Annotated in this window: 54 protein-coding genes (2 of these 54 cut by a window edge); 32 read left to right on the plus strand and 22 right to left on the minus strand. The window is 67.8% G+C overall.

Annotation, left to right across the window (positions count from 1 at the left end):
• Positions 1-370 carry the end of an IclR family transcriptional regulator gene (locus ASG27_RS17280; RefSeq protein WP_326938725.1) on the plus strand. Its footprint begins 602 nt before the window's first position, so only the last 370 of its 972 coding nucleotides appear in the window; its start codon lies off the left edge, out of view; it ends in the stop codon at positions 368-370.
• Positions 371-651: 281 nt separating this feature from the next.
• On the opposite strand, the gene ASG27_RS17285 is transcribed toward ASG27_RS17280, so the two are convergent.
• From ASG27_RS17285 to ASG27_RS17300, 4 genes are all read right to left on the minus strand, one after another.
• Positions 652-1,626 (minus strand): Bug family tripartite tricarboxylate transporter substrate binding protein, encoded by a 975-nt coding sequence (locus tag ASG27_RS17285; RefSeq protein ID WP_056418914.1) that lies wholly within the window; start codon positions 1,624-1,626, stop codon positions 652-654.
• A gap of 33 nt (positions 1,627-1,659) precedes the next feature.
• Positions 1,660-2,862: a CaiB/BaiF CoA transferase family protein gene (locus ASG27_RS17290; protein WP_056418916.1), complete on the minus strand. Its 1,203-nt coding sequence runs from the start codon at positions 2,860-2,862 to the stop codon at positions 1,660-1,662.
• A 7-nt stretch (positions 2,863-2,869) separates the two neighbouring features.
• Complete coding sequence (locus ASG27_RS17295) at positions 2,870-4,015, minus strand: FAS1-like dehydratase domain-containing protein (RefSeq protein ID WP_056418917.1); 1,146 nt, start codon at positions 4,013-4,015, stop codon at positions 2,870-2,872.
• 107 nt (positions 4,016-4,122) lie between these two features.
• The gene (locus ASG27_RS17300) at positions 4,123-5,676 is read right to left on the minus strand and encodes an acyl-CoA synthetase (protein ID WP_056418918.1); all 1,554 of its coding nucleotides are present in this window, start codon (positions 5,674-5,676) and stop codon (positions 4,123-4,125) included.
• 447 nt (positions 5,677-6,123) lie between these two features.
• On the opposite strand from ASG27_RS17300, the gene ASG27_RS17305 reads away from it, so the two are divergent.
• Positions 6,124-6,477, plus strand: coding sequence for a dihydrofolate reductase family protein (locus ASG27_RS17305; RefSeq protein WP_056418921.1), 354 nt, complete (start codon positions 6,124-6,126; stop codon positions 6,475-6,477).
• 85 nt (positions 6,478-6,562) lie between these two features.
• On the opposite strand, the gene ASG27_RS17310 is transcribed toward ASG27_RS17305, so the two are convergent.
• The gene (locus ASG27_RS17310) at positions 6,563-7,000 is read right to left on the minus strand and encodes an Lrp/AsnC family transcriptional regulator (protein ID WP_056419186.1); all 438 of its coding nucleotides are present in this window, start codon (positions 6,998-7,000) and stop codon (positions 6,563-6,565) included.
• 131 nt (positions 7,001-7,131) lie between these two features.
• Between ASG27_RS17310 and ASG27_RS17315 the strand changes: the two genes are divergently transcribed.
• On the plus strand, positions 7,132-7,671 hold the full coding sequence (locus ASG27_RS17315) for an RBBP9/YdeN family alpha/beta hydrolase (protein WP_056418924.1): 540 nt from the start codon (positions 7,132-7,134) through the stop codon (positions 7,669-7,671).
• A gap of 57 nt (positions 7,672-7,728) precedes the next feature.
• On the opposite strand, the gene ASG27_RS17320 is transcribed toward ASG27_RS17315, so the two are convergent.
• Positions 7,729-8,391, minus strand: a complete 663-nt coding sequence (locus ASG27_RS17320; protein WP_082486026.1) for a DUF2242 domain-containing protein — start codon at positions 8,389-8,391, stop codon at positions 7,729-7,731.
• 606 nt (positions 8,392-8,997) lie between these two features.
• On the opposite strand from ASG27_RS17320, the gene ASG27_RS17325 reads away from it, so the two are divergent.
• The 4 genes from ASG27_RS17325 to ASG27_RS17340 all read left to right on the plus strand — a co-directional run bounded on the left by ASG27_RS17325 (position 8,998) and on the right by ASG27_RS17340 (position 14,110).
• Positions 8,998-9,435: a thermonuclease family protein gene (locus tag ASG27_RS17325; protein WP_056170053.1), complete on the plus strand. Its 438-nt coding sequence runs from the start codon at positions 8,998-9,000 to the stop codon at positions 9,433-9,435.
• 169 nt (positions 9,436-9,604) lie between these two features.
• Entirely contained in the window at positions 9,605-10,873 is a 1,269-nt protein-coding gene (locus ASG27_RS17330) for an MFS transporter (protein WP_056418927.1), read from the plus strand.
• 176 nt (positions 10,874-11,049) lie between these two features.
• Positions 11,050-12,642 (plus strand): DUF1800 domain-containing protein, encoded by a 1,593-nt coding sequence (locus ASG27_RS17335; protein ID WP_056419189.1) that lies wholly within the window; start codon positions 11,050-11,052, stop codon positions 12,640-12,642.
• Between the two features lie 259 nt (positions 12,643-12,901).
• Positions 12,902-14,110, plus strand: coding sequence for a DUF1501 domain-containing protein (locus ASG27_RS17340; RefSeq protein WP_056418930.1), 1,209 nt, complete (start codon positions 12,902-12,904; stop codon positions 14,108-14,110).
• A gap of 85 nt (positions 14,111-14,195) precedes the next feature.
• Here the strand turns inward: ASG27_RS17340 and ASG27_RS17345 are convergent, their stop codons facing one another.
• A complete protein-coding gene (locus ASG27_RS17345) occupies positions 14,196-15,113 on the minus strand; it encodes a DHH family phosphoesterase (protein ID WP_056418933.1) in 918 nt (305 codons plus the stop codon).
• Positions 15,114-15,241: 128 nt separating this feature from the next.
• On the opposite strand from ASG27_RS17345, the gene ASG27_RS17350 reads away from it, so the two are divergent.
• Positions 15,242-15,706: a TerB family tellurite resistance protein gene (locus ASG27_RS17350; RefSeq protein ID WP_056419192.1), complete on the plus strand. Its 465-nt coding sequence runs from the start codon at positions 15,242-15,244 to the stop codon at positions 15,704-15,706.
• A gap of 77 nt (positions 15,707-15,783) precedes the next feature.
• On the opposite strand, the gene ASG27_RS17355 is transcribed toward ASG27_RS17350, so the two are convergent.
• Positions 15,784-16,119 (minus strand): ankyrin repeat domain-containing protein, encoded by a 336-nt coding sequence (locus ASG27_RS17355; protein ID WP_056418935.1) that lies wholly within the window; start codon positions 16,117-16,119, stop codon positions 15,784-15,786.
• A gap of 110 nt (positions 16,120-16,229) precedes the next feature.
• On the opposite strand from ASG27_RS17355, the gene ASG27_RS17360 reads away from it, so the two are divergent.
• Positions 16,230-17,081, plus strand: a complete 852-nt coding sequence (locus ASG27_RS17360; RefSeq protein ID WP_056418937.1) for a pseudouridine synthase — start codon at positions 16,230-16,232, stop codon at positions 17,079-17,081.
• A 25-nt stretch (positions 17,082-17,106) separates the two neighbouring features.
• Here the strand turns inward: ASG27_RS17360 and ASG27_RS17365 are convergent, their stop codons facing one another.
• Positions 17,107-17,697 (minus strand): NAD(P)H-dependent oxidoreductase, encoded by a 591-nt coding sequence (locus ASG27_RS17365; RefSeq protein ID WP_056418940.1) that lies wholly within the window; start codon positions 17,695-17,697, stop codon positions 17,107-17,109.
• Positions 17,698-18,206: 509 nt separating this feature from the next.
• Here ASG27_RS17365 and ASG27_RS17370 point away from each other — a divergent pair.
• The 4 genes from ASG27_RS17370 to ASG27_RS17385 all read left to right on the plus strand — a co-directional run bounded on the left by ASG27_RS17370 (position 18,207) and on the right by ASG27_RS17385 (position 20,967).
• Positions 18,207-18,719: an MgtC/SapB family protein gene (locus ASG27_RS17370; protein WP_056170075.1), complete on the plus strand. Its 513-nt coding sequence runs from the start codon at positions 18,207-18,209 to the stop codon at positions 18,717-18,719.
• 257 nt (positions 18,720-18,976) lie between these two features.
• Complete coding sequence (locus ASG27_RS17375) at positions 18,977-19,921, plus strand: DMT family transporter (RefSeq protein WP_082486028.1); 945 nt, start codon at positions 18,977-18,979, stop codon at positions 19,919-19,921.
• A gap of 134 nt (positions 19,922-20,055) precedes the next feature.
• Complete coding sequence (locus ASG27_RS17380) at positions 20,056-20,283, plus strand: hypothetical protein (protein WP_056170078.1); 228 nt, start codon at positions 20,056-20,058, stop codon at positions 20,281-20,283.
• Between the two features lie 144 nt (positions 20,284-20,427).
• Positions 20,428-20,967 (plus strand): DUF924 family protein, encoded by a 540-nt coding sequence (locus tag ASG27_RS17385; protein ID WP_056170080.1) that lies wholly within the window; start codon positions 20,428-20,430, stop codon positions 20,965-20,967.
• Between the two features lie 55 nt (positions 20,968-21,022).
• On the opposite strand, the gene ASG27_RS17390 is transcribed toward ASG27_RS17385, so the two are convergent.
• The 3 genes from ASG27_RS17390 to ASG27_RS17400 all read right to left on the minus strand — a co-directional run bounded on the left by ASG27_RS17390 (position 21,023) and on the right by ASG27_RS17400 (position 24,383).
• Positions 21,023-21,799, minus strand: coding sequence for a fumarylacetoacetate hydrolase family protein (locus tag ASG27_RS17390; protein ID WP_056419198.1), 777 nt, complete (start codon positions 21,797-21,799; stop codon positions 21,023-21,025).
• 111 nt (positions 21,800-21,910) lie between these two features.
• On the minus strand, positions 21,911-22,888 hold the full coding sequence (locus ASG27_RS17395; RefSeq protein WP_056419200.1) for a Bug family tripartite tricarboxylate transporter substrate binding protein: 978 nt from the start codon (positions 22,886-22,888) through the stop codon (positions 21,911-21,913).
• A gap of 253 nt (positions 22,889-23,141) precedes the next feature.
• Positions 23,142-24,383, minus strand: a complete 1,242-nt coding sequence (locus tag ASG27_RS17400) for a pyridoxal-phosphate-dependent aminotransferase family protein (protein WP_056418944.1) — start codon at positions 24,381-24,383, stop codon at positions 23,142-23,144.
• Positions 24,384-24,505: 122 nt separating this feature from the next.
• Here ASG27_RS17400 and ASG27_RS17405 point away from each other — a divergent pair, with 122 nt between their 5' ends.
• The 3 genes from ASG27_RS17405 to ASG27_RS17415 all read left to right on the plus strand — a co-directional run bounded on the left by ASG27_RS17405 (position 24,506) and on the right by ASG27_RS17415 (position 29,253).
• Positions 24,506-25,201: a GntR family transcriptional regulator gene (locus ASG27_RS17405; protein WP_056170086.1), complete on the plus strand. Its 696-nt coding sequence runs from the start codon at positions 24,506-24,508 to the stop codon at positions 25,199-25,201.
• A gap of 12 nt (positions 25,202-25,213) precedes the next feature.
• Positions 25,214-28,258, plus strand: a complete 3,045-nt coding sequence (locus tag ASG27_RS17410) for an FAD-binding and (Fe-S)-binding domain-containing protein (RefSeq protein ID WP_056418945.1) — start codon at positions 25,214-25,216, stop codon at positions 28,256-28,258.
• A gap of 110 nt (positions 28,259-28,368) precedes the next feature.
• Positions 28,369-29,253, plus strand: coding sequence for a LysR substrate-binding domain-containing protein (locus tag ASG27_RS17415; RefSeq protein ID WP_056418946.1), 885 nt, complete (start codon positions 28,369-28,371; stop codon positions 29,251-29,253).
• Between the two features lie 61 nt (positions 29,254-29,314).
• Here ASG27_RS17415 and ASG27_RS17420 read toward each other — a convergent pair whose 3' ends face one another.
• The 3 genes from ASG27_RS17420 to ASG27_RS17425 form a co-directional block, all read right to left on the minus strand.
• Entirely contained in the window at positions 29,315-29,719 is a 405-nt protein-coding gene (locus ASG27_RS17420) for a hypothetical protein (RefSeq protein ID WP_056418947.1), read from the minus strand.
• An 87-nt stretch (positions 29,720-29,806) separates the two neighbouring features.
• Entirely contained in the window at positions 29,807-29,983 is a 177-nt protein-coding gene (locus tag ASG27_RS26850) for a hypothetical protein (protein WP_156370814.1), read from the minus strand.
• A 317-nt stretch (positions 29,984-30,300) separates the two neighbouring features.
• Positions 30,301-31,236: a succinylglutamate desuccinylase/aspartoacylase domain-containing protein gene (locus tag ASG27_RS17425; protein ID WP_056418948.1), complete on the minus strand. Its 936-nt coding sequence runs from the start codon at positions 31,234-31,236 to the stop codon at positions 30,301-30,303.
• 188 nt (positions 31,237-31,424) lie between these two features.
• Between ASG27_RS17425 and ASG27_RS17430 the strand changes: the two genes are divergently transcribed.
• Positions 31,425-34,559: a hypothetical protein gene (locus ASG27_RS17430; RefSeq protein WP_056419203.1), complete on the plus strand. Its 3,135-nt coding sequence runs from the start codon at positions 31,425-31,427 to the stop codon at positions 34,557-34,559.
• A gap of 49 nt (positions 34,560-34,608) precedes the next feature.
• On the opposite strand, the gene ASG27_RS17435 is transcribed toward ASG27_RS17430, so the two are convergent.
• Together ASG27_RS17435 and soxR are read right to left on the minus strand one after the other, a co-directional pair.
• Positions 34,609-35,631: an OmpA family protein gene (locus tag ASG27_RS17435; RefSeq protein WP_200912443.1), complete on the minus strand. Its 1,023-nt coding sequence runs from the start codon at positions 35,629-35,631 to the stop codon at positions 34,609-34,611.
• 210 nt (positions 35,632-35,841) lie between these two features.
• On the minus strand, positions 35,842-36,306 hold the full coding sequence (gene soxR / locus ASG27_RS17440) for a redox-sensitive transcriptional activator SoxR (protein WP_326938727.1): 465 nt from the start codon (positions 36,304-36,306) through the stop codon (positions 35,842-35,844).
• An 85-nt stretch (positions 36,307-36,391) separates the two neighbouring features.
• On the opposite strand from soxR, the gene ASG27_RS17445 reads away from it, so the two are divergent.
• Both ASG27_RS17445 and ASG27_RS27320 read left to right on the plus strand, forming a co-directional pair.
• Complete coding sequence (locus ASG27_RS17445; protein WP_082486030.1) at positions 36,392-36,895, plus strand: RidA family protein; 504 nt, start codon at positions 36,392-36,394, stop codon at positions 36,893-36,895.
• Positions 36,896-36,994: 99 nt separating this feature from the next.
• A complete protein-coding gene (locus tag ASG27_RS27320) occupies positions 36,995-37,138 on the plus strand; it encodes a hypothetical protein (RefSeq protein ID WP_200912444.1) in 144 nt (47 codons plus the stop codon).
• Between the two features lie 110 nt (positions 37,139-37,248).
• Here the strand turns inward: ASG27_RS27320 and ASG27_RS17450 are convergent, their stop codons facing one another.
• The 3 genes from ASG27_RS17450 to ylqF all read right to left on the minus strand — a co-directional run bounded on the left by ASG27_RS17450 (position 37,249) and on the right by ylqF (position 42,086).
• A complete protein-coding gene (locus ASG27_RS17450) occupies positions 37,249-39,531 on the minus strand; it encodes a putative bifunctional diguanylate cyclase/phosphodiesterase (RefSeq protein WP_056418949.1) in 2,283 nt (760 codons plus the stop codon).
• A 214-nt stretch (positions 39,532-39,745) separates the two neighbouring features.
• Positions 39,746-40,753: a Bug family tripartite tricarboxylate transporter substrate binding protein gene (locus ASG27_RS17455; protein WP_082493209.1), complete on the minus strand. Its 1,008-nt coding sequence runs from the start codon at positions 40,751-40,753 to the stop codon at positions 39,746-39,748.
• 364 nt (positions 40,754-41,117) lie between these two features.
• Complete coding sequence (gene ylqF, locus ASG27_RS17460) at positions 41,118-42,086, minus strand: ribosome biogenesis GTPase YlqF (protein WP_056418951.1); 969 nt, start codon at positions 42,084-42,086, stop codon at positions 41,118-41,120.
• Positions 42,087-42,265: 179 nt separating this feature from the next.
• Between ylqF and ASG27_RS17465 the strand changes: the two genes are divergently transcribed.
• The gene (locus tag ASG27_RS17465; RefSeq protein ID WP_056419210.1) at positions 42,266-42,517 is read left to right on the plus strand and encodes a hypothetical protein; all 252 of its coding nucleotides are present in this window, start codon (positions 42,266-42,268) and stop codon (positions 42,515-42,517) included.
• Positions 42,518-42,582: 65 nt separating this feature from the next.
• Positions 42,583-42,756: an oxidoreductase-like domain-containing protein gene (locus ASG27_RS17470; protein ID WP_056419213.1), complete on the plus strand. Its 174-nt coding sequence runs from the start codon at positions 42,583-42,585 to the stop codon at positions 42,754-42,756.
• 155 nt (positions 42,757-42,911) lie between these two features.
• On the opposite strand, the gene gshA is transcribed toward ASG27_RS17470, so the two are convergent.
• Together gshA and ASG27_RS17480 are read right to left on the minus strand one after the other, a co-directional pair.
• Positions 42,912-44,438, minus strand: coding sequence for a glutamate--cysteine ligase (gene gshA / locus ASG27_RS17475; RefSeq protein ID WP_056418952.1), 1,527 nt, complete (start codon positions 44,436-44,438; stop codon positions 42,912-42,914).
• Between the two features lie 71 nt (positions 44,439-44,509).
• Complete coding sequence (locus tag ASG27_RS17480; RefSeq protein ID WP_056418955.1) at positions 44,510-45,418, minus strand: SDR family NAD(P)-dependent oxidoreductase; 909 nt, start codon at positions 45,416-45,418, stop codon at positions 44,510-44,512.
• Between the two features lie 374 nt (positions 45,419-45,792).
• Here ASG27_RS17480 and ASG27_RS17485 point away from each other — a divergent pair, with 374 nt between their 5' ends.
• The 11 genes from ASG27_RS17485 to ASG27_RS26855 form a co-directional block, all read left to right on the plus strand.
• Positions 45,793-46,074 (plus strand): DUF427 domain-containing protein, encoded by a 282-nt coding sequence (locus ASG27_RS17485; protein WP_056418957.1) that lies wholly within the window; start codon positions 45,793-45,795, stop codon positions 46,072-46,074.
• Positions 46,075-46,592: 518 nt separating this feature from the next.
• Positions 46,593-47,243, plus strand: a complete 651-nt coding sequence (locus tag ASG27_RS17490; RefSeq protein ID WP_056418958.1) for a DUF938 domain-containing protein — start codon at positions 46,593-46,595, stop codon at positions 47,241-47,243.
• 44 nt (positions 47,244-47,287) lie between these two features.
• Entirely contained in the window at positions 47,288-47,581 is a 294-nt protein-coding gene (locus ASG27_RS17495; protein ID WP_056418964.1) for a 2Fe-2S iron-sulfur cluster-binding protein, read from the plus strand.
• A 124-nt stretch (positions 47,582-47,705) separates the two neighbouring features.
• Complete coding sequence (locus tag ASG27_RS17500) at positions 47,706-49,439, plus strand: DUF2235 domain-containing protein (RefSeq protein WP_082486032.1); 1,734 nt, start codon at positions 47,706-47,708, stop codon at positions 49,437-49,439.
• 145 nt (positions 49,440-49,584) lie between these two features.
• Positions 49,585-50,706 (plus strand): bifunctional 3,4-dihydroxy-2-butanone-4-phosphate synthase/GTP cyclohydrolase II, encoded by a 1,122-nt coding sequence (gene ribBA, locus ASG27_RS17505; RefSeq protein ID WP_056418965.1) that lies wholly within the window; start codon positions 49,585-49,587, stop codon positions 50,704-50,706.
• 15 nt (positions 50,707-50,721) lie between these two features.
• The gene (ribH, locus tag ASG27_RS17510; RefSeq protein WP_056170136.1) at positions 50,722-51,186 is read left to right on the plus strand and encodes a 6,7-dimethyl-8-ribityllumazine synthase; all 465 of its coding nucleotides are present in this window, start codon (positions 50,722-50,724) and stop codon (positions 51,184-51,186) included.
• Positions 51,183-51,773 carry a transcription antitermination factor NusB gene (nusB, locus tag ASG27_RS17515; protein ID WP_056418967.1) on the plus strand — a complete coding sequence of 197 codons (591 nt, stop codon included), beginning with the start codon at positions 51,183-51,185 and terminating at the stop codon, positions 51,771-51,773. Before ribH ends, nusB begins: the two co-directional genes overlap by 4 nt.
• 146 nt (positions 51,774-51,919) lie before the next feature.
• Positions 51,920-53,116: a pyridoxal phosphate-dependent aminotransferase gene (locus ASG27_RS17520; protein ID WP_056418969.1), complete on the plus strand. Its 1,197-nt coding sequence runs from the start codon at positions 51,920-51,922 to the stop codon at positions 53,114-53,116.
• 150 nt (positions 53,117-53,266) lie between these two features.
• The gene (locus ASG27_RS17525; RefSeq protein WP_056418971.1) at positions 53,267-53,677 is read left to right on the plus strand and encodes an acyl-CoA thioesterase; all 411 of its coding nucleotides are present in this window, start codon (positions 53,267-53,269) and stop codon (positions 53,675-53,677) included.
• Positions 53,678-53,864: 187 nt separating this feature from the next.
• A complete protein-coding gene (locus tag ASG27_RS17530) occupies positions 53,865-55,166 on the plus strand; it encodes a site-specific integrase (RefSeq protein ID WP_056418974.1) in 1,302 nt (433 codons plus the stop codon).
• A gap of 288 nt (positions 55,167-55,454) precedes the next feature.
• Positions 55,455-55,587 carry the 5' end (the start) of a hypothetical protein gene (locus ASG27_RS26855; protein WP_156371531.1) on the plus strand. It continues 3,377 nt past the right edge of the window, so only the first 133 of its 3,510 coding nucleotides appear in the window; its start codon is at positions 55,455-55,457; its stop codon lies off the right edge, out of view.

Consider the following 55,587-nt stretch of genomic DNA (forward strand, 5'->3'; position numbering starts at 1 on the left):
TGTGGGCAGCCAGTTCGAGACACTGGTCAGCGCCACCGGGCGGCTGATCGCGGCCTACAGCGGCGAGACCTGGCCAGCGCTCAAGGAAAAATTCGCCCGCGTGGTCTGGGACCAGGCCCCGACCTACACCACCTGGAAAAAAGAGGTCGAACTCACCCGCTCGCGCGGCTGGAGCCTGGACCGCGACAACTTCATGGCCGGCATCACCGTGGTGGCCGTGCCGGTGTTCGCGCCCGGCGGCCGGCTGGTGCACACGCTGGTGGTGGTGGGCCTGAGCAGCCAGATGGGCGCCGCCGTGGTACAGCAACTGGCCCAGGTGATGCAGCGCGAGGCTGCGGATCTGTCGCGCCTGGTGGGCGGCGCGGGCTGAGGGGCGCTGCACACCGCCTTACCGCCTTTCCGCCATCTCACCGTTTGCCTTGAGCGTGTCGAAGGGCAGTCACGAGACGTGCCCAGGCTTCGACAAGCTCAGCCCGAACGGGTGGGGGTGTTGAAAGCATCAGGGGGACCCTGAATCCACGGGCGTTCCATCGTCCTGGCGATACCCACCGTTCACCCCACCAGCTTGTCGAAGGGCTGCCACGAAGGCGCCCTGGCTTCGACAGGCTCAGCCCGAACGGATCGGAGCGATGCCCACCACGAGCGGCAACCTCAATCCGCCCGGATCCCAGCTGCCTTGATGATCGGCGCCCAGCGCTGGCGCTCCCGCTTCGCAAAATCATGCAGCGACGCCGCCGTGCCCCCGGCGGGCTCGAAGCCCAACTCCAGCAGGCGCTGGCGCACCTCGGGCCGGGCCAGCACCCTGTTGACGGCGGCGTTCAGGGCGCCTGTCACTGCCGCAGGCGTGCCCTTGGGGGCATACAGCGCGTTCCAGGCGATGAACTCGAACCCCGCGTAGCCTTGCTCGGCCACCGGCTTGACGCCCGGCACCAGGCTGCTGGCCGTGGCCGACGTCACCCCCAGGGCGCGCAGCTTGCCCGCGGCGATGTGGGGCCGCAGCGCCAGGGGCGTGTCGATGACGGCCGGCAACTGGCCGCCCAGCACATCCGTCACCGCATTGCCCGAGCCTTTGTACGGTACGCCGAACAAGGGCACTGCAGAGCGCTCCTTCAAGAACTCGACCACCAGGCGCGCCGAGGTGCTGGGCATGGCGATGTCGGCCGAGCGGGGCGCGCGCTTCACGGACTCCAGCAGGTCCGCCACCGAGTGATGGGGAGCGCCCGCGCCCACCGCCATCACCATCGGGAAGGTGCCTACCATGGCGATGGGCTCGAAGTCCTTCTCGGGGTCGAACGCCAGCCGGGCGTACAGGAACTGGTTGAGCACGTGCGTGGCATTGGTACCCATGGTCAGCGTGTAGCCGTCGGGCACGGCCTGGGCCGTGAGCTCGGTGCCCAGGTTGCCACCCGCACCCGCCTTGTTCTCGACGACGATGGGCTGGCCGAGCTCCCGGCCCAACTGCTCCCCCAGGAAGCGCGTGGCCACGTCCGTGCCCTGCCCGGCGGCATAGGCCACGATGATCCGAATGGGCTTGGTGGGGTAGCCGGGCGCGGGGGCCTGCGCATGGGCAGTTCCGAACGTCCACACCACACTGGCAGCCGTCATGATGGCAGCGATGGTTCGCATGCTTGTCTCCTGTATTTTTTTGTGATCTGCCCGTCAGGCAGAGGGAGCGCGGGCGTCGCCGCGGCGGTACATCTCTCCCCTTTGGGCTTCATTGAAACCGAGATCGGCCAGCACCTCGTCGGCATGTTGGCTGAAAACCGGTGGCGGCGCACCGGGCACAGCCGGGGTACCGTACAGCCGCGCCGGGCCGCGCAGCGCCGTGAACGTGCCCTGGCGGATGACCATCTGCCGGTGCGCGCAGTGCGCCTGGGCCAGCGCCTGCGGCACGTCGTTGACCACCCCGGCCGGCACGCCCACGCGCATCAGCGCCTCGCACAGCGGCTCGCAGTCGTGCGCGGCAATCGCGGACTCGATGATGTCCTTGAGCGCCTGGCGGTGCGCGATGCGGTCTGCGTTGGCGTGGAACCGCGCATCGTCCGGCAGGCCGGGGCACCCGATGTGCTGGCTGAACCGGCGAAACTGCCCATCGTTGAGGATGCCGATGAACACATGCCCGTCCCGCGCCCTGAACTTGTCGTACGGGGCGATGTTGGGGTGCGCGCTGCCCAGCAGCCCCGGCGCCTTGCGCGACGCGAACCAGTTCGAGGCGTGGGGCAGCAGCAGGCTCAGCGCGGTGTCGTACAGCGTGGCTTCCACCCGCTGCCCCGCGCCGCTCTGCTGCCGGCTGCACACGGCCATCAAAATGCCCGTGAGCGCCACATAGCCCGTGAGATGGTCCACGATGGGAATGCCCATGCGCGTGGCGCCCGTGGCCGACTCGCCGTTGATGCTCATCAAACCGCACTGCGCCTGCAGCACCGCGTCGTAGCCTGGCAGGCCGCCCAGCGGGCCGTCACGGCCAAAGCCCGAGATGGCGCAGTAGATGAGGCGCGGGTAGCGCGCGGCCAGCGCCGCTTCGTAGCCCAGGCCCCACTTCTCCATGGTGCCGGGCAGAAAGTTCTCCACCAGCACATCGGCATCCTGCAGCAGGCGGTGCAGCACCTCTTGCGCGGCGGGCTGGCTCAGGTCCAGGCTGATGGCCTTCTTGCCGCGGTTGAGCGCGGCAAAGTAGGCCGAGTGGCCGCTGTCGTCGTAGGGCGGGCCCAGGTGGCGCGTCTCGTCGCCGCCGGGCGGCTCGATCTTGACCACCTGGGCGCCGTTGTCGGCGAGCATCTGGGTGCACAACGGGCCGGCGAGCACGCGGGTCAGGTCCACCACGCGCAGGCCGTGCAGCGCCGGGGCGCTGATGCTTGTCATGCTGCGGCTACCCGCGCTGTGGCAACACCACCACGCCGCTGCCGAGCACCGAGAGCTCGCCGTCCTGGTTGTGCGCCTCCTGCGTGATCTCGACCAGGTGCTTGCCGCCCTCCTCGAACTTGCGCGTGACCTTGCCCTTGATGAACAGCATGTCGCCCTCGGGGTTGTGGCGGCGGATCTTGCAGCTGGCCTTGTGCAGGAAGCCCGCGTCGCCCATCCAGTTGGTCAGGTGGTGGGTGAGCCACGATGTGCGCTCCGGGCCGTAGTCGTACGCGCCGGGCGCGCCCACTTCGAGCGCGAAGTCTTCTTCCCAGTGCACGCGCTCTGGCACGTCCGGAATGCCGAAGCGGTTCTTGATGCCCACGCCCGGGTGCGCATCGATCAGCTTCCAGGCCAGCTTGTTGGCGCGGATGTACAGGCCGCCCCAGCCCTGCGCGTAGGCGATGAAGCCCGTTACCGTCATCGGGCCCTTGAACATGGTGGGCAGCTCGTCGCCCACGTTCACGTCGTCCCAGTAGCGGGGGGTGGCGCCGCGCACTTCCTCGTTGCGGTAGAGCTTGTAGGCCTCGCCCAGCTCCTCGTCGGTGTACTGGCGCGGGCCGCGTTCGCGCACATTCTGGTACTTGCTGCCCTGCTCGCGCGCATGGTCGCGTTCGGTGCGAAAGCACCAGCTGTCGGCCTCGGCCACCTTGTCGCCGTCCTGGTTGAAGAAGTCCACGTGGTAGATCTGCTGGATGGCGCGGCCGGCAAAGCGGGTCTGGTGCTCGATCAGGTCCTTGAGGGATGCTTCGGTGGATATCACGTCGTTGCGGCGCACGGGCTTGTGCCAGGTCCAGTCCGCACCCGACCACATGGCGTGCACGCCCGGCAGCCCGCCCACATAGCCCGACACGATGCGGCTGGTGGCGAACAAGAAGCTGGGCAGCGCCACGATGCCGCCGTAGTGGCTCTTGGCCGCGTAGTCGGGGTCGCACCACAGCGGGTTGTCGTCGCCGATGCCGTGCGCATAGTGGCGGATGTTGTCGCGCGTGGCCTCGTAGCACCAGGGTTCGGCCGTCTGGCCGATCTTGGTACCGATGCGTTCGCGCAGTTCGTCAAGGCCGCTGTCGGTGATCTTGGGAAAGCTGCGCTGCGGCGTGGTGGCGGTGGACATGGTGAAGTCTCCTTGGGTTGTGGATGGGCGAAAACGGGGAAGCAACGGAAAGCGAAAAAGGAAGGGCGAAGAAAAGGGAAAGCACGGAGGGGAAGCGGGGCAGCCGCTCAGGCCACGGCGGCGGCGGCCTCGCGCTCGCGCAGCACCTTGCGGTGCACCTTGCCCGCAGGGGTTTTGGGCAGCTCCGCCACGAAAGCGATGTGGCGCGGGTACTCGTGCTGGCTGAGCTTGGTCTTGACGAGGCCCTGCAGCTCTTCGACGAAGCCGTCGCTGCGCGCGCGGTGCGACACGACGAACGCCTTGACCACCTGGCCGCGCAGTGCGTCGGGCACGCCGATCACCGCCGCTTCGAGCACGTCCTCGTGCATGAGGATCACGTTCTCGATCTCCACGGCGCTCATGGTCCAGCCGGCGGAGATGATCACGTCGTCGGCACGCCCGCCGTGAAAGAAATAGCCGTCCGCGTCGGTGCGGCCCAGGTCCTTGGTCGGTATCCACTGGCCGCGCCGCAGCACCATGAGCTGGCCCGTGGTGCCGGGCGGGCACACCGTGCCGTTGGCGTCGTGCACCTCGACACGCGTGCCGGGCACGGCCTTGCCCAGGGACCCGCGCTGGACCGGAAAGTCCGTTGCACCCGGATAGCTGGCCAGCACGACCCCGATCTCGGTGGTGCCGTACATGCTGCAGACTTCGAGTCCGAAACGCTGCTGCACGAAGTCGGCCGTATCGTCGTCGATGGGCTCGCCGGTGAACGAGAGCTTGTCGAAGTGGTAGCTGTGGTCGCCCGCCTTGCCGCAGTTCTTCATCATGCGGTAGTGCGTGGCGGCGGCCGACATGTTGGTGAAGCGATGCACCGACAGCGCCTGCAGCAAGCGCTCGGCGCTGAAGCGGCCGCTGTAGCTGCCAATGGTCAGGCCCAGCGCCAGCGGCGCCAGCGTGCCGTGCCACAAGCCGTGCCCCCAGGCAGGTGACGACGGGCACATGAACCGGTCGCCAGGCCGCAGCCCCGTGCCGTAGAGCGCGGCCACCATCAGCGTGACCAGCGCCTTGTGCGTGTGCTTCACGGCTTCGGGCAGCTCCCGCGTGGTGCCCGACGTGTACTGGAACACGGCCAGGTCGTCGGCCTGCGATGTGCTGGTGTAGGTGGCCGGCAGCGCCTGCAATTGTTGCCACAGGGCGCCGTCGAACACTTCGAACGCCGTGGTGCCCAGGCCCGCGACGACCTCGCGCTTGTCTTCGTTGGTGATGAGCAGGCTGGGCTTGCAGTCTCCTACCCGCAACCGCACGCCGTCGGGCCCGAACAGGGTGAACAGCGGCACGGCGATGGCGCCCCGCTTGATCACGCCGAACATGGCCGTGTAGAAGGCCCGCGAGGGCTCCAGCATGATCGCCACGCGGTCGCCGCGCTGCACGCCGCGGCCTTCCAGGTAATGCGCGAACCGGGCGGAGTCCTGCGAGAGTTCGTCGAAGGTGATGGTCTCGTCCACGCCGTCCGCGCGGCAGACGATCACCGCATCGCGGCCCTGGCCGGCGTGGCGGTCCACGCACTCGTGGGCGATGTTGAAAGCGCTGCGGTCCCCGTCAAAAAGATCCCACAGGCGCTCGGCCGCGAAGTGGCTCTGGGCGTCGGCAAAAGTCGTGTACTCGGTCAGGCGTTTCATGGCTGCAGGGGCTCCGTGTGGCGGTGCATGCAGTCTCAATTCTTCGGGTTTTATTGTCAAATACGACCATCAATTGTCTCAATACAATTTTTCTTGAACCATTGATGACCCACCCGATGGCGCTTATCCGCGTGCCCGCGCGAGCCCTGCGGCGCTGCGTTTCGCCTGCCACCCCGCTGCCCTTCAGGGCCGGCACTGCATGGATCGCAATTCTTTGCTGCCAGCACGCTGTCACCAGCCCGCCCTAGGGATCCTCTGCACGCATCGAGCTGCCAAGTGTGCGCAGCGGATCGGGATGGAGTGCAAGGCGCAAAACGCAGCCATAGCCGTAGCTATTGCGAGTATTGGCAACGCCGCAGGCCGCCCGAGACTGCCGATGCACACGGCGCGATGATTCGTGCAGAGGGTCCCTGGAGTGCCGGGCTCACCCAGACACGAGGGAACGTCATGACGACGCAGTTCTACAGCGCGTGCAGCCTGGACGGATTCATCGCCACGCCCGACCACGACCTGAACTGGCTGCTGCAGTTCGGCGAGATCGAAAGCTCCAGCTACCCCGCCTTCATCCGCGATGTGGGCGCGCTGGCCATGGGGTCGCACACCTGCGAATGGATGCTGCAACACGCCATCGGCGCAGGCCTGCTGAACGAGCTGATCGTGCAGGTCGCACCGGTCACGCTGAGCGCGGGCGCGCCGCTGCTGCCGCGCCAGATCACGCAGCCGGCGGCCCTGCGCCTGCAGTCGGTGGCCACGCTGGGCGGCCTCTTTGCGGAGCTGCGCTACGCGGTGCAGCTGCCCTGATTCGCGTGTTGCCCATTGCTATGCTTTGTATAGCTGGTAGCGCTTTATCAGCAAGCGGTAGCAGCCTTTTTGGCTCCAACGACGCTCAGTCCAGCGCCACCGTTTTGCTCACCGGGTGCGACAGCACCAGCGACGTGGACACGCTGCCGTGCGCAGCCAGTGCGTCCACCACGCGCTCCAGGTCCGCGGGCTGGCCGAAGGCGCAGCGCACCACGAAGCAGTCTTCGCCCGTCACGCGCACGGCGTCCAGCACCTCGGGCATGGACTGGAACAGCTGCACGTAGCGCTGGATGTGTTCGTGCGTGGTGCGCACCCGCACCACGGCCTGCAGGCCCAGGCCCACCGCCGCCAGGTCGATGCGGGCCGCGTAGCCGGCGATCACGCCTGAGTCTTCGAGCTTCTTCACGCGCTCGCTCATCGCGGGCTGCGACAGGCCGATCTGCTTGCCCAGCGCCGACAAACTCTGCCGCGCATCACGCTGCAGCGCCATGAGGATCTGCCGGTCTTTCTTGTCCAGTTCCACGTGCAAGGTCCTTTGCCAGCAGGCGATGAGTTCAAGGTTTGGAGGCACGCTTTTCGATGATGTCCCCTGGCGGGGGACGCGCGCGTTGCCTATCGTAGGCGGTCTTTCAACACTTCAAGAAGCATCACGCCATGCGCCCTGTCCTGCTCATGCCCGGCATCCACAACTCCGGTCCCCTTCACTGGCAATCATTGTGGCAAGCGCAGCATGCCGGCGTCTCGCGCGTGCAGCAGTCCGATTGGGACCACCCGGTGTGCAGCGACTGGGTGCAGGCGCTGGACGCTGCCGTGGCCCGCGCGAGCGAACCGCCGATTCTGGTAGCACACAGCCTCGGTTGCCTGGTGGCGGCGCAGTGGGCCGCCCTGAGCACGAGGCCCGTGCACGCCATGCTGCTGGTGGCTGTGCCCGACCCGCTGGGGCCGAACTTTCCAGCCGATGCGCAAGGCTTTGCGCCGCTGCCGGGCGCCCTGCCGCCGATGCGGCGCCTGACGCTCATCAGCAGCACCAACGACCCCTACTCCACGCCGGATTTTTCAGCGCAGCGCGCCGCGGCATGGGGCGCCGAGCATGTGGTGCTGGGCGCGGCAGGCCACATCAATGCCGACAGCGGCCTGGGCGCGTGGCCGCAAGGGTGGGGCCATGTGGAGCGCTGGCGCGCGCAGGCAGTCTGAGAACGCAGCGCACGCCGTCAAGGCTGGCGCGGGTGGCACAGAACCACCGCAGTGGGCTCAGCCGCCCAGCGCCTGTGCCTGATCGATGATCAGGTAGCGCTTGACCAGGTCGAAGAAGCTTTCGTAGAACGTGTCCTTGGAGATCGTCTCGCTGCCCACCTTGACCATCGATTCGCTGCTGGCCGACAGCGGCAGCGACACCGAACCGATGGCGCCCACGCCCAGGCTGGCGGAGTTGTTGGTCTTGCGCAGCGCATAGGTGTCCTGCAGCGCGGTGACGAAGCCCAGGCTCACCTTGCCGTCGCTGGCCTCGGGCACGCAGACCACACGCACGACCATCTGCAAATGCGATTCGGCCTCGGGCTGGAAGCTCTTCTTGCCTTCCACCAAATCTGCACTGCTCGACGAGATGATGTAGCCCTGGCTCAGCAGCGCCCGGCGCGACGCCTCGCAGGTCTGGGCGGGCGTGGCGTCGAACATGCGCGAGTAGGTGCTCACCGAGCCAAAGCTTTCCTGCACGCCGAAGGTCTTCACGTTGGTGCCTACGCAGCCGGCCAGCAGCAGCGCCCCGCCCGCCAAGACGGCGGCGGCAGCGCTGCGCACGGCGGGCCGCCAACGGCCCGTGTCGAGGGGAGAGGCCGTCAGCGACGGCGTCGGTTGGCATGCAAGGCTGGGCAACAGGTGGTCCTGGTTGTGTGTCTGGATCTGGGTCTGTGTCATGTCGTTCTCACCAATTCCGTATGGCGCTGGCAGGGGCCCGCAGCAGGGCGGCCCGCCCCGCTTGCTCTGACGGCGCGTGCCACACCGGGTTCCATGGATTCTAGAAACTCCGGACTGCGGCGCACGCGGGATGCTGCACTGCACTATGCCGCCAGCGGAGCCACGCAGCCGTCAGGAAAAGGCGACTGAACGTATCAATTTGCACCGTCGGCCCACGGGGGCGGCCCCAACGCTCCTGAAAAGATAGCTTGCGGCCCTTTGCCAAAAAGCGTGCGCGCCACCTACTCACGCGCCTGGAGGGCCATGGCGAGTTATGCCCGTCGGATGTGCAACAAGCTGTGGATAAATCCGGGGACAAACCCCGGAACCCGCGCCAGCACTGGCGTGCGACGCGTTGCCTAAAAAACGGTCAGCCGTAGCGTCCCCAGCAAGCAAGGTGCGCCTTGCACGCCTTTGTTACGGCAGGACACGGCATGTCCGAGACGTCCAGCAGCTATACTATTGATAGCTAATCGCGCTGACCCATCCTGCGATGGAGCGTGAATCCCCCCTGAATGCCAAGCGCTGCGCTGTGTCGCCAGCGCTCGAACCTGCCGCACCCCCACCGTGCCCCTTGCCACCCTGCTCTGCTTGGTCGTCGCCATCAGCGACGGCGACACCCTCACGGCCCGCTGCGGCACGCCCGGGGCCTACCAGCAGGTCAAGGTGCGCGTGGCCGCCATCGACGCGCCGGAGTCGCGCCAGGCGTTCGGCCAGAAGTCGCGGCAGAACCTGGCGCGACTGTGCTTCAAGCAGCGCGCCGCGCTGCAGCCGGTGGATGAGGACAGCTACGGGCGCACGGTGGCCAACGTGCGCTGCGGCGGCACCGACGTGGCCACGGCCCAGGTGCGTGCGGGCCTGGCCTGGGTGTACACGCCGTATGCCAGCGCCCACCCGCACCTGGCGCCCCTGCAGCGGCAGGCGCGCAGCAGCAGCACGGGCCTGTGGTCGCAGCCACGCCCGCTGGCACCGTGGGACTACCGGCACCGCCGCAGCCGGCATTGAAGGTGGCTGCGACGCCTGCAGCGTTGATGGCTGGCGTCGGCCGGTTTCTGCGGGTCTTTACCTCGCCGCCCGGCAAACGCGCGGCTAAGCCAGTAGCATCGAAGGGTCTTTCCCCCGGCCCCTGCGGCACGCGCTGCGGCCGGCCGCCCTGCCTGCCTTTCGCCTTTTCATGACAGCCCCCCAACCCACCCTTGCGGCACCCGATGCCGAGACGGCCAGCGTCTACCGCCATTCCGGCTTTATCTCGTTTCTGATCGCCCGGGTGGTGGCCGTAGTGGCCACGCAGGTGCAGGCGGTGGTGGTGGCCTGGCAGGTGTACGACCTGACGCGCGAGCCGCTGGCGCTGGCCTATGTGGGCCTGGCGCAGTTCCTGCCCATGTTGTGCCTGCTGCTGCCGGCGGGCGACCTCATCGACCGGTTTGAGCGCAAGCGCATCCTGGCCATCAGCTGGTCGGTGGGCGGCGTGTGCAGCGCACTGTTGTGGTGGCTGTCGGGCCACGGGGCCAGCGGGGTGGCGGGCATCTATGCGGTGCTGGTGCTGTACGGCTGCTCGCGCGCCTTCTCGGGCCCGGCCATGCAAAGCCTGCTGCCGCAGATCGTGCCCCGCGCCCAGCTCGCGCAGGCCATTGCGGCCAACAGCATGCTCATGCGCGTGGCCAGCATCGGCGGGCCGCTGCTGGGCGGGCTGCTGTATGCGCTGGGCGGCGGCGAGCTGACGTACGCCGTGTGCTGCGCGTGTTTTGCGCTCGGCGTGGTGCTGCTGCTGCGCGTGGTGGTGGCGCACGCCACCGCGCCCGGCCCCACGCAGGGCACGATGTTCGAGCGCTTTGGCGCGGGCATCACCTTCATCCGCACGCGGCCCATCATCCTGGGCACGATCTCGCTCGATCTGTTTGCCGTGCTGCTGGGCGGCGTGATCGCGCTGCTGCCCATCTACGCCCACGAGGTCCTGCACGTGGGCCCCACGGGCCTGGGGGCGCTGCGCAGCGCCATGGCCGTGGGCGAGGTGAGCGCGGGGCTGTACCTGAGCATGCGCCCCTTCAACCGCCACGTGGGGCGCACCATGTTCATCGCCGTGGCGGTGTTCGGCGCGGCCAACCTGGTGTTTGCGCTGTCCACGGTGTTCTGGCTGTCGTTCGCAGCGCTGCTGGTGGCGGGTGCGGCCGACATGGTCAGCGTCTACATCCGCGGCGCGCTGGTGCAGTTCTCGACCCCCGACACCATGCGCGGGCGGGTGAACGCGGTGAACATGCTGTTCATCGGCTCGTCCAACGAACTGGGCGAGTTCCGCGCGGGCACCAGCGCGGCCTGGCTGGGCGCAGTGCCTGCCGCCATCGTGGGGGGCCTGTGCACGCTGGGCGTGGTGGCGACCTGGGCCACGGTGTTCAAGCCGCTGCGCAAGGTGGACAAGTTCGAGGAAGCCGCGCAGGCACGGTAGCTTCGCCGGGCCGCGCAGTGCCGGCTCGACATGGCCGGCCGCTACAGCTGCTCACAACCTTCGGCGCGTTTGTATCGCGTGGGTAAAACCCGCTGCGGGGCCTTGCCTTGGCTGCGCGGCAAGCGCAGCATGGCGCTCCAGCCCTGGCATCGATGGGCTTGCAGGATACCCGCACCATGCGCCACGACCCACCCGCTTTGTTGAGCACCACCCCGCCCATCAACCGCCGCCAGTGGCTGGCACTCGCAGCGCTGGGCGCATCGGCCAGTGCTTTGCCGGCCCTGCCCACCTGGGCCGCCGTGCCCGCAGCACCGGCCGACGCAGCCGACGATGCCGTGCGCGCGCGGTTGATGGACCGCATCACCTGGGGCAGTACCGCGCAGGGCGCGCAGGCCATGGCGCCGCAGGGCATGCAGGCCTGGCTGGCCAGCCAGCTGCGGGCCCCCGCCGACGCGCCGCTGCCCGCTGACGCCCAGTCGCAGATCGACGCCATGGCCATCACCCGCACCCCGTTCGAAACGCTGGCCCTGCAGATGCAGGAGCGCCAGCGCGAAGCCCGCGCGCTGCCGACCGAAGACGAACGCAAGACCGCGCTGGAGGCCTGGCAAAAAGACATGCGCAACCTGCAGCGCGAGGCCAGCCAGCGGTTCGTGCTGCGCGCGCTGTACTCGCCCGCCCAGTTGCGCGAGAAGATGACCTGGTTCTGGATGAACCACTTCAACATCTTTGCCGGCAAGGCCAACCTGCGCGCCGCCGTGGGCGACTATGAAGAGCGCGCCGTGCGCCCGCATGCGCTGGGCCGCTTTCGCGACCTGCTGGGCGCCACCACGCGCCACCCGGCCATGCTGTACTACCTGGACAACGTGCAGAACGCCGCAGGCCGCATCAACGAGAACTACGCCCGCGAGCTGATGGAGCTGCACACCCTGGGCGTGGGCGGCGGCTACAGCCAGCAAGACGTGCAGGAGCTGGCGCGCGTGCTCACGGGCGTCGGGGTCAGCATGCGCCCGCTGGACGACGAGCCGCCGCGCATGAAGCCGGCGCTGCGCGCCCACTACGTTCGCCAGGGTTTGTTCGAGTTCAACCCCGCGCGCCACGACTGGGACGCCAAGACCCTGCTCGGCCAGCCCCTGCGCGCCCAGGGCCTGGCAGAGCTGGACGAGGCACTGGATCGGCTGGCCCGCCACAGCGCCACGGCCCGCTTCATCACGCGCAAGATGGCCGTCTACCTGGTGGGCGACGCGCCCTCGCCCGCCCTGCTCGACACCCTGGCCCGCACCTTCGAGCGCACCGACGGCGACATCGCCGCGGTGCTGGCCGCGCTGTTCCAGGCGGGCGAGTTCCAGGCCTCGCTGGGCCAGCGCTTTCGCGACCCGGTGCAGTACGTGCTGGCCGGTGCCCGGCTGGTGCACGGCGACCAGCCGGTGCTGGCCACCACCGAGCCCCTGCTGGGCTGGCTGCAGCGCCTGGCCGAGCCCCTGTACGGCCGTGCCACGCCCGACGGGTACCCGCTCGACGCCGCCACCTGGTCGGGCTCGGGCCAGATGAGCACGCGCTTCGAGGCAGCCCGCGCGCTGGGTGCCGGCGCCGTCGCCAACGTGGGAGCGCCGGGCCAGCGCACACCGCCGCCTGCGCTGTCGCAGACGCCCTACCTGCGCCAGATCGACGCCACCCTGGCGCCTGCCACACGCGCCGCTTTGGTCCAGGCAAATTCGCCGCGGGAGTGGAACCTTTTGTTCCTTTCATCTCCCGAATTCATGCACGGCTAGAGATGGAGTACATCCCCCTGAGTCGCTTCGCGCCTCGGTGCGTCCGCCGGAGGCTGTCGCTCTTCAGGCACGTCCAAGCCTGCGCAGGCAGGCTTGGAGCCGCGGCCTTCAGCCCCTTCTCTCGACCCGCTGCGCGGTTCGGGAAGGGGGACGCAGCCAGTGCGGCGGGGCGGCCCTTGCACGGCTGCCCTCGCTTCGGGAGTGCGAATTTCGAGCGCGACAGTGCATGCCATGCGCCGACGTCATTCAAGGAGATCACATGCTGAGACGACACTATCTCCAGGCTCTGGGCGCCGGCGCCCTGGGCATTGCCACCGCTTCCGCCCAGGTGTCCGCTGCCCCGCGCGCAGGCGACGCGCGCCTGCTGCTCGTGTTCCTGCGCGGCGGGTACGACTGCGCGAACCTGCTGGTGCCCACCAGCAGCAGCTTCTATTACGAGAGCCGTCCCAACATCGCCATCGCCCGCCCCGGGCAGGAGGGCGGCGCGCTGGAGCTGACCGGCGACTGGGGCCTGCACCCGGTGCTGGCGCAGTCGATGCTGCCGCTGTACCAGCGGCGCGAGCTGGCCTTCGTGCCATTTGCCGGCACCGAAGACCTGTCGCGCAGCCACTTCGACACGCAGGACAGCATCGAGCTGGGTCAGCCCCTGGCGGGGCGGCGCGACTATGGGTCGGGCTTCCTCAACCGCCTGGCGGCCGAGCTGGGCGCCAGGCAGCAAGACGCATCGCCGATGGCCTTCACCAGCACCCTCCCCTTGGTGCTGCGCGGCATGGTCGATGTCCCCAACACGGCGCTGGCCGCCGCGGCCGGCAAGCCCGGCGTGGACGAGCGGCAGGCTGGGCTCATCGACATGATGTACCGCAGCACCAGCCTGGCCCGGCCCGTGGCCGAGGGCTTTGCCACACAGGGCGAGGTGGCCCGCAGCATGCAGGGCGAAATGGATGCCGCCAGCCGCAATGCGCTCAGCACCAAGGGCTTTGAAGGCACGGCGCGCCGCATGGCGCGGCTGATGCAGACGCGCTACCACCTGGGCTTTGTCGACGTGGGCGGGTGGGACACGCACGTGGGCCAGGGCAACGCCACGGGCGCGCTGGCCAACCGCCTCGAAGAACTGGGCCGCGGCCTGGCGGGCTTTGCCGACGAGATGGGCACGGCGGCCTGGAAGAACACCGTGGTCGTGGTGGTCAGCGAGTTCGGCCGCACCTTCCGCGAAAACGGCAACCGCGGCACCGACCACGGCCACGGCACCGTCTTCTGGGTGCTGGGCGGCGGCGTCGGCGGCGGGCGCATTGCGGGCGAGCAGCAGGCGCTGTCGGCCACCACGCTGTTCCAGAACCGCGACTACCCGGTGCTCAACGACTACCGTGCGGTGCTGGGCGGGCTGTTCGCACGGATGTACGGGCTCAACGCTGCGGCCGTGGGGAGGGTGTTCCCTGGCACGCGGGGCGTGGACCTGCGGCTGGTGTAGCCGCAATCGATTGCTATATTTTCAATAGCTTCCAGCGCTCACCTATCAAGCGGTAGCGGCCTGCAGAGCCTCGATATCGGCCGGGTCAGGCGTTGAAGGTGCCCGTCAGCAGTTCGGGCAGGCGTTCGATCTTCATCTTGAAACCACACGCCTGCGCGTGGCCGCCGCCGCCCATGCTTTCGGCCAGGGCGATGCAGTCGAAATTGCGCTGTGAACGCAGGCCCACCTTCACGCCCTTCTCACCCGCGCTCCACATCAGCGCGAAGGTGCCGGTCTTGGCGGAGAGGATGTCGCCCACCAGGCTGTGGAACATGCCGGGCGCGTTCACCATCAGGCCAGTGATGCCGTTGAACACCAGCGGCTGCGCGCCTTCGGCGATGCTTGCGCACAGCTTGCGGTACTTCTCGTCCATGGCCGCGCCGCGGGCCATGAACTGCGTGAGTTCGTCGGGCGTGAAGGCCGCGATCTGCTGCCAGCGCGCAAAGCCCTGCTCTTCCATGTCGAGCGCTGACAGGAAGGCCCCGCTTTCCGGGAACTCCCACTTCCAGATGTCGCGGTCTTCCACATACTGCAGCAGCGCGGGCACGGGCTCGTGCGGGTGAAAGAACTCCCACGCCAGGCGCGCGCCCGACTTGCTCATGTCGAAGTGCACCACGCCGCAGCGGCAGGCAAAGCCGGTGAGCTTTTCGGCCGCGCTCTTGTGGTGGTCCAGCATCACGAGCTTGGCCGCGCGTTCGTCGATGGCGGTCATCACCTCGGCGGCGAACGAGAAGTCGAGGATGTAGACCGCCCGGCCCTGCACCGGCGGCAGGTCGTCCACGGTGGTGATATCGCCGTGGTCCAGCCCCACGTATTCGGCACGGTCGCCGTAGTACAGCCATGCGGCCAGCGCCGCGCCAAAGCCATCGGGGCAGTTGCGCCCGTGGTACAGGATCAGCGGGGCCGGGTCGTTCTTGTCGGGGGCAACCAGCAGTTGCAGGGGGAGTATGGTTTTCTTCGTCATGGCCCCCGATTGTCGCCGGGGCGGTGGCAGGCGGCGAGCACTGCATCGCCAGCCAGGGAACCAAGCGCGGCCCTGCGGCCTCCATCCATGCGTACATGCACGCCCCGGCTCCACAGAAAGCACACCCCATGTTCCAGACACTCAAAGACCTGCTCGACAGCCTGATGCAACCGGCCCACACCGCCACGGCGCGAGACCAGGCCCACGCCGTGCAACTGGCCGCCGCCGTGCTGCTGGTGGAGGTGGTGCGGTTCGATGCGGCCATGGACCCGGCCGAACGCACGGCCATGGTCACCGCGCTGCGCAGCAAGTTCGACCTGGCGGGCGATGAGCTGGACCGCCTGCTGGAGCTGGCCGTCGACACCTCCCGCAGCGCCTACGACTACCAGCGCTTCACCGGCAGCCTGAACGACCACTTCACGCAGCCGCAGAAGGTGCAACTGGTCGAAGCCATGTGGCAGGTGGCGTACGCCGACGCACGCCTGGACGAGAACGAGATGCACACCATCAGCAAGGTCGCTGGCCTGCTGCATGTGACGCACGGCGAATACATCGCCGCCAAGATGCGCGCGAAGGAAGCGGCTGGCGTCTGAATCGTCTGAATCGTCTGAATCGTCTGAATCGTCTGGATCATCTGAATCGTCTGCACCGCATACGACTCAGGGGGCTTCTACAAAGGCAGCCAGCGCCACCAGAAGGGGGTCTTGACCTCCCGCGCACCGCGCTCGCGCAGCAGCGTGACGAACTCTGTGCGCCCATGGCGCCGGGCCGCCTGCAGCGGCGTCATGCCGTCGAACTCCGAGCGCAGTTGCGGGTCTGCGCCGTGGTCGAGCAGGTAGTGCGCGATGGCATCGTGCCCGTGGATGAGGGCCGCCACCAGCGGGGTGCACAGGATCTCGGGGTGCTGGTAGTTGGGGTTCACGCCCGCGCCGATGTGGTGGCGCACCAGCGCCAGGTCGCCCGCCAGGGCGGCGGCATACATGTCTTTCCAGTCTCCGGCCGACATACGCAGCAATCCTTTGCATACACTTGATCGCCGCAGTGTAGGTACGCCCGGCGTGCTGCACAATGCGCGCCTTCCCTCATTCGGCCTGCGCCACCGGCCCGGCCTCTTTCATGCACCCTCCCCTGCACATCCTCTGGCGCGACGAGCACCTGGTGGCCGTCTACAAGCCCGCCGGCTGGCTGGTACACCGCACGGGGCTGGACGCGGGCGAAACGCGCTTTGTGATGCAGACCCTGCGGGACCAGCTGGGCCAGCACGTGTTCCCCGTGCACCGGCTGGACAAGGGCACCTGCGGCGTGCTGGTGATGGCGCTGCACAGCGATGCGGCGCGCGCGCTGTCGCAGGCTTTCGAGCATCAGGCCACGCACAAGCGCTATCTGGCGCTGGTGCGCGGCTGGGCGCCGGGTGCCATCGAGGTGGACCACGCGCTCAAGCCTGATGACGCACCGGCCGATGCCGCGGTGCAGGAGGCCCACACGCGCTTCAAGCGCCTGGCGCAGCTCACGCTGCCAGAGGCCAGCGACGCCCGCTTTGCCAGCACGCGCGCATCGCTGGTCGAGGCCATACCGACCACAGGCCGGCGCCACCAGATCCGCCGCCACCTCAAGCACCTGGCGCACCCCATCATCGGCGATGCGACCCATGGAAAGGGTCCCATCAACCGCTGGTGGGCCGAGCGCCTGGGCCAGCAGCGGCTGTGGCTGCATGCGTGGCAACTGACGGTACCGCACCCGGTGAGCGGGGTGCACATGACGTTCGAGAGCGGACTGCAGTGGCCCGCAGCGCTGCCGATCAGCCCCCGCGCAGTGGACGATGGTGGCAATGGACCTGCGCCGGACGCCGCCCCCACGGCAGATTGGGAGCGACTGCTGACGGTGCTGCCCTGGCAGCGTGCCGACGACCTGCCGAAAGACCTGCCGAAAGACCTGTCTGGAGACCTGCCGGCAGCAGGCCGGCCCTAGGCGCGGGCTCTACGCGCCTACGCAGCTACCCAGCCTTGGCACCCAGCGCCTGCATGCGCGCCTTCCACTTGGCCACCCCGGCGTCGCCCAGTTGCTCCACGCTGCCCACCAGGGTTTCGTGCACGGGGGCGATGCCCACAAAGCCCAGGATGTTGCGCTCCAGCGACTTCACGCTGTGCGCCCGGAAGTACCAGCGGTACACCAGCGCCGGCATGCCCATGGTCACGACCACGCGCGCGCTGCGGCCGGTCAGCCCCTTGCGGCCGAACGGGTTGCTGCCCTCGGTGGTGAAAGCAAAGCCGGGCCGCGCCACTTGCTCCAGAAAGCCCTTGAGCAAGGCCGGCATGTCGCCCAGCCACAGCGGAAAGAAAAGGACGATGTGCTGCGCCCAGCCAATGTCTTCTTGCGCAGGCTTGAGCCGGGCCGGCAACAAGCCCAGCTCCCATTCGTGCTGGCTGCGCAGCAGTGCGAAGTCGATGGCGGCGACGTCGATGTGCCGCACCGCGTGGCCGGCACTGGTGGCGCCTTGGGCGTACGCCTGCGCCAGGGCATGGCACAGATGGGGCGCGCTGGCGTCGGGGTGTCCCTGGATCAGGACGATGCGCTGCGGGGTCATGGGGGCTCCTCACCGGGCCGCGCCAGGCCCCAGGGGCGGCGGCCTGGGCAAACGGCGGCGTGGGGGCCCACCGCGCATCGTGGCACGCAGCAGGGTGCCATGCAAGCGGTGCGACCCGAGCCTGGCGAACAAGGATGTAAGACCTGATGCGCGCGGTGTCCGAGCGTGATTGAAACGCTCCGTTTTTAATAGCTGCTGGCGCTTTACTGGCGAGCGGTAGAGGCATATTTTTGCCACTTTTTTGGTCCAACACGGGGCCTGCGTGACTGGCGGCGTCGGCTGTGTCCTACCCGCCGGGCGGTCGGTCGCCTGTAGACGGCTGCCGCGGCAAGGCGCACAGTGCGCGGACGGTGGCCCAGCCGGCCCCCTCATCGCTAACCCCTACCTATCCCAACCCTGCACCATGCATGCTCTTGCCAGCCCACTGTATCCACTGATGTCGCTGCGTTCACCGTGCCCGTGCACGCAGTCGCCCGCCGCTCTGATCGCCGCATCCAAGGACCGCTCCCATGGCTGATATCTGGCACGAAATCACCAGCACGGTGGCGTCCGAGTTTTCGGACGTCACCGACGTGGGCCAGGCCACACGCATCGTCGTGCGCCTGACGATGGCCGGGGTGCTGGGCGGCCTGCTCGGGTGGGAACGCGAACACGCGGGCAAGGCGGCCGGCGTGCGCACCCACATGCTGGTGTCGATGGGGGCGGCCCTGTTCGTGCTGGTGGCCCAGCAGGCGGGCATTGAGCCTGCCGACAACAGCCGGGTGCTGCAGGGCATCATTGCGGGCGTGGGCTTTCTGGGCGCCGGCACCATCCTCAAGGGCGATGCCGAAAGCCAGGTCAAGGGGCTGACCACGGCGGCGGGCATCTGGCTCACCGCCGCCATCGGCGTGGCGGCCGGCCTCGGCCGCGAGACCACGGCCGTGCTGAGCACGCTGCTGGCGCTGCTGGTGCTGTGGGCCATGCCGATGCTGCACGACCGGATGGCGCGCACCTCCACACAACCCCGGCGCGAAGACGACTGAGCGCGCGGAACCTGCCACGCGGGCGGCTGCAGCGGCCCGCGCGTGCGCTACACTTTTTAGCCCTCCTCCACACGGGCCTTCGGCATGCGCAGACAGCACCCGCATGCCGCCGGCAGTCCCATGCACCGCCAACCAGCGCAGCGCGCACTTCCCCAAAGCCACACGGCAGCGATGCCCCATTCCACGCGCACTGTGCGCGGAGATTCTCGGGCGCCTGAAGCGCCCTGCGCCGCCAGCAGCCACGGGGCGCTGTGCCCATGAGCCAGGCCCGCGAATCCGGCACGCTGCAAGCCCCTGCCGCCGACAACGACGCCACCGCAGCGCAGGCCGAGGCCTCCGGCAACCTGCGCGGCATCATCGCCATGGTGTTGGCGGTGGGGTGCTTTTCGTTGATGGACGCGCTGCTCAAGACGCTGTCGGCCAGCTACCCCGCCATGCAGGTGGCGGCGCTGCGCGGCTGGGCGGCCTTGCCGCTGGTCGCCCTGTACGTGCTGTGGCGCGGCGAGGTGCGCGGGCTGCTCAAGGTGCGCTGGCCGCTGCACCTGCTGCGCGGCGTGCTCAACATCTCGATGCTGGGGCTGTTCGCCTACGCGCTCAAGGAGCTGGGCCTGGCCGAGGCCTACACGCTGTTCTTCATTGCGCCGCTGCTCATCACCGCGCTCTCCACCGTGGTGCTGCGCGAGAAGGTGCGCGCCGCGCACTGGGTGGCCATTGCGCTGGGCATGGTCGGCGTGCTGGTGGCGCTGCGGCCCAGCCAGGATGCGTTCTTCACGCTGGGGGCACTCGCAGTGCTGGGCGCCGCCTGCGGGTACGCCGTGTCGGCCATCACGGGGCGGGTGCTGACCCGCACCGACTCCAGCGCCAGCCTGGTGTTCTGGACCACCACGCTCCTGGCCCTGGGCGCGGGCGCACTGGCCTGGCCCGGCTGGGTGGGTGTGGACCGGGCGCACTGGCCGCTGGTGGCAGGCCTCGCCGTCACAGGCTTTCTGGGGCAGTTGGCGATCACCGAGGCCTTCCGCCACGGGCAGGCGTCGGTGGTGGCGCCATTCGAATACACGGCCCTGGCCTGGGGCATGGGCCTGGACTGGGTGCTGTGGCAGACGGTGCCGGGCTATTCCACGCTGCTGGGCGGCGCCATCATCATCGGCAGCGGGCTGTACCTGGTGCGGCAGGAGCGTACGCAGGCGGTGGTGCCGCCCTGACCGGCCAGCCACCCCACAGCACAACGCTGGAACGCGGCCCGCGCCCACGCAGGGCGCGGTCTTACAGCCACGCAGACCGCGTCGCAGTGCAATGGGCGATCAGTACTGCGGCACGCGCCGCGCAAGGAGATCGCATGACACAACACGCCACCATTGCAGGCCACGTCACCTACACCCCGGGCGACGGAGCACCGCTCACCATCCCCAAGGGCCCTGTGGAGCTTGAGCCCGCCAAGGACAGCACCACGCTGAGCTGGACCGCCGACAACGACGCCGTCGGCTCCGCCGCCATCCCGCGCGACCAGTTCAACCAGTACGTGCGCGACGGCAAGATCCGGCTGGACAAGGACGCGCAAAAGTAAGAGGCTCACCAGGGCGGGCTGCGGCAGGCCGCACTCACGCTGCGGCGGCGCCCCAAGGCGCGCCGCCGTGGGCTGCTTTTCACAGCCACTGTGGTCTGCTGAAGCAGCACCAACCGCCCTTTTCAACGACTAGCCTTTGCCCCTATGCCTTCAGAAAACATCCTGCGGTTCTGGTTCGAAGAACTCAGCCCAGCCCAGCACTTTGCGCAGGACGACAAGGTCGACGACCTGATCCGCACCCGCTTTGGCGCCACGTGGGAGGCCGCGCGACTGGGAGAACTCTGGACCTGGCGCGACAGCGCACGGGGCCGACTGGCGGAAATCCTGGTGCTGGACCAGTTCTCGCGCAACATCCACCGCGGCTCGGCCCTGGCGTTTGCGCAGGATGCCCAGGCCCTGACGCTCGCACAGGAGCTGGTGGCCAGCCGGCGCGATGCCGAGCTGCCCGTGGAGCAGCGCGCCTTTGCGTACATGCCCTACATGCACAGCGAATCGCTCACCATCCACGCGCAGGCCATGGCTTTGTTCAGCCAGCCGGGGCTGGAGCACAACCTGCAGTTCGAGCAGCGCCACCAGGAAATCCTGGCGCGCTTTGGCCGCTACCCGCACCGCAACGCGGCGCTAGGCCGCAATTCAACGCCCCAGGAAACCGCCTTTCTGGCGCAGCCCGGCTCGTCGTTCTAGAGACCGCGGCAAGGCCTTCACCAGCCAAGCCTGCAGACCCGCACCCGGCGCATTGCTACAGCTGGGCCGTGGCGCTGCCCACACCGTCGAACGACACCACAACGCTGTCGCCCCGTTGGGCCTGCAGCAATCCCACCCAGGACCCCGTCGTCACCACCGTGCCCGCAGGCACGGTCGCGCCGCTGCGTGTGAGGTGGCGCAGCCACACCGGCAGCAGCCAGGCCGGATCGCCCAGCGGGTGCGTGCCCTGGCGCACCACCGGCGCTTGCGAGCCGATGCGCACCTCGCACGGCTGCGCGGCCCAGTCCCGCGCCGCGTAGGGCACCCACTCGCCGAGCACCAGCGCGCCGTGCGACTGCAGGTCGGCCAAGCGCAGCAGGGCGGGCGCGTCGCCGCCTTCCTGCCAGCGCGAATCCACGATCTCGATCGACACGGCCATCGCATCGACCCATGGGCCCGCGGTGGCCGGCGTCATGGCCGCGGCTTGTTCGGGCGACACGGCCCGGCCCAGGCGCAGCGCGATTTCGGCCTCGATGCCCGGTGTGTGGAACCGCATGTCTGCATAGTCGGCCGGGCTGGTGCGCACGCCCGCGGGCGGCAGCGGCGCATGCGTGAGCACGGCCTGGCGGTGCGGCCCGCCGGACTTCCAGTGCTGCGCGGGGCCCGCCCGAAACCAGCCCATGCCCTGGGCCACAGCCTCCTGCGCCGCGTAGGCCGCAGCCGCATCGCCCAGCGCCCCGGCCCACGGCAGGGCGCTGGTGGTCTGGCCTGTTTGCCAGGCGGCGACCAGGGCGTGGGTCAATGTGCTTGTCGAGTCTTTGTCTGTCTGCATCTGATTCATCCCAGTATTTTGCAATCGCACGCAGCCTACAAAAAGCGCAGCCCAGGCCCGTGCCACCGTGCAAGGGACCGAGGCGCGAAGCGACTCAGGGGGTCACGTAACTTAACTCTCCACCTTCACATTGCCATCCTTCACCACCTTGCCCCACTTGGCAATCTCGGTGGCGATGAAATCCTTGAACTTGTCGCGCGTGCCGCCGCCATCCTCGGCGCCGTAGGTGTCCATGCGCTCCTGCACATCGGGCATGGCCAGCACGGTGTTCACGTCGTGGTTGATCTTGTCCGCGATACCGGGCGCCAGCTTGCCGGGGCCGACCAGGCCATACCAGGTCGTGGCCTCGAAACCCTCGAAGCCCTGTTCCTGCATGGTGGGCACGCCCGGGTGCCCCTTGGCGCGCTTGGTGCGCGTCTGCGCCACCGTCGCCACCTTGCCGCTTTTGACATGCGGCGTGGCCGAGGTCATGGTTTCAAAGCAATACTGGATCTGGTTGCCCATCAGGTCGGCCAGCGCGGGGCCGCTGCCCTTGTAGGGCACGTGCAAGGCATCCACACCCGCCTGCAGCTTGAACATCTCCAGCGCCAGGTGCTGCGCAGAGCCCGGGCCTGCGGAGCCAAAGGTCACCTTGCCCGGGTTGGCCTTGCACAGGGCCACCAGTTCCTTCACCGTGAGCGCCTTTTGTGCCGGGCCCGCGATCAGCAGGTTGGGCGTGACACCCACCATCACGATGGGCACGAAGTCCTTTTGCGGGTCGTAGCGCAGCTTGGGCTGCAGGCTGGGCGCGAGCGCATGGCTGTTGATGTGCGCCATCAGCAGCGTGCTGCCGTCGCTGGTCTGCTGCGCCACGTACTCGGCCGCCAGCACGCCGGCCACACCCGCCTTGTTCTCCACGATGACCGACTGCTTCCACAAGGTCGACAACTTGACCGCCACCACCCGCGCCAGCGCATCGGTGCCGCCGCCGGGCGGAAAGCCCACCACGATGCGCACAGGGCCGGTGGGCCACTCCTGCGCAAACAGGCGCGGGGCGCCGAGCGAGGCCGCCGCCGCGCCAGCGGACTGGATCAGGGAACGTCTTTTCATCATCGCTTGTCTCCTTCGTGGGCCCTGGTCGGTGCGGGCCGGGTTGAATGAACTCAGCAAAGCCAAGGCCCCTGCGGCGCGCGTGCAGTGCACGGCGGGCGGTGGGGACTGGAAAACACGGGATCGGTCGATGCGCTGCGGCCTCGGCAGGCCGCCAGCGGGAGCGGAAAAATGCGCACATTCAGCAGCCGGCACCTCCCGCGGGCGCCGGCCGGTCCATATGTCAGAACAAGGCCGAACGAAAGCCGCAGGCTCAGGCCGCCTTCTTCAACGCTGCGGGCGCCGCATGGCTGGCGAAGTAGTCCATGCTGGCCTGCACGCCGCTGCCGGCCAAGGCCACGCCCGAGAGCTTGAGCCCCATCTCCACGCCCGCCACCATGGCGATGAGCGTGAGGTCATTGCTGTCGCCCAGGTGGCCCATGCGGAACATGCGGCCCTTGAGCTTGCCCAGGCCCGTGCCCAACGACAAATCGAACCGCTGGTGGATGAGCCGGCGCAGGGCATCGGCATCCACGCCCTCGGGCGTGATCACGCCGGTGAGCACCGGCGAATACACCGCCGGGTCGGCGCACTGGATGGGCAGTCCCCAGGCGTTGACGGCGGCACGCACGCCCGCACCCCAGCGCTGGTGGCGCGCGAAGACGTTGGGCAGGCCCTCGGCCAGCAGCATATCCAGCGCCTCGGACAGGCCGTACAGCAGGTTGGTGTTGGGCGTGTAGGGCCAGTAGCCGTCCTTGTTCATCTCCACGATCTCGTCCCAGGCCCAGAAGGCACGGGGCAGCGTGGCCTTCTTTGCGGCTTCGAGCGCACGCGGCGACAGCGCGTTGAAGCTGATGCCCGGCGGCAGCATCAGGCCCTTTTGCGACCCGCTGATGGTCACGTCCACGCCCCACTCGTCGTGGCGGAAGTCGGCGCTGGCCAGGCCCGAGATGCTGTCCACCATCAAGAGCGCGGGGTGGCCTGCCGCGTCGATGGCCTTGCGCACCGAAGCGATGTCGGAGGTCACGCCGGTGGAGGTCTCGTTGTGCACCACGCACACCGCCTTGATCCTGCGCTCGGTGTCCTTGCGCAGGCGAGCCTCGATCAGGTCGGCCTGCACACCCCGGCGCCAGCCGCCGGCCAGGGGCAGGTGCTCGTCCTTGCCCTCCCAGGCCAGGAACTCGGTGGAGATGCCCAGGCGCGTGGCCATCTTCTGCCACAGCGAGGCGAAGTGCCCGGTCTCGAACATCAGCACGTGGTCACCCGCGCTCAGGGTATTGCACAGGGCCGCTTCCCAGGCGCCGGTGCCCGATGCGGGGTAGATCGCCACCGGGTGGCGGGTCTGGAAGATCTTCTGGATGCCCGAGAGCACCTTGAGTCCCAGCGCACCGAACTCCGGCCCCCGGTGGTCGATGGTGGGCAGGCTCATCGCCCGCAGAATGCGGTCTGGCACCGGGCTCGGGCCCGGAATCTGCAGGAAGTGGCGGCCCGTAGGGTGAAAGTCGAGTTGCAGCATGGAGCGTCCTTTCTTTTTTCAGTTTTGCATGCAAAAACCGCGATTGCATGCGGGTATACCCTCAATCAGCAGGATTGTTCGGATAATTTTTTGCATGCAAAATTCAAATCACCAATCACACCATGGCTGAAATCATTGAAATCTCCCGCCTCGCGCTGCACGACCAGGTCGCCGCGCGCCTGCGCACCATGCTGGTGGAGGGCCACATTGCGCCCGGCGCCAAGCTCAACGAGCGCGAGCTGAGCGAGCAGTTGCGCGTGTCGCGGACCCCGCTGCGCGAGGCCATCAAGCTCTTGGGCGCCGAAGGCCTGGTGGACCTGCTGCCCAACCGCGGCGCGGTCGCGGTCAAGCTGACCGAGGCCGACGTGGTCAATACCTTCGAGGTGCTGGCCACGCTCGAAGGCATGTCGGGCGAACTGGCGGCCCAGCGCATCGGCGACGCCGAGCTGGCCGAGCTGCGGGCCCTGCACTACGAAATGATGGCCTGCTTCGCGCGGCGCGACCTGTCGGGCTACTACCGCATCAACGCCAGCATCCACACCGCCATCAACGAGGCGGCGAACAACCCGGTGCTCACGGCCACCTACCGCTCCATCAACGCCCGCGTGCAGTCGCTGCGCTTTCGCACCAACCAGAACGAGGCCAAGTGGAAGCTGGCCGTGGCCGAGCACGAACAGATGATCGAAGCCCTGGCCGCGCACGACGCCGAGGCCATGCGCCGCGTGCTGGTGGCCCACGTGCAGCGCAAGCGCGACACCGTGCTGGAGCTGCTGCGCGCGGGCGAGATCTATCCATTGAGACGCCAAGCCCCCACCTAGGACCCCTTTCCCATGCGCATCGAACCCGCCAGCACCCTGCAGCCAGCCGGTACCACCCTGCCCCCCAACGAGACCTGCGAGGCGCTGGCGCGGCGCCTGGCCGCAGAGACCGAGGGCGAGGTGCTGTTCGATGCCGGCTCGCGCGGGCGCTACGCAACCGATGCCTCCATCTACCAGATCATGCCGGCCGGCGTGCTGGTGCCGCGCACCGAGCGCGACATCGCGGTGGCCATCGACATCGCGCGCGACCTGAAGGTGCCGGTGCTGCCGCGCGGCGGCGGCACCAGCCAGTGCGGCCAGACCACCGGCGCGGCGCTGGTGATCGACAACAGCAAGCACTTTCGCAAGGTGCTGGCGCTCGATGCCGAGGCCCGCACCGTCACGGTGGAGCCGGGCATCGTGCTCGACCACCTCAACGCCCAGCTCAAGCCCCACGGCCTGTGGTACCCCGTAGACGTATCCACCAGCGCCCAGGCCACGCTGGGCGGCATGGCGGGCAACAACTCCTGCGGCTCGCGCTCCATCGCGTACGGCAACATGGTGCACAACGTGCTGGGTGCGAGTGCCTGGTTGTCTGATGGTGAGCTGGTGGACTTCGGCCCGCTGGCCACGCTGGGCCCGCGCGCCAGCGCCATAGCGCAGCACGTGCACGCCCTGGCCCAGCAGCACCGCAGCGAGATCGCCGAGCGCTGGCCCAAGGTGATGCGCCGCGTGGCGGGCTACAACCTCGACATCTTCGACAACCAGAGCGAAAAGCCCTACACCGCCGACGGCAGCGTGAACCTGGCGCACCTGCTCATCGGCTCCGAAGGCACGCTGGCCTACACGCGCAGCCTGACGCTCAAGCTCAGCGAGCTGCCGCGCGCCAAGGTGCTGGGCATCGTCAACTTCCCGAGCTTCCACAAGGCCATGGACTCGGCGCAGCACATCGTCAAGCTCGGCCCCACGGCGGTGGAGCTGGTGGACCGCACGATGATCGAACTGGCGCTGGCCAACCCGGCCTTTCGGCCCACGGTGGAGACGGCCCTCATCGGCAAGCCCGCGGCCATCTTGCTGGTGGAGTTCTCGGGCGCGGACAAGGCTGCCCTGCTCCCGCAACTGCGCCAGCTGGTGGAGCTGATGGGAGACCTGGGCATGCCCGGCAGCGTGGTCGAGATGCCCGATGAAGCCCCGCAGAAGAACCTGTGGGAGGTGCGCAAGGCGGGCCTGAACATCATGATGAGCCTCAAGGGCGACGGCAAGCCCGTGAGCTTCATCGAAGACTGCGCCGTGCCACTCGAACACCTGGCCGAGTACACCGACGGCCTGACCGAGGTCTTCGCCAAATACGGCAGCCGCGGTACCTGGTACGCGCATGCCTCGGTGGGCACGCTGCATGTGCGTCCCATCCTGGACATGCGCACCGATGGAGCGGCCAAGATGCGCGCCATTGCCGAAGAAGCCAGCGCACTGGTGCGCCAATACAAAGGCGCCTTCAGCGGCGAGCATGGTGACGGCCTGTGCCGCGGAGAGTGGATCGAATGGCAGTTCGGCCCCGCGATCAACGAGGCGTTTCGCGCCATCAAGAACCACCTGGACCCGATCGGCCTGTACAACCCCGGCAAGATCATCGACCCGCCCAAGATGGACGACGGCGCGCTGTTCCGCTTCGCGCCCGCCACGGCGCCCAAGCCGTACAAGCGCATCCCGCTGACGCCCGTGCTCGACTGGTCAGCCTGGAACGTGCAGGCCGACCCGGTGACCGAGGTGACCACCGCCCCCGGCACCGGTGGCGACGTGACCGGCGGCTTCGCCAAGGCCGTGGAGATGTGCAACAACAACGGCCACTGCCGCAAGTTCGACGCCGGCACCATGTGCCCCAGCTACCGCGTGACACGCGACGAGCAGCACCTGACCCGCGGCCGCGCCAACACCTTGCGTCTGGCCGTGTCGGGCCAGCTCGGGCCCGACGCCTTCACCAGCGAAGCCATGCACGACACCATGGACCTGTGCGTGGGCTGCAAGGGCTGCAAGCGCGACTGCCCCACGGGCGTGGACATGGCCAAGATGAAGGTCGAGTTTCTGGACCACTACAAGCGCCGCCACGGCCACACCCTGAAGGACCGGCTGGTGGCCCACCTGCCCGGCTACGCGCGCACGGCCAGCCACTTCGCCTGGCTGCTCAACCTGCGCAACACCGTGCCTGGTGCCGCCTGGCTGGGCGAAAAGCTGCTGGGCTTTTCCGCCAAACGCTCGCTGCCCGCATGGCGCAGCGACACCTTCTGGCGCAGCCACGACAAGGCGCTGTTCAGCAGCCGGGCCGACACCATTGCCGCCGCCCAGGCTGGCCGCAAGGCCGCCGTGCTGTTCGTCGACACCTTCAACGGCACTTTCGAGAGCGAGAACGCACTGGCCGCCGCGCGCGTGCTACATGCGGCTGGGTATGTGCTGCACACCGTGGAGAAGGCCGGCGGCCACCACTGCTGCGGCCGCACGTACCTGGCCACCGGCATGGTCGATGAAGCCAAGGCGCGCGCCGGTGCGCTCATCGACGCCCTGCTCCCCCTGGCCCAGGCCGGCATCGCCATCGTGGGCCTGGAGCCCTCATGCCTGCTCACCCTGCGCGACGAGGCCCTGGTAATGGGCCTGGGCGACAAGGCCGTGGCGGTGTCCCAACAGGCCCTGCTGTTTGAAGAATTCCTCGCCCGCGAAGCCAAGGCAGGGCGCTTCGCCCCATCCCTCCAGCCCGCAGGCCGACCCATCCTGCTGCACGGCCACTGCCACCAGAAGGCCTTCGGCGCCGTGTCCCCCATCCTGGAGGTGCTGCGCCTGATTCCCGACGCCAAGACCGAGCTCATCGAAAGCTCCTGCTGCGGCATGGCCGGCAGCTTCGGCTACGAGGCATCGCACTACGAGGTCTCGATGCAGATGGCCGAAGCCGCGCTGCTGCCCGCCGTGCGCAAGAACCCCGATGCCATCGTGGTGGCGGATGGAACCAGTTGCCGGCACCAGATCGCGGACGGCGCGCAGCGCGATGCGGTGCATGTGGCGCGGCTGCTGGACCGGCTGCTGACGTAGAACGCGGTGGCGCAGCCCCGGCTGCGAGCGTGGTGGTCCGCAGAAGGCGAATGCATGGACATTCGGGCCGGTCGAACCTAGTATTCGGTTTTTTCGATCCGCTAACCCCCATGCTGAACTACCGCCACCTCTACTATTTCTGGATGGTTGCCAAGGAGGGTGGCTTTGCCCGCGCCGCAGACCGGCTGGAGATGGCGGTGCAGACCATCAGCGCCCAGGTGCGCGATCTTGAAAAGGCACTGGGTCACCAATTGCTCAAGCCGTCCGGGCGCGGTGTTGCGCTGACCGAGGCGGGCCAGGCGGCCTATGCGCGGGCCGAAGAAATCTTTCAGTTGGGCCAGAGCATTCCGGACGAGGTGCGCGAAGCCGCCAGTGCCAAGGTGGCGCGGCTGTCGGTGGGGCTGTCGGACGGCATCTCCAAGCTGGCGGCGCATGCCTTGCTAGAGCCGGTGCTGGGCACGCCCCACCTGCGCCTGGTGTGCCACGAGGGGGAGTTCGACGAGCTGCTGTCGGAGCTGGCCCTGCACCAGCTCGATGTGGTGCTGGCCGGGCAGGCGGCGCCGCGCAACCCGAACCAGCGCCTGTCCAGCGAACGCATTGCGCGCTCTGCCCTGCAGTGGTACGGGCCGGCGTCGCTGGTGCGCAAATCTGCGCGCGACCACTTTCCGCAGTCGCTGCAGGACCTGCCGGTGCTGCTGCCCACCGCCCATTCGCCGCTGCGCGCCACGCTGGACCACTGGTTCGAGGACATCGGTGTGCGGCCCCGTATCGTGGGCGAGTTCGAGGACAGCGCCTTGCTGGCCGTGTTCGCCGCCCGGGGGCTGGGCGTGTTTCCGGTCAGCCAGTTGGGGGCGCAGGATGTGGGGCTGGTGCGGGGCTTGCGCATGCTGGGCGAATGCCCCGGCATCAGCGAAGAGGTGCATGCCATCTGGTCGCGCCGCGGGCAGCACCACCCGCTGGTTCGGCAGATGGTGGACTCTGCGCGCAGAGCTTAGCAACAGCATGCAGAGGCGGCGGGGGCATCGACAGGCCGCTGCAGCCCGCCCCACGCATGCCTCAGCCCTGCGCTGGCAGCTTGCTGACACGCCACTGTGTCAGCGCCGCGCGCATGATCCAGGCTTCTTCTGCGGCCACGTGGCTGTCCGCCATGGCGGCGGCGTCGGCAAAGTACAGCACCTTGTGCTGGAGGTCCGGCTCCGTCACTTCCGCCATGACGGCGTCCAGCGTGGCCTGGTCGATACTGCCGGTGAGCACGCGGCGCTCGTGTGCGGCCATCAGCAGGTCTTCGCACAGGGTGTTGAGCACCTGGGCGAATCCGCCGGGTGCCAAGCCGATTTGCCGCTCGATGTCCTGGCCGTACAGGGCCTCCAGCTCCTGGCGGCTGACGTTGCCGTCGGATATCAGCAGCAGGGCGACGATACGGGCTGCTGCTTCGGGGCTGTTGTGGGAATAGCTGCGCATGGTTCTTCCTTGTCGATGGGGTGGTTGTTCAGGACGCATGGGGTCATGCCAGACGGCATGGCGAAGGCGGGCCGCAGGCCCGCCGCTTCAATCGCGGTAGCGGTAGCGGCGGCGCGTGTTGTCACGCTGGGATGCAGGGACCCGCGAGGGGACCCGTGCCGGTGCACGCAATGCACCGTACCGTTGCGACCATTGCCAGACCCGTTGCAGCACCTGGGCGCGCAGCGCATTCAGCAGTGAATGGACGAACATCAATCGCTTCATGGGTACCTTGTCATGGTTGAACAAGGCTTGAATGTGCGGCTGCAGGCACGATTCAAGAAGCAGGTTTTTTATGAGTCATGCATCGGTGGAACCGAACCTGACCTCAATGCCGGACTTTGGCGGCATCCGCCGACGGACGCTTCAAAGGCGGCCTGCAGAGCCGTGTGGCCGCGCGCAGCCCACGGCCCGTGCCCCAGCGCGCAAGCCCCTGTCGGCGAGACGGCACGCCGATAGATTGCATGCCTGTGCCGCCCCAACGCCAGACAGCACAGGAGGCACAGGCAGACCGCTGCGTGGACAGCGCTGGCAGCGCGCCCTCAGATCGGCCGTGTCAGGTAGACGGCCTCGCGCCCCACGATGGGCTCGCGCGTGGGCATCAGCACCGTGCAGTCGTCGCACAGCGCGCGAATCTCGTGCGGGCCGTCGGTCGCGATGAGTTCATCCTTGGCAAACACTTCAAAGCCCTGGATGGGACGCGCAAAGCGAAAGTCGGGCGTGCGCACCATGCAGGTCTCCAGCAGCTCGTAGCGGCGCTGGGGGCCGGGCGCCGGGCGTCCCGCAGGCACATCGATGAGGCCGAAGTGGGCCAGGAAATCGAGCACCACCGCCGTGGCCATGTCGGCCGCGGACTGCAAAAAGTGCTGCCCGCATTCGACCACCAAGGCTACGCCCTGGCTGTCAGCCTGGCCGTGGAGGCCATGCTGGATGAGCGGCGTGCCCGAGCCCAGGCCGCTGGGCATGACCAGATGCACCGGCGGGCGGCCGATGGACAACGCCACATCGGCATTGCGCTGGTAGGCCGGGTAGACCCAGAAGGGCTCCACGTCCTGGCTGGTGGAGTGGATGTCGAGAATGTGGTCGGCCGCGGCCACCACGGGGCGCAGGGCGCGGGCGCGCAGCAGTTCAGGGCTCTCGGCCGTGCCGTCGAGCTCGGCGGCGGACCAGATGCGGTTGAGGTTGTGCACCAGCTGGCGGCTCTCGAACGGGCGGGCGCGGTCGAACGACTCGTACGCCGCCACGTTGGCAAAGCTGATGGTGAGCGTGCCGATGCGGGGGCGCACGCCGCTGTCGAGCAGGTGCGTGGCCGCCACCATGCCGCAGATCTCGTTGCCGTGGGTCAGTGCGTTGATCAGCACGTGGGGGCCGGGCTGGCCGGATTCGAAACGGTGCACGTAGTCGATACCGACATTGCCCTGGCGGTAGGCGGACAGGTCGCGCGGCAGGACTTCAAAGGCGGGAGGATTTTGGCTCATGGGGTGGTGATGCTAAGACGACACATGATTGTGTTCCCAATGGGCGGAAAGCGCACGCGGCCGCGTCAAAGACCGCGAGCGAAGAACGCCAGCACCGGCCGTCGGCTGCCACCGCGGCGGGCGATGGAGCGATGTACCATGCCCGCCAGTTCCTGGTACCGGTCTGACGCCCTCCCTCGCTTATGCCCATGCCCATTGCCCGAATTTTCCCGCTGGCCGACGTGGCCATCCATTTGCCCGCCGAGAGCTCTATCAGCGAGCGCCTCCAGCACGAGCCCGGCGAGCTGGACCAGGAGCTGGTGCTCTATCTGCAGGGCGATGTGACGGTACCGGAGCTGCACCTGAACGCTGCGCTCGACAGCAACCACCCACTGCACGCACTGCTTGCAGGCGCAGCGCAGGTGGGCGAGACGCCGTACCTCGTGCTCATCGACGGCAGCCTGCAGATCGACGGCGCCCTCACGGCCGAGGACGATGGCGACGCAGCGCACCTGGTGGTCCTGGGCAGCGCGCACCTGCGCGACGCGGTGCTGGCCGGGTCGCTGCTGTATGTGCGTGACGCCCTGGCGGTGGACGACCTGCTATGGGGCGACGGCAGCAGCGGCGCGCTGCAGGCGCCCGGTGGCCTGCAGGCGCGTGTGGCGCTGTTCACGGACGATTTCACGGTGCATGTGCAGGGCCCCGAGCAGGTGGAGTTTCTGATGGACGAAGTGCGCAGCGTGGCGCACCGCGCAGAGTTTGGCAGCGAGATCGTGGGGGCGGTCTTCCCCGACGAGTTCCAGGACGGCATCGACGCCGGCGAAGACGGCCTGCACCACATGCTCGACCGCGACCGCGTTCTGGCTGCGGTGCGCGCGGGCGGCAGCGCCACCCGCACGAGCGAGGAGATCAACGCCCAGTGGCCCGTGGCCCAGGACCTGTGCGCGGACGATGCCATCAGCGTGGAGAACATCCTGGCGGTGGTGCGCACCCCGGTGATTGCGCACAAGGAGCACAAGGCCTACGGCTGGTTCCAGCAGACCGACTTCTCGGTCTGCCAGCGGCATGTGGACGACGATGGCGACCAGCGTGACGACAACGTGTTCATCACCGTCTGGAAGACCTGGGACTTCTATCTGTCGGTAGACATGGTGCGCACCCCGCAAGGCCTGCTGCCTCGGCTCGCAGCCGCCGTGCTGCGCCGGCCTGTCACCACGACGCCCGTGCTGACGCTGGTGTACCGCCCCTACACCGACGGCGAGCCCGGCGAATGGCAAGCGCTGGCGCCCGACTCTGCCCCCGAGGCCTGGGCCGCCTGCCAGACCGCCTGGCGCGGCGTGCTCGACTACGTGCGCAAGGCCGTGGGCCAGCACCGGGCGCGCTACCCGCTCTACCAGCGGCTGCAGGCCGACCTGACCGCCCGGCACATCGAGGACTTCACCAGCCTGCCCGTGTTCACCGAGCGCTACAACGACTGGTGGGACAGCGACAAGAACGGCCACTGGCTGGACGACGTGTGGGTGGGCGCGCGCCAGCCCTGCATGCACGACGGCGAGCCGTGGGGACGGGCGCTCAAGTTCAGCTGGGAGAACGGCAGCCCCGCCCCCGGGGACGACGACGACAACGCCCACAGCGTCTACCAGATCGATGTGGACGAAGCCCGCGAGGGGCCTGCGCTGGTCGAGTTCACCCACGCACAGCGCCAGAACGAAGCACGCGTGGCCTTGCCGCGCGGCGCTGCCGACCACTTGGCGCGCCTGCTGCGCTTTTACCGGCTGGTGCAGGCCCGGCTGCGCGAAGAGCATGAGCGCGAGCAGGCCCGCGACGCCGAAGCCCGCCGCATCGAGGCTGCGGTGTACTTGCTGGCGCTGCCGCCGCTGGCGCCCGACGTGCCGGACGCTGGGGTGTTCCCGGTGGAGCTGATGACTTTGTCTGAACAATGGCAGGCCGACGGACAGGCCTACGTGGCGGCGATCCGGGCCCATCAGTTGGCCATGGATGCGAAGGCGCAGCGGTCTGGCGATGAGGACGGCACAGCGGAAGTGGCAGGCAGCGACGGCGAGCCCAGTGGACAAGAACCGCAGGACGATGAAGAAGCCCTGCCCTCCGACCCGCGCAAGGAGGCCGCACCCACGGTGCTGCAGCTCGCACGCGTGGTCCACGCCCACGCCGACGAAGACCTGGGGGACCGGTTCCGCCAGCGCTTCGCGTTTGCGCCGGACGCCTACGTCCAGCGCGCCGCCAAAGCCGGCCGGTTCATCGGACCGGTGATCGCCCTGGAAGACGGCCGGGTGCTGGCGCGCATCGGCCCGGCGTATGACGATGCCGCGCACTGGGTGGCGCTGCACGGCGTGGGCCACACGCCGCTGGCGTCGCTGCGGGGCCTGGGCCGGTCCCATGACCGGCAGGTCTTTGCGCAGGGCGACGGCCAGCAGGTCACCACGCACCGCGGCTTCGAAGGCCCGGTGATCGCGCGCTTTGACCTGCCCCGTGGCAACGAGGGGCTGCCGCCCGAAGTGGCCGTGACGGCAGGGCCACTGGGGCAGCGCTGCGATGAGCTCATCCCCTTCAACGACGGACAGCGCGTACTGCTGCTCAACCCCACCGGGGTGTACCTGCTGACCGCGGGGAGCAGCGGCACGGGCGTGCAGCGCCTGCACCCGCAGACCTTCGAGGAAGACGGCCCCTACACCTGGCCCAAGAACCAGATGGACGACGAGGTGGGTGGCAACACCATCACCACGCTGGCGCTGGACATGCTGCACATGGCACTGTCGCGCGATGAGCGCCACATCGCGGTGGGCGACCAGGACAGCCGCCACATCCTGCTCGACGCGCAAGGGACGGTGGTGGCGGAATACGACACGTTGTCGTCCTATCCGCACCACGCCGCCTTCTCGCACGACAGCACGCGCCTGTTTGCCAATTCGTGCCACCTGTACTGGGGCAGCACGCTGTCGGTGCCCATAGCCCCGGTGGCTCCGCAGTCGCCACAGGCTTCAGAGCCGGATCAGGCGGAGACCCCGCCGCTGGACGAGAGCTGCCGCGTGTACGCCTCGGTCACCGAACCCGGACTAGTGATCCTGGGCGACGCCGACGGCTACCTGCACGCCATCGGCGACGACGGCCGCCCGCTGTGGCGCCACCACATCGGCAGCACCATCAGCGGCATCGACATTTCTCCCGACGGCAACACGCTGTGGGCCGCCAGCTACGGCGGCTACCTGGCCAGGCTGCAACGCAGCGAGGCGGGCATGGACCCGTACGCCATCGGCACGTCGCGGTATGTGGAAACCAGCCGCTGGATCTTCTGGAGCGACGAGGCCGCGCCCCTGCGCTGGTAGCCCGGCCCCAGGAAGGGGTGCTGCGGGCGTGGGGGCCGCAGCAGGCCCCTCACTGCAGCACCAGCTCCACGCGGCGGTTCTTGGCCCGGCCGTCTTCGGTGGCGTTGTTGGCCACGGGTGCCAGCGAGGCCACGCCGTTGCCCACCAGCCGGTTGCCGGCAATGCCGTAGTCCTTGGCCAGCACGGCGGCCACCGCGTCGGCCCGGCGCTTGGACAGGGCCAGGTTGCTGTCGAATCCGCCCACGCTGTCCGTGTGGCCCACCACGTGCAGCTTGACGGCCGGCTCGGCTTTCAAGAAGGCGGCGATCTGGTCCAGCGAGGGCTTGGACTCGGGCTTCACGTCCGCCCTGCCGGTATCGAACAGGATGCCGTAGATGGCGACCTTGCCGCTCGCGGTAATGGACTTGCCGATGTCCGACGCGCTGACCACCACCATGTTCTGCTCCATGGCCTTGGTCTCGAGGATGTCCACCGCGATGTACGCACCCTGCTTGGACTTGTACGTCGCGTCTTCCTTGGGCCAGTCGATGGCCACCAGGCGCACCGTGGTGCTGCCTTTCTGGAAGGTTCCAGTGCGCACGGTCCCGGCATCGGCCGCGTACATCACGTATTCGCTGCGGTTGTTCTTGATGGAGTCGCGCTGGCCGCTGCTGAAGTTGGCCAGGAAGTTGGTGTAGTTGCCGGCTGCGCTGTCGCGCGTGGAGTCGTACAGCGCGGTGAAGCCGTTGGCCGTGAGGTCGTTGGCGTAGTTGCGGTACAGCTCCAGCGACCGCGTGGCGCCCGGCGCCTCGTACCACAGGCGGGTGAGTTTGCCCTCCAGCGCCAACGGCGGCTTTACGTATTGCCGCTTGTTGGTCTGCAGGTCGAACTCCTTGAAGGTGGAGGTCTGGAACTCCACCGCTTCGAAATTGCGCACCTCGTAGCCGACGATGGTGCTGCCGCCAAACCGCTTCACGGCCGGGTGGTCCTTGGCGCCAGCGAGGTCCTGGGCGCTGGCCGGCAGGTGGCTGGCCACGGCCAGGAACCCAAGGCACAGCGATGCGCCCCATTGACGAAACAGCCGCATGGTCATGAACATTCTCCGGTTGGAACTGGCGTGGGCCCTGTGGCGCCCTCTTGCGCCCTTTAGCGCCCTCTAGCGCCCTCGTGCGCCCGGCGGGGTGCTGCGCCGCGTCGGCGGGGCCCGGCCATCATAGGGGAGCCCCTGGCAGCGCGCCATGCCGAGAATGTGCAGAGCCCCCCGGCAGCAGCGTTTGCGCGCAAAAGTTCACGCTCGGCGGCATTAAAAATGCGGGCCCGGTCCTTCCTTGGCGAGCGTGTCCTGCGCGTTGCGCAGCGGGCAGACCTTGAGCGACAGGCATCCGCAGCCGATGCAGCCGTCCAGCTGGTCGCGCAGGGCGGTGAGCGTGCGGATGCGTTCGTCCAGGTCCTCGCGCCAGCGCTGCGACAGCCGGCGCCAGTCGGCCACCGTGGGCGTGCGGCCCGCGGGCAGGGCCTGCAGCGCCTCTCCGATGGCCGCCAGCGGCACGCCCATGCGCTGGGCCACCTTGATCACCGCGACACGGCGCAGCACCGAGCGTGGGTAGCGCCGCTGGTTGCCCGCGCTGCGCAGGCTGTCGATGAGGCCCCGCGACTCGTAGAAATGCAGCGCCGACACGGCCAGTCCGCTGCGGCGGGCGACCTCGCCCACCGACAGGTCGGCCGCCATGTCCAGCGGTGTGTCGCCCAGGGCGTCTTCGTGTTTCATGCGATCGCTTTCTGCAGATACTTGACCTCAACATAACTTCAGGTTTGATACTAGCAGCTCTTGCCACTCCCGCTCAGGACCCGCCATGCCGCCCATCGCCTCGCACCTCGCCAAAGTCCCTGCCGATCAGCTCGTCCATATCAACCCGGACGGCCTGTACGACCCCGCGCCCAACGGCTATTCGCACCTGGTCGTGGCGCCGCTGCACGGCCGCACGGTGTACCTGTCGGGCCAGGGCGGCGAGAGCGCGGCGGGCGAGCTGCCGGCGGGTTTCGCGGCGCAGCTGGATCAGGCGCTGCGCAACATGCGCACCGCGCTGGCTGCGGCGGGCGCCACGGTACACGACGCCGTGCGGCTGACCCTGCTGGTGGTGGACCACACCGAAGAGCGCCTGACGCTGTGGACCCGGGCGGCGCGCGGCGTGTGGAAAGACGCCCCCACGCCCGCCTGCACACTGATACCCGTGCCGCGCCTTGCGCTCGACGGCATGCTGGTGGAAGTGGAAGCGACTGCGGTGGTGACAGTGACGGCTGTGACCACAGGCACAGCAGCCATGGCAGCCACGGCTGCGGCAACCCGGCAGAACTGAGGTCCGTGGAGGATTGCGGCCCGCTGCCTCCAGACCGCCCCGGTTGTGGCGTACCATCGCGCGCAGTGGTCGCATACCGAGACCCAAACAGGAGGACCCATGGCCAAAGGCGAACAGCGCAGCAACAAGATGGCAAAGAAGCCCAAGAAGGACACGTCGATTCCCAAGGAGTCGCACGGTTCCGACCGCCCGATGCCCCCCGTGACGGCAGTGATGCCCCGCGGCAAGGACAAGAACAAGTAAGTAGCAAGCGGCCGTCCCGCGCTGCGGGACCGGACACACGACGGCCCCCAGTGCCTTGGAACCTTTGAGCAGGCTCCAAGGCACTGGGGGCCGTTTGCCATGCGGCGTCGTCAGGCCGCGTTGCCCGGCGGCAGGCGGGCCAGCCAGTCTTGCTGCGGCTCGGGCCGGCCAAACAGGTAGCCCTGGTAGACGATGTCGGGCGCGCGCTGGCGCAGGAAGTCGGCCTGGTCGCGGGTCTCCACGCCCTCGGCCACCACACGCAGGCCGAAGTGGCGCGCCACCGACAAAATACCCTCGACCAGCACGCCATCGTCGGCATTGGTGGGCGCCTCGTGCACGAACGAACGGTCGATCTTGAGCTCCTGGATGGGCAGCCGCTTGAGGTAGGCCAGCGACGAGTAGCCCGTGCCGAAGTCGTCCAGCGAGAACTCCACGCCGAGCGCGGCCAGTTCGCGCATCTTGGCCACGGCCTCGTCGAAGTCGTCGATGACGAGGCCTTCGGTCACTTCCAGCGTGAGCAGCGACGGGTCCGCGCCCGAAGTGGCCAGGATGTCGCGCAGCTGCGGGATGAACCCGGCCTGGCGGAACTGCCGCGCACTGAGGTTCACCGACAGGCGCAAGCGCCGCTCCTGCATCGCAGGCTGTGCCAGCAGCGCGCAGGCGTGGGTGAGCACCCAGGTGCCCAGCCCCACGATCAGGTCGGACTCTTCCGCGATGGAGATGAAGGCCGCGGGCGACAGCAGGCCGTCGCGCGGATGCTGCCAGCGCACCAGCACCTCGGCCCCGGTCAGCCGGCCCTGCGCATCCACCTGCGACTGCAGGAACAGGCGCAGCTCATCGGCCGCAATGGCCTGGCGCAGCGACCGCTCCACCTGGAACCGCTGCTCCGCCGCCTCGCCCATGCCTTGTTCGAAAAAGGCGGATCGCCCGCCCCCTGCCTGCTTGGCGCGGTGCAGCGCCGTGCCCGCGCGGCGCATTGCCTCGTGGGGCGAGTCGGCGGCGTTCTGGGGGTAGAGGGTGATGCCGATGCTGGCCCCGAGCTGCGCCTCTTCGGCGCAGCCTTCGAGCCGCATGGGCTGCAGCAGCAGGGCCTGCAACTGTTCGGCAAAGGCCAGCGCGCGGCGGCTGGCCTGTGGCGGCAGCAGGCCCAGGTCGTGCAGCACGATGGCGAATTCATCGCCGGCCACGCGCACCAGCAGGCCGTGCGCGGGCAGCATCTGCGACAGGCGCAGCGCCACGGCGCACAGCAGGCGGTCCCCCATTTCGCTGCCGCGCGCGTCGTTGAAGATGGTGAAGCGGTCCAGGTCCAGCAGCACCAGCACATGCAGCGGCTGCGACCCCACGCCGCCGCGCCAGCGCAGTGCGGTGAGGCGCTCGACCAGCATGGTGCGGTTGGGCAGGCTGGTCAGGGCGTCGAAATGCGCCAGGCGGTGGATCTCGGCGGCCGCGCGGCGCCGCTCGGTGACGTCCTGCTTGATCTCCACATAGTGGCTGATGTGGCCGTCGGGCTGGCGGATGGGGGCCACCACCACGGCCTCGACGATTTCGGCGCCGTCCTTGCGGCGGTTGACCTGCTCGCCCACCCAGTTCTCGCCGCGCGCCAGGGTGTCGCGCAGGCTCACCCACTGCACCAGCGTCATGCCGTTGTTCGACACGTACGACGAGGACTGGCCGATGACCTCGTCCTGCGCGTAGCCGGTGCGGGCCAGGAAGGCCGCGTTGACGTATTCGATGCGGCCTTCGAGGTCGGTGATGGCGATGCTCTCGGGGCTTTGCTCCACGGCGCGCAGCAGCTTGCGCAGCTCTGCGTCCCGCGTGGCCAGGCTGGAGGCCGTCTGCTGCGCCTCGCGCACGCGGCGCAGGTAGCTGCGGCGCGACAGCAGCGTGGCGGCGGCCGTCACGGCCAGCACGCCGCTGAGGTAGGCCACGTACGCGGCCAGGTTGCCGTAGCGGGCCGGGGGCATGTAGTTGTTGAGGTCGGCCCACACGAACACGATGAACAGCAGGCCCGTGGCCCCCGTGAGCCACAGGGTGTAGCGCGCCCCCAGCACCCAGCCGGCGACCACGATGATGACCGGGAAGTTCAGCAGGCTGGGCCCGCGCAGGCCGCCGTTGCTGGCCGACAGCGCCGCCACCACGGCCCATACGCCCCACACCAGCACCAGGCCCGCCTGGTGCCAGCGCCGCAGATGGCCCAGCAGCACAGCCACCGCGCCCATGACGCCCACGCCCAGGTTCAGCAGCACGCGGGCCCAGGGCAAGGGCTCGTCGAGCAGCAGCAGCGCGGCAATCATGGTGCCTGTGATGGCGACCGTCCACGAGCCGGCCCGCACCAGCTGCTGGCTGGTGACGTCGTCGTGGGCGCGGGTGGAGGAATGGGCGGCGGGGGGCATGGTCAATACAGTGACAACCTGTGCGGCATGGTAACGCTATCCATGGGCCGCAACGAGTCAGCCACCGCCGTCAGATTTGAGAGGTACCGCGTCGGCCTCCCTGGGCCCGCACGCCCCCGCCGCGTCATGCGCCCGTGCAGCACGGCCGCACTGCGGCAAGGGAAAACCCTTGATGCACCAGGCACCACGGGGCCTTGAAACACATTCCAGGGCGCTACGGGGGCGTCTGAACGCCCGCCACCTTCACCACCCGGCGCCAGCGCTCGATTTCCTTGCGGATGAAGTCGGTGTAGTCCGCAGACCGCGAGACCACGACCACCAGGCCCTGCGCCTCCAGTTGCTTGCGGGTCTCGGACGCCTTGAAGGCGTTTTCCTTTTCTTTCTCGAGCCGCGCCACCACGGCGGCAGGTGTGCCCGTGGGGGCCGAGATGCCCACCCACGACACGGCCTTGAACCCCGGGTAGCCCACCTCCGAGATGCTGGGCACATCGGGCAGTTGCGGGTTCCTGAACAGGCTGGTGACCGCCAGGGCACGCAGCTTTCCGCTGCGCACATGGGGGGCCACGGCGTCGAGGTTGGTGAACATCATGCCGGCCTTGTTGTCCATCACCGCGTCCAGCGCAGGCTTGGCCCCGGTGAACGGCACCCCGGTGAGTCCCAGCGTCGTGCAGTTGCGGCTGCCCGAAGCTCCGCCCACGCAGGTGCTGATGGTTTGCTTGAGAAGCTCCATCGCCAGGTGCCCCGACGAGGCATGCACCTGCGCATAGGTCAGCTTGCCCGGCTGGGCCTTGCCGACCGCAATCAGCTCCTGCAGCGACTTGAGCGGCGAGGCGGCGCCCACCACCAGCACGTTGGGGCCTTCGGACAGCTGGGAGATGTGCACGAAGTCCTTGAGGGAGTCATAGTCGAGCTGCGGGTTCAGCGCGTGGCTGATGGCATTGGTCCCGACGCCGGACAACACCAGGGTGTACCCATCGGGCGTGGCGCCGGCGGCGGCCTTGGTGCCTTTGGCGTCGGTGTTCTCCACCTGCACCGGCTGGCCCAGCTTTTGCCCCAGCTCCTTGGCCATCAACCGGCCAAGCTGGTCGCTGCTGCCGCCGGCCGGAAAGGGAATGATCAGGCGCAAAGGCTTGGTGGGCCAGTTGTCCTGCGCCAGGGCCGGCGCCGAAAAACACAGGGACAAAGCGGCTGCCACGCACGCCACGGCACTCGAAGTTCGCATGAAAAAATCCCGGTCGTTGTTATCGTCACCGCGACCGCAGGGCCTGCGGGTCGGCGGTGCACACCGCTTGCGGCACCCGCGTGTGGCGCCCCTGGTCCTCAGCGCAGGAGTCAGGGCATCACGCGGCGGGCGAGCAGATGTACGATGTCATATCTCATGACCAACGACCAGCAGGTTTTCCCTATATCGGCTGGTGCGGGAGTGAATGCAGAGGTTCAGGGGTGGACAGGACAAGCACCGCCCTGCCCTGGCTCACCACCGGTTTGACCGGCCTTGGGCGGCTGAGGCAGCTGCCCCGTGGAAGTCCTGCGGACCGGCCCCATCCGCTACAGGGCCTTCGCAGCCTCTGCGCGGTGCAACCGCTTTAAGGTGCATCGCCCGAAGACGGCTCACGCACGCCCGAGCCTTTGCCCTTGGCCTTGGCACGCGCGTCCTTCTTGGCCTGGCGCTTGGCATCTTCCGCCAAGCCCGCGGCGCGCCAGGCCTCGAACTCGTCGGGCGTCTCCAGCGTGATGCGGCCCAGGATGGCGGTGCGGAAGTCGGTCATCACGATCTCGGCGGTCTTTTGCAGGTTCACGCGGCCCCCGCCCAGCATCGCGCCGCGCTTTCGGCCGATGGCTTCGAGCAGCTCGTCGTCCTGCATGGTGGCCATGGTGCCGGCGGGCAGCCCGAGCTTGTAGCGCGCCTCCAGCAGGGGCGCGTAGTTCGTCTGCAGGCGGCGCAGCAGCTCCAGCGCCACCAGCTCCTCGTCATAGGCGTTGCGGCCCACGGCGCCGCTGGCGGCCAGGTTGTAGCCGCTCTCGGGCACGATGATGCGCGGCCACAGCATGCCCGGGGTGTCCCACAGGTAGAAGTCGTCGGCCAGCGTGATGCGCTGCTCGATCTTGGTGATGCCGGCCTCGTCGCCCGTCTTGGCCTGGCGCTTGTTGGACAGCGTGTTGATAAGCGTGGATTTGCCCACGTTCGGCACGCCGCAGATCAGCACCCGCATGGGCTTGGCCATGCCGCCGCGGTTGGGGGACAGCAGGTGGCAGGCATCGATGAGCTTGCGCGCGGGGGCGGGATCGGACGCATCGAGCGGCACGGCGCGCGTGTCGCTCTGGGCGTTGTACCAATCCACCCACAGCGGGGTGCGCGCCGGGTCGGCCACGTCCTGCTTGTTGAGCACCTTGACCGTGGGCTTGTGGCCGGTGAGCTCGGCCAGCAGCGGGTTGCTGCTGGAGCCCGGCAGGCGCGCGTCCAGCACCTCGATCACCACATCGATGTCCTTGATGCGCTCGGTGATGGCTTTCTTGGTCAGGTGCATGTGACCGGGGAACCACTGGATGGCCATGCGGGTTTCTTTCTTCTCTGGGGTTGTCTGTCAGTGCAGCGGGGGCGATTGCCCGGGGCTGCCACTGGGGAATTGTCGGGCCGCGCCGGGGCGGTCTGCGCCCTGCCCACGCGGCGGGCGCCAGGCGCCAAGGATAATCGCGGTCTTTCCTGCTTCTGGCCGCCGCGCTTTTGACCACCATGTCCGCCCCCACACCCGCTCCCCGCAAAGCCCCCGTCAGCAAGGCCGACAAGGAAGTGCTGTTCAAGGGCGTGACCTGCGCCCTGATCGGCCTGGTGATCCTGCTGGCGCCCTATGTGGCCCGCGCCAGCAGCGTGCGCGACCTGATGTCCCAGGCGTCGCTGGTGGGCTGGTTCGCCTTGGTGCTGGGACTGGCGTTCATCGCGCAGTACGGCCTGCGCCGGGCCAAGGCCAGCCGCCACCGGCCGTGACGCAGCGCATCACGCCGCCGACCGCCCTGCCCGCCCGTGCGGTGGACGGCGCCTCTGCCCAGGCCATGTTCCAGGCGCTGCAGGAGCAGGCCCAGTCTGCCGGCATCACCCTGCGCAACCCGCCGCCGGAGCCCACGACCTGCTGCGGCCGGGGCTGCAACGGTTGCGTGTGGGAGGGGTTTCTGGAAGCCGCCGAGTACTGGCGGCAGGAGGCGCTGCTGCAGCTGCCGGGTGGATGAACCGATGGACCGGTGGGGTGGATGCGATGGGGCGGATACAAGGTTTTTGAGCCCTTGCCGCTTGCTGGACGGGCGCCAGCAGCTATCGATTCAGGAGCATTCATTCCCAGACCGGGCCGCTGCACACGCTGCAGCGGCGCAGCGCTGCCGCCGTATCAGCCCAGTTCCTTGACCGCCATGTACTGCTCGCGCCACGCCTCGAACGGCAGCGTGTCGGCTGCCTCGATGGCCTTTTGGGCGGCCACGGATTCGTCGGCCAGCGCCAGGTAGCGCGCCTGCTGCTCGGCCGTCCAGGGCAGGCTGAGCAGCGCATCGCGGGCGGCCACGGACTGCTCGCGCGCAAAGTTCTCGAAGCTGTTCTGGTGCACCGAGCGGATCGCGTCGAGCACACGGGCCGAAGGCGTGTCGGCCGGCGCGGCCATGAGCGCACGCGCATCCTGCAAAGCGGCGCTGTAGTCAGCCGTGCCATGCGTGGCATCGAGCGCGGCGGCCAGCGGCACGCACTCGGCCAGCACCTCGGCACCCCAGTCGGCCAGGGCCACGCTCTGGCCGTTGCGCGCCAGTTGCAAGCCAGGCTCGCGGCCCCGCTCGGCCGTAAGGTGCTGGTTGTGCTTGAGCTCGGCGATCTCGGCCGGTGTGTCGGGCGGGCTGTCAGACAGCAGGCAGTGCAGCAAAAACACGTCCAGCAGGCGCATGGTGGACGCGGTGATGCCCACGGGCACGAACGGGTCCAGGTCCATCAGGCGCACTTCCACGTACTCCACACCACGCTCGCGCAGCGCGTGCAGCGGGCGTTCGCCGGTGCGCACGGTGCGCTTGGGGCGGATGGTGCCGTAGAACTCGTTCTCGATCTGCAGCAGGCTGGTGCCCAGCTGGTTGTAGTCGCCGCCGGGGTTGCGCACGCCCAGGGTTTCGTAGGCAGGATAGGGCTTGGTCAGCGCCTCGTGCAGCGAGTTGGCGTAGCCCTTGAGGCCGTTGTAGCTCACGGCCAGCGTGGCCTGAGCGTCGCTCTGGTAGCCCAGGCGACCCATGCGCAGCGAGGTGGCATGCGGCAGGTACAGCGCCTGCCCGCCCGGCAACTGCTGCAGGCCGTGCTCGCGCCCCGCCACGAAGCAGGGGCACAGCGCGGGTGACGCGCCGAACAAATACAGCAGCACGAAGGCGTGGCGGCGGAAGTTGCGGATGAGCGAGAAGTACTGCTCGCTGTCCACCCCCGGCAGCGACCAGTTGTAGTGGATGCCCGAGATGGTCTGCATGCGCCGGCCGTAGCGGTGGCCCAGGCCCATGCGGTAGATGCTCTTGGCCCGGCCCACGTTGGAGCTGCCGTAGCGGCCGATGGGGATGGTCTCGTCGGTGGGCAGGCCGCAGGGCATGCTGGAGGCCCACAGCAGCTCGCCGCCGCTGTCGGTCAGGGTGCGGTGCACGAACTGGTGCACTTCGGTCAGCTCGTTCAGGCATTCATCCACGCCCTTGCGGGCGCTGGTGATGAGCTCCAGCTGCGACTCGCTGTAGTCGGTGGTGATCAGCGGGTGCGTGAGCGCCGAGCCCAGCGCCACAGGGTGCGGCGTCAGGGCCAGGCCATCGTGGGGCAGCACCCGAAGGCCTTCCTTTTCGATGCCGCGGCGAATCCCTCCCAGGGCATCCGCCGGATAGGCGGCCAGTCTTTCGTGCAATTTGCTCATATGTTTATACCGATCCAACTTCTGTCGGCCCGGAACTTAGCACGGAGCAGGCTGGCGTGCCCGGACACAACTCAAGCCCTTGCGGCCAAAGCCTTTCCTACTTCGTTGGTTCCCTGTGCTGCGCCGCTTTGTGGTACCTGCTCGCCGGCGCGCTCCGTCACCTCGGCCAGGCGGGCCGCCAACTGCTCGGGCACGTCGGCGCCGATGCCCACATGGATGCCCTCGGTCAGGGTGATGTGGGCCGCCTCGAACGTGCCCGCACCGGCGCACAGGATGGTGCGGGTGGGCGCGCTCTCGTGGGCCAGCACCAGCATGGCGGGCACCACGGCTTCGGGTTTGAGGGCGTCGAGCACTTCCTGCGGCATCAGGCCTTCGGTCATGCGCGTGGCGGCCGTGGGGGCCAGGGCGTTGACGCGGATACCGTACTTGGCGCCTTCGATGGCCAGGGTCTGCATCAGCCCCACCTGGGCGAGCTTGGCCGCGCCGTAGTTGGCCTGGCCGAAATTGCCGTACAGGCCGGTGGACGAAGTCGTCATCACGATGCGGCCGTACTGCTGCGCCACCATGTGCGGCCACACGGCCTTGCAGCAGTGGGCGGCGCCCATCAGGTGCACATCCACCACCAGGCGGAAGTCGGCCATGTCCATCTTGGAGAACGACTTGTCGCGCAGGATGCCGGCGTTGTTGACCAGGATGTCCACCCGGCCCCAGGCATCGATGGCCTGCTGCACCATGGCTTCGACCGCGGCGAAGTCGGTGACGGACGCGCCATTGGCCAGCGCCTGGCCGCCCGCTGCGCGGATCTCGTCCACCACGGCCTGCGCGGCCGACACCGTGCTGCCGCTGCCGTCCACCGCGCCGCCCAGGTCGTTGACCAGCACCTTGGCGCCGCGCGCTGCCAGGGCCAAGGCATGCTGGCGGCCCAGGCCGCCGCCCGCGCCGGTCACGATGGCCACGCGGCCGTTGAAGTCGATAGCCATGAATGGGTCTCCTGTGGTGTCTGAAAGATGAAGGAAGGAAGGAAAATAGGAAAGAAAGGCAGGGAAAGACGGCCCGCGCCCCGGATGGAGCCACAGGCGCTGCGCGTGGGACTTTAAGCCAGATGCGGGTGGGCGACGGTTGCGCACGCGACTGGCATGGCGCAGCGCCGCCCCTCACAAAAACACGCACAGCAGTGGGCCCCAATCAGGTATCGTGCCGAGGCCCGCGCCCGGCCGTGAACCCGGCGGCGCCGGCACTCCCCCACAACACCGCATACAGCACCGACCCGCAGCATGGCGCAACGCTCTCTTTTTGATAGCTACTGCCGCTTGTCAGTTGAGCGCTGCGGGCCTATTTGACTCAAGGAAACCCCATGAAAGCAACCTGGAACGGCGTCACCGTCGCCGAAAGCGACGACACCGTGGTGGTCGAAGGCAACCACTACTTCCCCGAAGCCGCTCTCAAGCGCGAGTTCTTCACCTTCAGCAACCACAAGACCACCTGCCACTGGAAGGGCCAGGCCAGCTACCTGTCCCTGCTGGTCGACGGCGAGATGAACACCGATGCCGCGTGGTTCTACGCCGACCCGAAGCCCGAAGCCGAAGAGATCCGCGGCCGCGTTGCCTTCTGGAAAGGCGTGAAGATCGAGGCCTGACCACCCGCGCTGCGGGTTATCCCTGCAGGCACTGGACAATCATGTGGATAAGTGTGGACAAGCCCTGTATGACAACCTCAAGTGCTTGATTCATAACGAAAGCCACTGCGCTGCACAATTTTTAAGCAGGCCGGAAAAAACGCCCCCCGGTTATCCCTGCCAACACTGGACAATCCTGTGCATAAGTTTGGACAAGCTTTGTATGGCATTGCCAAGTTATTGATTTCAAAGGCTTATCCTTGCATTGCTTAAAAATGATGCAGGCCTTTCATGGTTCTGCGACCGCCCGGCCCACCCCGCGCAACCGGCCCCCAAAGCCCCGGTTATCCAGCCCCGCACTGGACAATCATGTGGATAAGTCTGCACAACCCTTGTATGACAGGTATAAGTCATTGATTTACAAGGCATATCCTTGCATTGCTTAAAAATCAGGCAGTTCGGGGGGCCACAGACCACCGGGAACCGCTTCCTGATCGATAGCATTGCGCACTGCCCCACCGGCTCTTTCCTTTGACACAATGCTTCTTCCTGCCCTTCAGCACAGCCCTGCCGCCGAACGCAACCGCGCGCCCATCCTGGAGTGCCTGCGCAGCCTGCTGGCCACGCAGGGCCGGGCACTGGAAATCGCCAGCGGCACCGGCCAGCATGCGGCACACTTCGCGGCGGCCCTGCCGGGCTGGAGCTGGCAACCCACCGACCTGCACAGCACCCACTTCGACTCCATCGCAGGCTGGGCCGCGCAAGCGGGCGCCACGCAGGTACGGCCTGCGCGGCGGCTAGACGTGCTGCAGCCGCACTGGCCTGCCGAAGGCCAGCCCTGGGGCGCGGAGTTCGACCTGATCTACTGCGCCAACATGCTGCACATTGCGCCATGGGCATGCTGCGCCGGGTTGATGCAGGGCGCAGCACGGCATCTGGCCGCAGGCGGGCGGCTGGTGACCTACGGGCCCTACCTGGAAGACAACGTGCCCACGGCCCCCGGCAACCTGGCTTTCGACGCCAGCCTGCGCGCCCAGGACAGCACCTGGGGCATCCGCCGCCTGGAGGACGTGGCCGCCACGGCGGCCGACGCCGGGCTGGGACTGCAGGCGCGCCACGCGCTGCCGGCCAACAACCTGCTGCTGGTGTGGGCGCGCGCTGATTCCACGGCGGGGACCGCGGCGCCCTGAGCCATCCACCGACCGACCCGACTGACCGACTCCCTCTCCTTCCCATGAACACTCCCACCGTCCCCTTCTTCATCGCCAGGATCGATCCCGACGGCCAACAATGCGACGCTTGGCCCGAGCAGCCCCTGCTGTTGTCCATGGAGCAAGGCGGCATCGACTGGCCCAGCTCCTGCCGCAACGGCACCTGCCGCACCTGCATCGGCATGCTGGCCGAAGGCGAGGTGCGCTACGCCATCGAGTGGCCCGGGCTCACTGCCGAAGAAAAGGCCGAGGGCTGCGTGCTGCCCTGCGTGGCCTACCCGATGAGCGACGTGCGCCTGGAAGCACCGGGCATCTGATACCGGCGGCAAAGGCCTGACCCCACGCCGGGCCGGTGCCACGCATGGCACTTTCGCGCTTGCTGCGCCCGGCGGTCCTCCCCAGAATCCTGTGCACATCGATTGCCCAGGGAGGGAGGACACCATGACCACCACTGTCGCGCCGCCAGCGCCTGCCGCCGCCGCACCCAACGCCACCGCACCGGACGCCACCGACCGCACCCCCACCCGAGCGGACATCCTGGCCCAGTGCATCGCCGCAGACGCGCAATGGGCCGAGAAGCCCGGCCGCAACCTCGTGCTGCTGTTCGACGGCACCGGCAACATCCTGGGCAACCAGCAGGACACCAACGTGGTCAAGCTGCTGCGCATGCTCGGCAAGGGGCGAGACCCTGCGGGCAGCGAACCCACCCAGCTCGTCTACTACGACCCCGGCGTAGGCACCACCAACGAATTCCCCGCGGACGGCATCGTGTCCAAGGCCAGGAACCAGCTGCGGCAGCTGGCCGGGCTGGCGCTGGGCAGCGGCGTGTTCCCCAACATCGCCGAGGCCTACCGGTTCCTGGTCAACGCCTACCAGCGGGGCGACCGCATCTACCTGTTCGGCTTTTCGCGCGGCGCCTTCACCGCGCGGGCGGTGGCCGGCATGCTCAACATGTACGGGCTGATCCACACCGAGGGCCTGCCGCTCATCGAAACCCTGGTGCGCACCTACTTCGCGCCCAGCGACCACAAGAACCAGGCCGGCACCAAGAGCCGCAAGGCCTTTGCGCAAGACGTGATCGACAACTTCTCGCTGGGCCGCACCCCGCTGGTGCACTTCGTCGGGGTGTGGGACACGGTGGAGGCCATCGGGCTGGGCGGGGTGGGCGGCATCAAGATCAGCAACTCCGCCGACTTCGACCGCAAGCGCTTCGCCCACGTGCGCCATGCCATGTCGCTGTTCGAATCGCGCAGCAAATACGCACCCCGCCGCTACGAGGACCCGCACTTCACCGCCGAGGAACAACCCTGGCGCAGCTACGACCAGCGCTGGTTCCGCGGCGTGCACAGCGACGTGGGCGGCTCGTACGCGCGCGACGGGCTGTCCAACCTCACGCTCGCCTGGATGGTGGACGAGGCCCAGGCCCACGGCCTGCGCGTGGACAAGAGCCGGCTGCAACCCGGCAACCCGCTCACCGCCATGCACGACCAGGCCTACGACTGCCCCTATTGGGTGTGGACGGGCCTGAACGCTCGCAAACGCGAGGCCAGCGACTTCATCGACCCTACGGCCCGCCCGGTGGACGGCGCCGTGCCCGCAGAGACCGTGCCGCGCACAAAGCCCTGGCGCTGGCTGGGCATCGCGCTCGCGATCACCACGGCCGTGCTGTTCACCATCACCGCCCTGGCGGGCCGGGCCGCCTGCGACCTGGGCGCCGCGCCGGGGTGGCTGCAGGGCCTGCCGTCGGGCTTTCAGGCGTCTGCCCACTGGCATGCCACATGGGGCGTGACATGCAGCGACACCGATGCCGTGCGCCGCGCCATCGCCTGGGACTGGGCCCTGCTCGCCAGCTACGCCCTGTGGCTGGCCTACCCGGTGGCCTGGTCCCTGCGGCGGCTGGTGGCGCGGGCCGTGCCGCCGGGCCGGGCGCTGGGCTGGCTTTATCGGCATGCGCACTGGGTGATGGGCCTTCTGGTGGTGTCGGACATCGTGGAGAACTGCATCACGCTGCATCTGCAATCTCCGCACCACCCGGACTGGCCCACGGTGCTGACGGTGGCCACCAGCATCAAGCTGGTGTCCCTGCTGCTGCTGGCCTGGGTGATGGTGGCCGGAGCCCTGGCCGGGCGCGAGGGCGGCCGCGCGCCCGCGTCGCGCGCGCCCCAACTGCACTAAAATCGCTGCTTTTGGGGCGCAGAGCGCTCCCGCACCGTGCGGCCAGCGCCGCGCTGCCCGCTCTTTGGAATCGGCCCTACCGGGCCGTGGCCGGATCAGCGTGCGGTGCCCGCCACCCGCGCTGCCCACCGAAAGCCAGCCTTCCATGACCTCCCCCCTGACCCCCGTGCCGATCTCGCCCGTCGAGGACATCGTGGCCGAGATGCGCGCCGGGCGCATCGTCATCCTGGTGGATGAAGAAGACCGTGAAAACGAAGGCGACCTGGTCCTGGCCGCCGACCACGTGACCCCCGAGGCCATCAACTTCATGGCCCGCTTCGGCCGCGGGCTGATCTGCCTGACCCTGAGCCGCGAGCGCTGCGAGCGCCTGCGCCTGCCGCCCATGGTGGCGAGCAACGGCACCAAGATGGGCACGGCCTTCACCGTGTCGATCGAAGCCGCCGAAGGCGTGACCACCGGCATCTCCGCCGCCGACCGGGCGCGCACCGTGCAGGCCGCCGTGGCGCCCAACGCCGTGGCCGCCGACCTGGTGCAGCCCGGCCACATCTTCCCGCTGCAGGCGGTGGAAGGCGGCGTGCTCATGCGTGCGGGCCACACCGAAGCCGGCTGCGACCTGGCGGTGATGGCCGGCTGCAGTCCCGCATCGGTGATCTGCGAGATCATGAAGGACGACGGCACCATGGCGCGCCTGCCGGACCTGCAGATCTTTGCCGCCGAACACGGCCTCAAGATCGGCACCATCGCCGACCTCATCGAATACCGCAGCCGCAACGAATCGCTGGTCGAAAAGGTGGGCACGCGCGTGCTGCAGACCGCCTTCGGCGCCTTCACCGCCCACGCCTTCCGCGACAAGCCCAGCAAGGAGCTGCACCTGGCCCTGGTCAAGGGCCAGTGGGGCGCCGACGACGTGGTGCCCGTGCGCGTGCACGAGCCGCTGTCGGTGCTGGACGCGCTGGAGGTCAACCGCTCCATGCATTCGTGGAGCCTGGACACCAGCCTGCAGTACCTGTCCGAGCAGGGCAAGGGCGTGGCGGTGCTGCTCAACTGCGGCGAAACGGCGGACCAGCTGCTCGCCCAGTTCGAAGGCACGGCCCGCGCGGCGCAAGCCCCCGAGCGCGGCCGCATGGACCTGCGCACCTACGGCGTGGGTGCACAAATTCTGCGCGAGTGCGGCGTGCACCGCATGGCCCTCATGGGCCAGCCGCGCCGCATGCCCAGCATGGCGGGCTACGGCCTCGAGATCACCGGTTTCATCCCCAAAGAGTAAAAGTACAGGATCACTATGTTTGGCGCAGAAAAAGGAACGGCGGACAAGCTCGATGGCAAGAAACTGCACATCGGCATCGTGCAGGCCCGCTTCAATGAAGGCATCACCAACGCCCTGGCCGCCGCATGCCGCGCCGAGCTGCTGGCGCTGGGCGTGCAGGAAAAGAACATCAAGCACGTGCTGGTGCCCGGCGCCCTCGAAGTGCCCGTGGCCCTGCAGGCCATGGCCGAGGCCGACGAATACGACGCGCTGATCGCGCTGGGCTGCATCATCCGCGGCGAGACCTACCACTTCGAGCTGGTGGCCAACGAGTCCGGCGCGGGCGTCACGCGCCTGACGCTCGACTACCAGATCCCGATCGCCAACGCCATCATCACCACCGAGAACATGGAACAAGCCATCGCCCGCCAGACCGACAAGGGCGTGGACGCGGCCCGCGTCGCGGTGGAGATGGCCAACCTGCTGGACGAACTGTCATGAGCGAAAGCAACACCCCCTCCAGCAGCCGCCCGCCCAAGCAGGTGCGCACCGGCCTCAAGACCACGGGCGCGCGCAAGGCGGCCTCCAAGTCCAACCGCAGCCGCGCCCGCGAATTCGCGCTGCAGGCGCTGTACCAGCACCTGGTGGGCGGCAACGACGCCCACGCCATCGACGCCTTCACGCGCGACCTGGCGGGTTTTCACAAGGCCGACTCGGTGCACTACGACGCGCTGCTGCACGGCTCCATCGCCACCGCGGCCGACATGGATGCGCTGATCACCCCGCTGCTGGACCGCAAGATGGCCGAGATATCGCCCATCGAGCACGCCGTGATGTGGATCGGGGTGTACGAGTTCCAGCACTGCCTGGACGTGCCGTGGCGCGTGGTGCTCAATGAATGCATCGAACTCGCCAAGGAGTTTGGCGGCACCGACGGCCACAAATACGTGAACGCGGTGCTCAACGGCCTGGCGCCCAAGCTGCGCGCCGTCGAAGTGGCCGCCGACAAGGCTGCAGGCAAAGGCAGCAGCCCCGCCGCCGACGACGACACCGGCAACCACACCGACGACGAAACGCCCGCGGCCTGAGCGCCCGGCCTTCATCGCGCACCACTGCCGGCACCTGCGTTGCACGCTGTCGGCGGACGCCACCCTGGCGCTTTTTCTTTTGGCGGCAGAGCATCGCCGCTGCCCAGGACCGATGGGCACCACGGACCTTTTGCCATGAGGTTTCCATGAAGTTTTCCACGCGCGCCGAGCGCATCGAACCGTTCTATGTGATGGAAGTCGCCAAGGCCGCACAGGCCCTGGCACGCGAGGTGGCGGGCACCCGTGAACCCATGATCTTCCTGAACATCGGCGAGCCCGACTTCACCGCCCCACCGCTGGTGCAAGAGGCCGCCGCCCGCGCCGTGCACAGCGGCGCCACGCAGTACACCAACGCCCTGGGCCTGGACGCGCTGCGCGAGCGCATCAGCGGCTGGTACCAGAGCCGATTCGGCGTTCAGGTCCCCGCACGCCGCATCGTGGTCACGGCGGGTGCATCGGCCGCGCTGCAGCTGGCGTGCCTGGCGCTCATCGAGTCGGGCGACGAGATCCTCATGCCCGACCCGAGCTACCCCTGCAACCGCCACTTCGTGAGCGCGGCCGAGGGTAAGGCCGTGCTGCTGCCCACCACGGCCGCAGAGCGCTACCAGCTGAGCGCGGACAAGGTGCGCGCCGCCTGGACCGACAAGACCCGCGGCGTGCTGCTGGCCTCGCCGTCGAACCCCACGGGCACGTCGATTGCGCCCGGCGAGCTGCGGCGCATCCATGAGGTGGTGCGTGCGAACGATGGCATCACGCTCATCGACGAGATCTACCTGGGCCTGTCGTACGAGGAAGAATTCGGCCACACGGCACTGGCCATCGACGACAGCATCATCAGCATCAACAGCTTCAGCAAGTACTTCAACATGACCGGCTGGCGCCTGGGCTGGATGGTGGTGCCCGACGCGATGGTGCCGGTGGTCGAACGCCTGGCGCAAAATTTGTTCATCTGCGCGAGCACCGTGGCGCAGCATGCGGCGCTGGCGTGCTTCGAGGCCGAGAGCATTGCCGAGTACGAACGCCGCCGCGCCGAGTTCAAGGCCCGGCGCGACTTCTTCATCCCGGCACTGCAGTCACTGGGCCTGGCCGTGCCGGTGATGCCCGACGGCGCGTTCTACGCCTGGGCCGACTGCACCGAGGCCGCGCAGCGCCTGGGCGTTGCCTCTGGCAAGAACTGCAGTTGGGACTTCGCCTTCGAGGTCATGCGCCGCGCCCACATCGCGGTGACGCCGGGGCGCGACTTCGGCACGGCAGAGCCCGAGCGCTTCATCCGCTTCTCGACCGCCAACTCCATGGCGCAGCTCGAGGAGTCGGTGGAGCGGCTGCGCAAGCTTCTCGGCTGAACGATGACAGACAGCGAGCGGACCCACGATGGCGTTTGAATTTCCGATCCGCATCTACTGGGAAGACACCGATACGCGCGTGTTGTAGGCATGGACATGCAAGTGGCGTGATGTTAGGGTGTGGACATTTCCATAGCCAGAGAGTCGCCAATGCCTATCAACTCCGCCCGCACCCTTGAAGTCGAGTTAAGGGTTAGGGACTACGAATGCGACATGGGCCATGTCGTAAACAATGCGGTTTATCTGAACTACTTGGAACACGGCCGCCACGAGTTGCTTGGCAGCATGGGGATCCAGTTTGGGGAGCTAGCCAAGCGTGGTATTTTTTTGGTAGTTACTCGCATCGAGGCTGACTTCAAGGCCTCTCTCACCAGCGGTGAAACCTTCATCGTACGCACGGAGCTTCAGCGCAAGGGTCGACTGCGCCTACAGTTCCTCCAACAGATTCAGCGCTCCCCCGACGGGCAGGTGATGCTTAGCGCCCTGGTCACGGGGACTGCCCTCAATGCCCATGGGCGTCCTGAGATACCGGCAGAACTGGAAGGCGTTCTCGGACTTTAGTTTCCACATACACGCTGGGTGAGCGGAGTGTGGTCAAACCAAAGGGTTGCCCTTCATGGAGTGTCCCAGCGCCGGGGAGCGGTGGTCACATCTCGTACCGGCTTCACCCAGCTGTCCACCCCCACGGAGTGTGGGGAGGCGAACAGTTCACAGCGGGCGCACGACAAGTTAAAGAATCGACGAGCTGATGGCTACGCTAGAGCATATTTTCTATATCCCCCAACGCATCATCGTAGCCAAGAATGGCGCGGTACTTCGTGAGCCAGATCGCGGGCGTCGCCCCGTAAAGGGACTTCCACAGATTTTCTGGGCCGACGGTTCAAGTTGGCGCGCCGCAAACCTTTGGGCCTTCAACCGAGCGAATAACGGGGTGACGGACATTAAGACCGTCAGGTCGAATTTTAGCCACCTCCACAAGTACGCACAGTGGCTTGAAGACCAGCAATTGGAGTGGCAGCACTTCCCAATGCTGGAGCGAGACCGTGTGCTCATCCGGTGGCGCAAGCACTTGATTGAGCAGCGCGACCGGTTGGGTTTGTTGTCCCCCTCTACGGCAACGCACCGAATGAATGCCACCGTCTACTTCTACCGATTTGCCCAGGTGTATGGGTTGATCGGCCGTGACACACCACTATGGACGGAGAGACAAGTCGTCCATCGCTTTTTCGATTCGGTGGGCTTTGAACGAACCATGCTCAGACAGAGCACCAATCTGGCGATTCCCAACCGAGCCCGGCACGGGCTTAAGCTGGAAGACGGCTTAACGCCAATTACAGATGGGCAAAGGCAAGAGTTGCTGGCCTTCACCGGGCGTGAGGGCAATGTCAGCAGGGAAATAGATTTGATGCTCAAGCTGGGATTCTTCTCTGGGGCTAGGCTTGGAACCATCACCGACCTCAAGAAGGGCACGCTAGATAACGCCGTGTCAGACCCCAAGGAGCCTGGACTGTTCTACCTGTCAGTGGGACCAGGGCATCGCCCCCACGTGGCCACTAAGTTCGATGTATCGGGACAGATCATCGTACCTGCCGCCTTGCTAGAGGAGCTACGTGACTACGCCTGCAATATCAGCCGACTCAAGCGCGAGGCGCTGGCCGCCCCCGAAGACAAAGAGTTGGTGTTCCTCACCCGCTATGGCCATCGCTATGCAGACCGCGACTCGGGTTCTGGTACTGCAGTTGGCCGGGCCATGGTGGACGTGCGCCGGAAGGCGACAGAAGCCGGCATGGCATTCGCCAAGCACTTTCATTTTCACATGACACGGGCCACCTTTGGATCATCGCTAACCTCGTTGCTGCTATCCCAGGAGGGGGCCACCGAGAGAGACGTGCTGGCTCTGGTCAGCGCCCTCATGCTCCACAAGGATGTAAGTACCACCCTCAAGTACATCAAGTTCGTTCAACAGTCACCTTTGAAGACGGCAGTCGCTAACGAGTACACCAACGCCTTCCTAGGCTTGAGAACCGGCAGAGTAACCGGTCGCGCGTAGAGTTCGAACGACGCCATTTCCAAAGACACAAATGTGTCCAGGGAATCGGGGGCGACTGAGGGGACTCCACATAAACGTAGCTAGTGTTTACCCGCACCTCATGCTTCAAAATAAACCATGTGTGATTGAATGTAACCTTCAAGCCGCACTAATAAAGCGGCTTGAAGCGATTGCACAGTTGAATTTTCTAGACTCTCTATGGTAAAAATTAAGGGCGACGGGTGTTATGCAGACTATTACAAAAATATATATCCGCTAGCTTTTTGAATTATTTTTCATACTAACCAGATGAATAAAAAATTGAAATCCCCAAAACCACTGAAGTCCCCCAAGAGAAAAAGTGCATCAAAGGTCGGATCTTTAGTTAATCTTCTGCGGGGGGCTGCTGGAGAAAAAGAGAATGGCAGAGTTTTGCGTTTAG

It is taken from the genome of Acidovorax sp. Leaf191 (assembly GCF_001424425.1).
Taxonomy (GTDB): Bacteria; Pseudomonadota; Gammaproteobacteria; order Burkholderiales; family Burkholderiaceae_C; genus Acidovorax.

Coding starts and splice junctions, on each gene's coding strand:
- soxR (WP_326938727.1), bottom strand. CDS start 36,306: ATGAAACACGAAGACGCCCTGGGCGACACACCGCTGGACATGGCGGCC.
- ASG27_RS17455 (WP_082493209.1), bottom strand. CDS start 40,753: ATGCGAACTTCGAGTGCCGTGGCGTGCGTGGCAGCCGCTTTGTCCCTG.
- ASG27_RS17430 (WP_056419203.1), top strand. CDS start 31,425: ATGCCCATTGCCCGAATTTTCCCGCTGGCCGACGTGGCCATCCATTTG.
- ASG27_RS17380 (WP_056170078.1), top strand. CDS start 20,056: ATGACACAACACGCCACCATTGCAGGCCACGTCACCTACACCCCGGGC.
- nusB (WP_056418967.1), top strand. CDS start 51,183: ATGAGCGAAAGCAACACCCCCTCCAGCAGCCGCCCGCCCAAGCAGGTG.
- ASG27_RS17525 (WP_056418971.1), top strand. CDS start 53,267: ATGCCTATCAACTCCGCCCGCACCCTTGAAGTCGAGTTAAGGGTTAGG.
- ASG27_RS17415 (WP_056418946.1), top strand. CDS start 28,369: ATGCTGAACTACCGCCACCTCTACTATTTCTGGATGGTTGCCAAGGAG.
- ASG27_RS17530 (WP_056418974.1), top strand. CDS start 53,865: ATGGCTACGCTAGAGCATATTTTCTATATCCCCCAACGCATCATCGTA.
- ASG27_RS17490 (WP_056418958.1), top strand. CDS start 46,593: ATGCTTCTTCCTGCCCTTCAGCACAGCCCTGCCGCCGAACGCAACCGC.
- ASG27_RS17395 (WP_056419200.1), bottom strand. CDS start 22,888: ATGAAAAGACGTTCCCTGATCCAGTCCGCTGGCGCGGCGGCGGCCTCG.
- ASG27_RS17375 (WP_082486028.1), top strand. CDS start 18,977: ATGAGCCAGGCCCGCGAATCCGGCACGCTGCAAGCCCCTGCCGCCGAC.
- ASG27_RS17465 (WP_056419210.1), top strand. CDS start 42,266: ATGTCCGCCCCCACACCCGCTCCCCGCAAAGCCCCCGTCAGCAAGGCC.
- ASG27_RS17320 (WP_082486026.1), bottom strand. CDS start 8,391: ATGACACAGACCCAGATCCAGACACACAACCAGGACCACCTGTTGCCC.
- ASG27_RS17385 (WP_056170080.1), top strand. CDS start 20,428: ATGCCTTCAGAAAACATCCTGCGGTTCTGGTTCGAAGAACTCAGCCCA.
- ASG27_RS17285 (WP_056418914.1), bottom strand. CDS start 1,626: ATGCGAACCATCGCTGCCATCATGACGGCTGCCAGTGTGGTGTGGACG.
- gshA (WP_056418952.1), bottom strand. CDS start 44,438: ATGAGCAAATTGCACGAAAGACTGGCCGCCTATCCGGCGGATGCCCTG.
- ASG27_RS17470 (WP_056419213.1), top strand. CDS start 42,583: ATGTTCCAGGCGCTGCAGGAGCAGGCCCAGTCTGCCGGCATCACCCTG.
- ylqF (WP_056418951.1), bottom strand. CDS start 42,086: ATGGCCATCCAGTGGTTCCCCGGTCACATGCACCTGACCAAGAAAGCC.
- ribH (WP_056170136.1), top strand. CDS start 50,722: ATGTTTGGCGCAGAAAAAGGAACGGCGGACAAGCTCGATGGCAAGAAA.
- ASG27_RS17315 (WP_056418924.1), top strand. CDS start 7,132: ATGCGCCCTGTCCTGCTCATGCCCGGCATCCACAACTCCGGTCCCCTT.
- ASG27_RS17450 (WP_056418949.1), bottom strand. CDS start 39,531: ATGCCCCCCGCCGCCCATTCCTCCACCCGCGCCCACGACGACGTCACC.
- ASG27_RS17435 (WP_200912443.1), bottom strand. CDS start 35,631: ATGACCATGCGGCTGTTTCGTCAATGGGGCGCATCGCTGTGCCTTGGG.
- ASG27_RS17340 (WP_056418930.1), top strand. CDS start 12,902: ATGCTGAGACGACACTATCTCCAGGCTCTGGGCGCCGGCGCCCTGGGC.
- ASG27_RS17345 (WP_056418933.1), bottom strand. CDS start 15,113: ATGACGAAGAAAACCATACTCCCCCTGCAACTGCTGGTTGCCCCCGAC.
- ASG27_RS17300 (WP_056418918.1), bottom strand. CDS start 5,676: ATGAAACGCCTGACCGAGTACACGACTTTTGCCGACGCCCAGAGCCAC.
- ASG27_RS17350 (WP_056419192.1), top strand. CDS start 15,242: ATGTTCCAGACACTCAAAGACCTGCTCGACAGCCTGATGCAACCGGCC.
- ASG27_RS17360 (WP_056418937.1), top strand. CDS start 16,230: ATGCACCCTCCCCTGCACATCCTCTGGCGCGACGAGCACCTGGTGGCC.
- ASG27_RS17480 (WP_056418955.1), bottom strand. CDS start 45,418: ATGGCTATCGACTTCAACGGCCGCGTGGCCATCGTGACCGGCGCGGGC.
- ASG27_RS17355 (WP_056418935.1), bottom strand. CDS start 16,119: ATGTCGGCCGGAGACTGGAAAGACATGTATGCCGCCGCCCTGGCGGGC.
- ASG27_RS17365 (WP_056418940.1), bottom strand. CDS start 17,697: ATGACCCCGCAGCGCATCGTCCTGATCCAGGGACACCCCGACGCCAGC.
- ASG27_RS26850 (WP_156370814.1), bottom strand. CDS start 29,983: ATGAAGCGATTGATGTTCGTCCATTCACTGCTGAATGCGCTGCGCGCC.
- ASG27_RS17425 (WP_056418948.1), bottom strand. CDS start 31,236: ATGAGCCAAAATCCTCCCGCCTTTGAAGTCCTGCCGCGCGACCTGTCC.
- ASG27_RS17305 (WP_056418921.1), top strand. CDS start 6,124: ATGACGACGCAGTTCTACAGCGCGTGCAGCCTGGACGGATTCATCGCC.
- ASG27_RS17290 (WP_056418916.1), bottom strand. CDS start 2,862: ATGACAAGCATCAGCGCCCCGGCGCTGCACGGCCTGCGCGTGGTGGAC.
- ASG27_RS17500 (WP_082486032.1), top strand. CDS start 47,706: ATGACCACCACTGTCGCGCCGCCAGCGCCTGCCGCCGCCGCACCCAAC.
- ASG27_RS17370 (WP_056170075.1), top strand. CDS start 18,207: ATGGCTGATATCTGGCACGAAATCACCAGCACGGTGGCGTCCGAGTTT.
- ASG27_RS17520 (WP_056418969.1), top strand. CDS start 51,920: ATGAAGTTTTCCACGCGCGCCGAGCGCATCGAACCGTTCTATGTGATG.
- ASG27_RS17405 (WP_056170086.1), top strand. CDS start 24,506: ATGGCTGAAATCATTGAAATCTCCCGCCTCGCGCTGCACGACCAGGTC.
- ASG27_RS17410 (WP_056418945.1), top strand. CDS start 25,214: ATGCGCATCGAACCCGCCAGCACCCTGCAGCCAGCCGGTACCACCCTG.
- ASG27_RS17390 (WP_056419198.1), bottom strand. CDS start 21,799: ATGCAGACAGACAAAGACTCGACAAGCACATTGACCCACGCCCTGGTC.
- ASG27_RS17420 (WP_056418947.1), bottom strand. CDS start 29,719: ATGCGCAGCTATTCCCACAACAGCCCCGAAGCAGCAGCCCGTATCGTC.
- ASG27_RS17330 (WP_056418927.1), top strand. CDS start 9,605: ATGACAGCCCCCCAACCCACCCTTGCGGCACCCGATGCCGAGACGGCC.
- ASG27_RS17295 (WP_056418917.1), bottom strand. CDS start 4,015: ATGTCCACCGCCACCACGCCGCAGCGCAGCTTTCCCAAGATCACCGAC.
- ASG27_RS17400 (WP_056418944.1), bottom strand. CDS start 24,383: ATGCTGCAACTCGACTTTCACCCTACGGGCCGCCACTTCCTGCAGATT.
- ASG27_RS17335 (WP_056419189.1), top strand. CDS start 11,050: ATGCGCCACGACCCACCCGCTTTGTTGAGCACCACCCCGCCCATCAAC.
- ribBA (WP_056418965.1), top strand. CDS start 49,585: ATGACCTCCCCCCTGACCCCCGTGCCGATCTCGCCCGTCGAGGACATC.
- ASG27_RS17445 (WP_082486030.1), top strand. CDS start 36,392: ATGCCGCCCATCGCCTCGCACCTCGCCAAAGTCCCTGCCGATCAGCTC.
- ASG27_RS17485 (WP_056418957.1), top strand. CDS start 45,793: ATGAAAGCAACCTGGAACGGCGTCACCGTCGCCGAAAGCGACGACACC.
- ASG27_RS27320 (WP_200912444.1), top strand. CDS start 36,995: ATGGCCAAAGGCGAACAGCGCAGCAACAAGATGGCAAAGAAGCCCAAG.
- ASG27_RS17495 (WP_056418964.1), top strand. CDS start 47,288: ATGAACACTCCCACCGTCCCCTTCTTCATCGCCAGGATCGATCCCGAC.